Origin of the sequence: Streptomyces sp. NPDC101118, from assembly GCF_044759445.1 — a bacterium.
In the GTDB taxonomy this organism is placed as follows: Bacteria; Actinomycetota; Actinomycetes; order Streptomycetales; family Streptomycetaceae; genus Streptomyces.
In genome coordinates, this window is the sequence record NZ_JBIVZG010000018.1 from 110,499 (window position 1) to 166,338 (window position 55,840).

Annotated in this window: 53 protein-coding genes, 1 tRNA gene and 2 pseudogenes (1 of these 56 running past the window's edge); 21 read left to right on the forward strand and 35 right to left on the reverse strand. The window is 72.6% G+C overall.

Going from position 1 to position 55,840, the window contains the following annotated elements; translation table 11 throughout:
* The 8 genes and pseudogenes from ACIQUQ_RS26230 to fahA all read right to left on the reverse strand — a co-directional run.
* Positions 1-188, reverse strand: the start of a protein-coding gene (locus ACIQUQ_RS26230; protein ID WP_403980333.1) for a Uma2 family endonuclease. It extends 400 nt beyond the left edge of the window; only the first 188 of its 588 coding nucleotides appear in the window; its start codon is at positions 186-188; its stop codon lies beyond the left edge, outside the window.
* A gap of 106 nt (positions 189-294) precedes the next feature.
* Complete coding sequence (locus ACIQUQ_RS26235) at positions 295-3,021, reverse strand: fumarate reductase/succinate dehydrogenase flavoprotein subunit (protein ID WP_403980497.1); 2,727 nt, start codon at positions 3,019-3,021, stop codon at positions 295-297.
* A gap of 43 nt (positions 3,022-3,064) precedes the next feature.
* Positions 3,065-3,838 carry an ABC transporter ATP-binding protein gene (locus ACIQUQ_RS26240; RefSeq protein ID WP_403980335.1) on the reverse strand — a complete coding sequence of 258 codons (774 nt, stop codon included), beginning with the start codon at positions 3,836-3,838 and terminating at the stop codon, positions 3,065-3,067.
* Between the two features lie 332 nt (positions 3,839-4,170).
* Positions 4,171-4,968 (reverse strand): annotated as a pseudogene (locus ACIQUQ_RS26245) (ABC transporter permease); the annotation flags it as partial.
* Positions 4,968-6,317 carry an ABC transporter substrate-binding protein gene (locus ACIQUQ_RS26250; RefSeq protein WP_403980337.1) on the reverse strand — a complete coding sequence of 450 codons (1,350 nt, stop codon included), beginning with the start codon at positions 6,315-6,317 and terminating at the stop codon, positions 4,968-4,970. The pseudogene ACIQUQ_RS26245 and the gene ACIQUQ_RS26250, both read right to left, overlap by 1 nt.
* 15 nt (positions 6,318-6,332) lie before the next feature.
* The gene (locus ACIQUQ_RS26255) at positions 6,333-6,560 is read right to left on the reverse strand and encodes a ferredoxin family protein (RefSeq protein ID WP_403980339.1); all 228 of its coding nucleotides are present in this window, start codon (positions 6,558-6,560) and stop codon (positions 6,333-6,335) included.
* Positions 6,561-6,598: 38 nt separating this feature from the next.
* Complete coding sequence (locus ACIQUQ_RS26260) at positions 6,599-7,369, reverse strand: GntR family transcriptional regulator (RefSeq protein WP_403980341.1); 771 nt, start codon at positions 7,367-7,369, stop codon at positions 6,599-6,601.
* 164 nt (positions 7,370-7,533) lie between these two features.
* A complete protein-coding gene (gene fahA, locus ACIQUQ_RS26265) occupies positions 7,534-8,760 on the reverse strand; it encodes a fumarylacetoacetase (protein ID WP_403980343.1) in 1,227 nt (408 codons plus the stop codon).
* Between the two features lie 159 nt (positions 8,761-8,919).
* Between fahA and ACIQUQ_RS26270 the strand changes: the two genes are divergently transcribed.
* A complete protein-coding gene (locus tag ACIQUQ_RS26270; RefSeq protein ID WP_403980345.1) occupies positions 8,920-9,729 on the forward strand; it encodes an HAD-IIB family hydrolase in 810 nt (269 codons plus the stop codon).
* A 451-nt stretch (positions 9,730-10,180) separates the two neighbouring features.
* Here ACIQUQ_RS26270 and ACIQUQ_RS26275 read toward each other — a convergent pair whose 3' ends face one another.
* Together ACIQUQ_RS26275 and ACIQUQ_RS26280 are read right to left on the reverse strand one after the other, a co-directional pair.
* Positions 10,181-12,178: a CocE/NonD family hydrolase gene (locus ACIQUQ_RS26275; protein ID WP_403980348.1), complete on the reverse strand. Its 1,998-nt coding sequence runs from the start codon at positions 12,176-12,178 to the stop codon at positions 10,181-10,183.
* A 15-nt stretch (positions 12,179-12,193) separates the two neighbouring features.
* Positions 12,194-13,723 (reverse strand): peptide MFS transporter, encoded by a 1,530-nt coding sequence (locus ACIQUQ_RS26280; protein ID WP_403980350.1) that lies wholly within the window; start codon positions 13,721-13,723, stop codon positions 12,194-12,196.
* 176 nt (positions 13,724-13,899) lie between these two features.
* Here ACIQUQ_RS26280 and ACIQUQ_RS26285 point away from each other — a divergent pair, with 176 nt between their 5' ends.
* The 4 genes from ACIQUQ_RS26285 (at position 13,900) to ACIQUQ_RS26300 (ending at position 17,132) form a co-directional block, all read left to right on the forward strand.
* On the forward strand, positions 13,900-14,910 hold the full coding sequence (locus ACIQUQ_RS26285; protein WP_403980354.1) for a polyprenyl synthetase family protein: 1,011 nt from the start codon (positions 13,900-13,902) through the stop codon (positions 14,908-14,910).
* A gap of 180 nt (positions 14,911-15,090) precedes the next feature.
* Positions 15,091-16,380 (forward strand): outer membrane lipoprotein carrier protein LolA, encoded by a 1,290-nt coding sequence (locus tag ACIQUQ_RS26290; protein WP_403980356.1) that lies wholly within the window; start codon positions 15,091-15,093, stop codon positions 16,378-16,380.
* A 159-nt stretch (positions 16,381-16,539) separates the two neighbouring features.
* The gene (locus tag ACIQUQ_RS26295; protein ID WP_399945891.1) at positions 16,540-16,743 is read left to right on the forward strand and encodes a hypothetical protein; all 204 of its coding nucleotides are present in this window, start codon (positions 16,540-16,542) and stop codon (positions 16,741-16,743) included.
* Entirely contained in the window at positions 16,740-17,132 is a 393-nt protein-coding gene (locus ACIQUQ_RS26300; RefSeq protein ID WP_399945893.1) for a hypothetical protein, read from the forward strand. The genes ACIQUQ_RS26295 and ACIQUQ_RS26300 overlap by 4 nt, the downstream gene beginning before the upstream one ends.
* A gap of 54 nt (positions 17,133-17,186) precedes the next feature.
* On the opposite strand, the gene ACIQUQ_RS26305 is transcribed toward ACIQUQ_RS26300, so the two are convergent.
* From ACIQUQ_RS26305 to ACIQUQ_RS26340, 8 genes are all read right to left on the reverse strand, one after another.
* Positions 17,187-18,503, reverse strand: a complete 1,317-nt coding sequence (locus ACIQUQ_RS26305; RefSeq protein WP_403980358.1) for a M28 family metallopeptidase — start codon at positions 18,501-18,503, stop codon at positions 17,187-17,189.
* A gap of 257 nt (positions 18,504-18,760) precedes the next feature.
* Complete coding sequence (rarD, locus tag ACIQUQ_RS26310; protein WP_403980360.1) at positions 18,761-19,720, reverse strand: EamA family transporter RarD; 960 nt, start codon at positions 19,718-19,720, stop codon at positions 18,761-18,763.
* Positions 19,721-19,875: 155 nt separating this feature from the next.
* Positions 19,876-20,730 carry an SDR family oxidoreductase gene (locus ACIQUQ_RS26315; protein WP_403980362.1) on the reverse strand — a complete coding sequence of 285 codons (855 nt, stop codon included), beginning with the start codon at positions 20,728-20,730 and terminating at the stop codon, positions 19,876-19,878.
* 159 nt (positions 20,731-20,889) lie between these two features.
* Positions 20,890-21,954 (reverse strand): 2-oxoacid:ferredoxin oxidoreductase subunit beta, encoded by a 1,065-nt coding sequence (locus ACIQUQ_RS26320; RefSeq protein WP_403980365.1) that lies wholly within the window; start codon positions 21,952-21,954, stop codon positions 20,890-20,892.
* Complete coding sequence (locus tag ACIQUQ_RS26325; protein ID WP_403980367.1) at positions 21,947-23,908, reverse strand: 2-oxoacid:acceptor oxidoreductase subunit alpha; 1,962 nt, start codon at positions 23,906-23,908, stop codon at positions 21,947-21,949. Before ACIQUQ_RS26325 ends, ACIQUQ_RS26320 begins: the two co-directional genes overlap by 8 nt.
* 173 nt (positions 23,909-24,081) lie before the next feature.
* Positions 24,082-24,741 (reverse strand): LuxR C-terminal-related transcriptional regulator, encoded by a 660-nt coding sequence (locus ACIQUQ_RS26330; RefSeq protein WP_403663942.1) that lies wholly within the window; start codon positions 24,739-24,741, stop codon positions 24,082-24,084.
* A gap of 216 nt (positions 24,742-24,957) precedes the next feature.
* Positions 24,958-26,259, reverse strand: coding sequence for a sensor histidine kinase (locus tag ACIQUQ_RS26335; protein WP_403980369.1), 1,302 nt, complete (start codon positions 26,257-26,259; stop codon positions 24,958-24,960).
* A 250-nt stretch (positions 26,260-26,509) separates the two neighbouring features.
* Complete coding sequence (locus ACIQUQ_RS26340) at positions 26,510-27,676, reverse strand: sensor histidine kinase (protein WP_403980371.1); 1,167 nt, start codon at positions 27,674-27,676, stop codon at positions 26,510-26,512.
* Positions 27,677-27,823: 147 nt separating this feature from the next.
* On the opposite strand from ACIQUQ_RS26340, the gene ACIQUQ_RS26345 reads away from it, so the two are divergent.
* The 13 genes from ACIQUQ_RS26345 (at position 27,824) to ACIQUQ_RS26405 (ending at position 40,018) form a co-directional block, all read left to right on the forward strand.
* Complete coding sequence (locus ACIQUQ_RS26345) at positions 27,824-28,231, forward strand: NADH-quinone oxidoreductase subunit A (RefSeq protein ID WP_399945914.1); 408 nt, start codon at positions 27,824-27,826, stop codon at positions 28,229-28,231.
* Positions 28,222-28,917, forward strand: a complete 696-nt coding sequence (locus ACIQUQ_RS26350; RefSeq protein WP_403980373.1) for an NADH-quinone oxidoreductase subunit B — start codon at positions 28,222-28,224, stop codon at positions 28,915-28,917. Before ACIQUQ_RS26345 ends, ACIQUQ_RS26350 begins: the two co-directional genes overlap by 10 nt.
* Positions 28,914-30,239, forward strand: coding sequence for an NADH-quinone oxidoreductase subunit C (locus ACIQUQ_RS26355; RefSeq protein WP_403980376.1), 1,326 nt, complete (start codon positions 28,914-28,916; stop codon positions 30,237-30,239). The genes ACIQUQ_RS26350 and ACIQUQ_RS26355 overlap by 4 nt, the downstream gene beginning before the upstream one ends.
* Positions 30,236-31,204, forward strand: a complete 969-nt coding sequence (locus ACIQUQ_RS26360; protein WP_399945922.1) for an NADH-quinone oxidoreductase subunit H — start codon at positions 30,236-30,238, stop codon at positions 31,202-31,204. Before ACIQUQ_RS26355 ends, ACIQUQ_RS26360 begins: the two co-directional genes overlap by 4 nt.
* Positions 31,204-31,821 (forward strand): NuoI/complex I 23 kDa subunit family protein, encoded by a 618-nt coding sequence (locus ACIQUQ_RS26365; RefSeq protein WP_403980378.1) that lies wholly within the window; start codon positions 31,204-31,206, stop codon positions 31,819-31,821. Before ACIQUQ_RS26360 ends, ACIQUQ_RS26365 begins: the two co-directional genes overlap by 1 nt.
* Complete coding sequence (locus ACIQUQ_RS26370; RefSeq protein ID WP_403980381.1) at positions 31,818-32,408, forward strand: NADH-quinone oxidoreductase subunit J; 591 nt, start codon at positions 31,818-31,820, stop codon at positions 32,406-32,408. Before ACIQUQ_RS26365 ends, ACIQUQ_RS26370 begins: the two co-directional genes overlap by 4 nt.
* Positions 32,408-32,782 (forward strand): NADH-quinone oxidoreductase subunit NuoK, encoded by a 375-nt coding sequence (gene nuoK, locus ACIQUQ_RS26375; RefSeq protein WP_403980383.1) that lies wholly within the window; start codon positions 32,408-32,410, stop codon positions 32,780-32,782. Before ACIQUQ_RS26370 ends, nuoK begins: the two co-directional genes overlap by 1 nt.
* A complete protein-coding gene (locus ACIQUQ_RS26380) occupies positions 32,779-34,803 on the forward strand; it encodes an NADH-quinone oxidoreductase subunit L (RefSeq protein WP_403980386.1) in 2,025 nt (674 codons plus the stop codon). The genes nuoK and ACIQUQ_RS26380 overlap by 4 nt, the downstream gene beginning before the upstream one ends.
* 14 nt (positions 34,804-34,817) lie before the next feature.
* Positions 34,818-36,398, forward strand: a complete 1,581-nt coding sequence (locus ACIQUQ_RS26385) for a NuoM family protein (protein WP_403980389.1) — start codon at positions 34,818-34,820, stop codon at positions 36,396-36,398.
* Positions 36,398-37,948, forward strand: coding sequence for an NADH-quinone oxidoreductase subunit N (locus ACIQUQ_RS26390; protein ID WP_403980392.1), 1,551 nt, complete (start codon positions 36,398-36,400; stop codon positions 37,946-37,948). Before ACIQUQ_RS26385 ends, ACIQUQ_RS26390 begins: the two co-directional genes overlap by 1 nt.
* 191 nt (positions 37,949-38,139) lie before the next feature.
* Positions 38,140-39,003 carry a zinc metalloprotease HtpX gene (gene htpX / locus ACIQUQ_RS26395; protein ID WP_403980395.1) on the forward strand — a complete coding sequence of 288 codons (864 nt, stop codon included), beginning with the start codon at positions 38,140-38,142 and terminating at the stop codon, positions 39,001-39,003.
* Positions 39,000-39,392, forward strand: a complete 393-nt coding sequence (locus ACIQUQ_RS26400) for a YccF domain-containing protein (protein ID WP_403980398.1) — start codon at positions 39,000-39,002, stop codon at positions 39,390-39,392. Before htpX ends, ACIQUQ_RS26400 begins: the two co-directional genes overlap by 4 nt.
* 89 nt (positions 39,393-39,481) lie before the next feature.
* Complete coding sequence (locus tag ACIQUQ_RS26405) at positions 39,482-40,018, forward strand: SMI1/KNR4 family protein (RefSeq protein ID WP_403980401.1); 537 nt, start codon at positions 39,482-39,484, stop codon at positions 40,016-40,018.
* On the opposite strand, the gene ACIQUQ_RS26410 is transcribed toward ACIQUQ_RS26405, so the two are convergent.
* From ACIQUQ_RS26410 to ACIQUQ_RS26420, 3 genes are all read right to left on the reverse strand, one after another.
* Entirely contained in the window at positions 40,002-41,237 is a 1,236-nt protein-coding gene (locus ACIQUQ_RS26410) for an APC family permease (RefSeq protein WP_403980404.1), read from the reverse strand. The genes ACIQUQ_RS26405 and ACIQUQ_RS26410 overlap by 17 nt on opposite strands.
* A gap of 11 nt (positions 41,238-41,248) precedes the next feature.
* Entirely contained in the window at positions 41,249-42,796 is a 1,548-nt protein-coding gene (locus ACIQUQ_RS26415; RefSeq protein ID WP_403980408.1) for a SulP family inorganic anion transporter, read from the reverse strand.
* 169 nt (positions 42,797-42,965) lie between these two features.
* Positions 42,966-43,454, reverse strand: a complete 489-nt coding sequence (locus ACIQUQ_RS26420; RefSeq protein WP_399945955.1) for a YajQ family cyclic di-GMP-binding protein — start codon at positions 43,452-43,454, stop codon at positions 42,966-42,968.
* A 202-nt stretch (positions 43,455-43,656) separates the two neighbouring features.
* Between ACIQUQ_RS26420 and ACIQUQ_RS26425 the strand changes: the two genes are divergently transcribed.
* A tRNA-Tyr gene (locus ACIQUQ_RS26425) sits at positions 43,657-43,738 on the forward strand.
* 157 nt (positions 43,739-43,895) lie between these two features.
* Here ACIQUQ_RS26425 and ACIQUQ_RS26430 read toward each other — a convergent pair.
* The 14 genes from ACIQUQ_RS26430 to ACIQUQ_RS26495 form a co-directional block, all read right to left on the reverse strand.
* On the reverse strand, positions 43,896-45,299 hold the full coding sequence (locus ACIQUQ_RS26430; protein WP_403980411.1) for a tyrosine-type recombinase/integrase: 1,404 nt from the start codon (positions 45,297-45,299) through the stop codon (positions 43,896-43,898).
* Positions 45,296-45,505 (reverse strand): helix-turn-helix transcriptional regulator, encoded by a 210-nt coding sequence (locus ACIQUQ_RS26435; protein ID WP_403980414.1) that lies wholly within the window; start codon positions 45,503-45,505, stop codon positions 45,296-45,298. The genes ACIQUQ_RS26430 and ACIQUQ_RS26435 overlap by 4 nt, the downstream gene beginning before the upstream one ends.
* Positions 45,502-46,668: an AAA family ATPase gene (locus ACIQUQ_RS26440; RefSeq protein ID WP_403980417.1), complete on the reverse strand. Its 1,167-nt coding sequence runs from the start codon at positions 46,666-46,668 to the stop codon at positions 45,502-45,504. Before ACIQUQ_RS26440 ends, ACIQUQ_RS26435 begins: the two co-directional genes overlap by 4 nt.
* A 118-nt stretch (positions 46,669-46,786) precedes the next feature.
* A complete protein-coding gene (locus tag ACIQUQ_RS26445) occupies positions 46,787-47,662 on the reverse strand; it encodes a bifunctional DNA primase/polymerase (RefSeq protein WP_403980420.1) in 876 nt (291 codons plus the stop codon).
* 168 nt (positions 47,663-47,830) lie between these two features.
* Complete coding sequence (locus ACIQUQ_RS26450) at positions 47,831-48,145, reverse strand: hypothetical protein (protein ID WP_403980423.1); 315 nt, start codon at positions 48,143-48,145, stop codon at positions 47,831-47,833.
* Entirely contained in the window at positions 48,142-48,747 is a 606-nt protein-coding gene (locus ACIQUQ_RS26455) for a hypothetical protein (protein WP_403980426.1), read from the reverse strand. The genes ACIQUQ_RS26450 and ACIQUQ_RS26455 overlap by 4 nt, the downstream gene beginning before the upstream one ends.
* Positions 48,748-48,761: 14 nt before the next feature.
* Positions 48,762-48,956: a hypothetical protein gene (locus tag ACIQUQ_RS26460; protein ID WP_403980429.1), complete on the reverse strand. Its 195-nt coding sequence runs from the start codon at positions 48,954-48,956 to the stop codon at positions 48,762-48,764.
* 18 nt (positions 48,957-48,974) lie between these two features.
* Entirely contained in the window at positions 48,975-49,226 is a 252-nt protein-coding gene (locus ACIQUQ_RS26465; protein WP_403980432.1) for a hypothetical protein, read from the reverse strand.
* A 140-nt stretch (positions 49,227-49,366) separates the two neighbouring features.
* Positions 49,367-51,580: a cell division protein FtsK gene (locus tag ACIQUQ_RS26470; RefSeq protein ID WP_403980435.1), complete on the reverse strand. Its 2,214-nt coding sequence runs from the start codon at positions 51,578-51,580 to the stop codon at positions 49,367-49,369.
* A 160-nt stretch (positions 51,581-51,740) separates the two neighbouring features.
* Positions 51,741-52,013, reverse strand: a complete 273-nt coding sequence (locus tag ACIQUQ_RS26475; RefSeq protein ID WP_403980438.1) for a hypothetical protein — start codon at positions 52,011-52,013, stop codon at positions 51,741-51,743.
* A 24-nt stretch (positions 52,014-52,037) separates the two neighbouring features.
* Positions 52,038-52,421: an RRQRL motif-containing zinc-binding protein gene (locus tag ACIQUQ_RS26480; RefSeq protein WP_403980441.1), complete on the reverse strand. Its 384-nt coding sequence runs from the start codon at positions 52,419-52,421 to the stop codon at positions 52,038-52,040.
* Positions 52,421-53,065: a GGDEF domain-containing protein gene (locus ACIQUQ_RS26485; RefSeq protein ID WP_403980444.1), complete on the reverse strand. Its 645-nt coding sequence runs from the start codon at positions 53,063-53,065 to the stop codon at positions 52,421-52,423. Before ACIQUQ_RS26485 ends, ACIQUQ_RS26480 begins: the two co-directional genes overlap by 1 nt.
* Positions 53,062-54,069 (reverse strand): DUF2637 domain-containing protein, encoded by a 1,008-nt coding sequence (locus tag ACIQUQ_RS26490; RefSeq protein WP_403980446.1) that lies wholly within the window; start codon positions 54,067-54,069, stop codon positions 53,062-53,064. The genes ACIQUQ_RS26485 and ACIQUQ_RS26490 overlap by 4 nt, the downstream gene beginning before the upstream one ends.
* Entirely contained in the window at positions 54,066-54,362 is a 297-nt protein-coding gene (locus ACIQUQ_RS26495; protein WP_403980449.1) for a hypothetical protein, read from the reverse strand. The genes ACIQUQ_RS26490 and ACIQUQ_RS26495 overlap by 4 nt, the downstream gene beginning before the upstream one ends.
* A 512-nt stretch (positions 54,363-54,874) precedes the next feature.
* Between ACIQUQ_RS26495 and ACIQUQ_RS26500 the strand changes: the two genes are divergently transcribed.
* Together ACIQUQ_RS26500 and ACIQUQ_RS26505 are read left to right on the forward strand one after the other, a co-directional pair.
* Positions 54,875-55,225 carry a winged helix-turn-helix domain-containing protein gene (locus ACIQUQ_RS26500; protein ID WP_403980451.1) on the forward strand — a complete coding sequence of 117 codons (351 nt, stop codon included), beginning with the start codon at positions 54,875-54,877 and terminating at the stop codon, positions 55,223-55,225.
* 341 nt (positions 55,226-55,566) lie between these two features.
* A pseudogene (locus ACIQUQ_RS26505) lies at positions 55,567-55,722 on the forward strand (helix-turn-helix domain-containing protein); the annotation flags it as partial.
* Between the last annotated feature and the right edge of the window lie 118 nt (positions 55,723-55,840).

The following is a 55,840-nucleotide window of genomic DNA, read 5'->3' on the forward strand; positions in this document are numbered from 1 at the left end:
AGCGAGAGGAGCTGGTACTCGAAGAAGCGCACCGCGCGCAGGTGGAACCGGGTTTGCGGACTCACGAAGACGAGACTCCCGTCGATCAGCTCCGTGTGCGGAGGCAGGTTCGGAAGCCGGTCCAGGTCGTCGGCGGTCCAGCCACCCTTCGGCGGGATCGGCCAGTGGATCTCGGGATCGACGCTCATCGGTGGTGCTCCCATGCGACGCAGTCTCGCGAGTCCGACCAGCGTATCGCCGGGGTTCCGCGACGAGCCGCCCGCATGTGTGAATGGCATATGCGTGTTGACCGGGTCAGGCGGCTCGGGCGGCGTAGGCGCGGACGTCGGCGTCCGGGTCCTTCGTGGCCGTGGCGAGGGCCGCGCGGGCGGCTTCGTGCGTGCCGTGGGCCAGGAGGGCGAGGACGGCGGCCTTGCGGACGTCCGCGTTGGCGTCCTCCAGGGCCGCGGTGAGCGGCGGGACGGCCGCGTCCGGGGCGGCCGCGCCCAGCGCCGTCGCCGCGCCCGCGCGGACCTGCCAGGCCGGGTCGGCGAGGGCGGCGGTCGCGGTGACCGAGTACGGGTCCGGGCAGCCGGTACGGGCCAGCGCGGCCAGCGCCGCGCCCCGGACCAGGGGGTCGGCGTCGGCCAGCAGAGGTGCCAGCGGGGCGGGTTCCGGCGAGCGGACCGCCGCCAGGCCCCTCGCCACCGCCACCCGGACCTCCCGGGCCCGGTCGCCGGCGGCCGCGGCGAGCTCCGCCACCGCGTCGGCCGAGACCAGGGCCCGTACCGCCTCGATGCGCACCCCGATGTCGGGGTCGTCCAGGCCCCCCGCGTACAGCGCCACCGGGCCCAGCCGCAGCACCCGCAGGGCCTCCATGGCCAGCGCCCGCACGGCCGGGTCGGACACGGTCAGCGCGGCCCGCAGCGGCACGGCCACCAGCAGGTCGGAGGGGAGCACGTCCAGCAGCTCGCGCAACGAGGCCGCCGCCGCGGCCGCCACCGCCGGGTCGGGGTCGGTGAGCCGCTGGGCGAGCGCCAGGCCGGCGCCGGGCGGGACCACCTCGGTCACCGCGGCCACGGCGGCCGTCCGCACCGCCGGGTCGGGGTCCTTCAGGTACGGGGTGAGGGCGTCGATGTCCGGCTGCTCGTCGCCCCCGGTGAGCGCGAGCAGGGCCAGGATCCTCGGCGACCGGCCGTCGGCCACGTGCTGCTCCTCCCGCGGGTCCGCGGCCCGGGCGGCCGGCGTGCCGTCCCCCGACCCCACGGGCGCCGCGGTGCGCGGACCGGCGGTGGCCACCTGCTCCGGGACGACCTCGCCCAGGTGCCGGGACGGCCCGCCGACGGGCCGGAACTCCGCCACCGGGACCAGATACGGCGCCACCGGCCGGGCCGTGAACTCCATCGTGCCGGAAGGGGACTTCCGCAGGTCCAGGTGGTGCAGCCAGCCCTCGTCGTCCCGCTCCGGGTGGTCGGTCCGCTCGTGGTAGAGCCCCCAGCGGGACTCGGTGCGGGCCAGGGAGGAGCGGGCCGCCATCTCGGCGCAGTCGCGGATGAACGACACCTCGGCGCAGCGCATCAGCTCGTGCGCGGTGCGCGCGCCCATGGCCTCGATCTCCCGGCCCATGCGCTCGAAGGCCTCGACCGCGAGCGAGAGCTTCGCGCCGGTCTTGGGCGGGGCCACGTAGTCGTTGACGAAGCGGCGGAGCTTGTACTCCACCTGCGGCTGAGGCGGTCCGTCCGGGTTCCGCAGCGGCCGGTAGACCAGCTCGTGGGCGGCGGCGAGCTGGTCCTGGGGGAGCGGGCCCTCGTACGCCGTGTACTGCGCCGCGTCCGCGCCGGCGAGGTCGCCGAAGACGAAGGCGCCGATCATGTAGTTGTGCGGTACGCAGGCCAGGTCGCCGGCCGCGTACAGGCGGGGCACGGTGGTCCGGGCGTGGTCGTCGACCCGTACCCCGGAGGCGGAGTGGCCGCCGCACAGGCCGATCTCCGAGATGTGCATCTCGATGTCGTGCGTGCGGTAGTCGTGGCCGCGCCCGGCGTGGAAGGTGCCGCGGGTGGGCCGCTCGGTGGTGTGCAGGATGCCTTCGAGGGCGCTGACCGACTCCTCGGGGAGGTGGCTCAGCTTGAGGTACACCGGCCCCCGGTCGGAGGCGAGTTCGGCGGCGAACTCGGACATCATCTGCCCCGACCAGTAGTCGGAGTCGACGAAGCGCTGCCCGTGCCGGTTGACCTGGTAGCCGCCGAAGGGGTTGGCGACGTAGGCGCAGGCGGGCCCGTTGTAGTCCTTGATCAGCGGGTTGATCTGGAAGCACTCGATGCCGGTCAGCTCGGCGCCCGCGTGGTACGCCATCGCGTAGCCGTCCCCGGCGTTCGTGGGGTTCTCGTACGTGCCGTAGAGGTAGCCGGAGGCGGGCAGGCCGAGGCGGCCGCAGGGGCCGGTGGCGAGGACCACCGCGCCGGCGCGGACGACGACGAACTCGCCGGTGCGGGTGTTGAAGGCGGCGGCGCCCACGGCCCGGCCCTCGTGGGTGAGGACCCGCACGGGCATCACGCGGTTCTCGATGCGGATCCGCTCGCGCATCTCGCGGCGGCGCAGCTGCCGGTAGAGGACCTTCTTGACGTCCTTGCCCTCCGGCATGGGCAGGACGTACGAGCCGGAGCGGTGGACCTGGCGGACGGCGTACTCGCCGTGCTCGTCCTTCTCGAACTTCACCCCGTACGACTCCAGCCGCCGGACCATGTCGAAGCCGCGGGTGGCGGTCTGGCGGACGGTGGACTGGTCGACGATCCCGTCGTTGGCCCGGGTGATCTCGGCGACGTAGTCGTCGGGCTCGGCGCGGCCGGGGATCACGGCGTTGTTGACGCCGTCCATGCCCATGGCGAGGGCGCCGGAGTGCCGCACGTGCGCCTTCTCCAGGAGCAGGACGTCCGCACCGCGCTCGGCGGCGGTCAGGGCCGCCATGGTGCCGGCCGTGCCGCCGCCGACGACGAGGACGTCGCAGCGGAGTTCGGTGGCGGAGGAGAGGGCGGGGATGGCCAGGGTCTCCACGGGAGGGACCTTTCGGGGGTTCGGGCCGGGTTCTTCAGAGCCGGGCGAGGGAATCGAGGACCTGCTGCCGCAGGGCGGCGTGCGCCGGGTCGTCCCTGAGGCGGGGGCCGGATGCGCCGCGGCGTGCGCCGGGTACGTCGAGCACGCGGCCGGTGCCGAGGAGCGCGACGCGGTCGCCCAGGTGGAGGGCCTCGTCCACGTCGTGGGTGACGAAGACGACGGTGGCCCCGGTGCCGTCCAGCACCTCGGCCAGCAGGTCCTGCATCCCGGCGCGGGTCTGGGCGTCCAGGGCGCCGAAGGGTTCGTCCATCAGCACCGCGCGGGGGCCGGCGGCGAGGGCGCGGGCGAGCTGGACGCGCTGGCGCTGGCCGCCGGAGAGCTGGTGGGGGAGCTTGTGCGCGTGGCCGGCGAGGCCGACGCGGTCCAGCCAGTGTTCGGCGTGGGCGCGGCGCTCGGGGCGGGCCACCTTCCTGATGGCGAGGGGGAGTTCGACGTTGGCCCGCACGGTCCGCCAGGGCAGCAGGGCGTCGTCCTGGAAGACCAGGGCGCGGTCGGCGTGCGGGGCGGTGACGGGGACGCCGTCCTGGGTGACCTGGCCGGCGACCGGGGGGATGAGGCCGGCGAGGGTGCGCAGGAGGGTGGACTTGCCGCAGCCGGACGGGCCGACGACGGTCAGGAGTTCGCCGGGGGCGACGTCGAGGTCGAGGCCGTCGAGCACCGTCTCGCCGTGGTGGCCGAGGTGGACGTTCCGCAGCGCGAGGCGGGCCCCTCCGGGGGTGGTGGTGCGGGTGAGGGTGGTGGTCGTCATCGTGCGGCGTCCTTCCGGCTTTCCGTTCCCTGCGGGGCCACTCCCCGCCCCGCCCTGCCTCCGTTCCCCGGACTCCGCCCGGCCCCTCCCGGGGGCTCCGCCCCCGCACCCGCGGTCCTCAAACGCCGGAGGCGCTGGATCTGCCGCCCCTGGACGCGCACGGCGAACCACAGCGCACCCAGCCCGGCCGGCCTCCGAGACGAACGAGGGCCCGGACCGGAGCGGTTCTTCGGCCCGGCCGGTGTGTGCAGCGCGGGGTCCGGGGCGGAGCTCTCGGGGCTGCTCAGCCCCGCCGGCGTTCCCTTGGCCACACCGGCACCGGCACCGGCACCCGCCCCCGCGACCGGGAAGCGCGCCCGGGCCCGGGGGCCGGCGGGGCCGGAGGGGGCGCGCGGGAGCCACGCAGTGAGCCGGCGGCCCAGCACCTCCACCCCCGTCGACGTCAGCCACCCCAGCAGCCCGATGGTGGCCATCCCGACGAACACCCCCGGGTAGTCGACCACCGTGTAGTCCTGCCAGGTCCGGTACCCCACCCCGTACTCACCGGAGATCATCTCGGCCGAGATCACGCAGATCCACGAGACCCCGATGCCCACCGACAGCCCCCCGAAGATGCCGGGCAGGGCCCCCGGGAGCACCACGGAGAACAGCACCCGCGCCCGGCCCCCGCCCAGCGTGAGCACGGCCTCCTCCCACACCGGGCTCAGCGCCCGCACCGCGTGCCGGGTCGAGACCAGCACGGGGAAGAACGCCGCGGTGAAGGTGATGAAGACGATGCCCTGCTCGTTGGAGGGGAACAGCAGGATCGCCACCGGGACCAGGGCGATCGCGGGGATCGGCCGCAGCACCTCCAGGACCGGCCCGAGCAGGTCCGCGGCCCACCGCGAGCGGGCGACGGCCGTGCCGACCGCCACCCCCGCGACTCCTGCCAGCAGGAAGCCGGAGACGATGCGGGTGAGGCTGTCGGTCAGGTCCTGCCAGTACGTGTCCTCGCCGAGCCGGGCGGCGAACCGCACCGCCACCTCCCCGACCGTGGGGAACTGCTCGAAGCGCAGCCAGAGGTTGACGTCCCAGGCGGTCAGGGCCTGCCACAGCCCCAGCGCGGCGACCAGGGAGAGCGCGCGCCGGATCACCGCACCAGCCCCCGCGCCCCCGCGTAGTCGACGGTCCGGGCGCCGGGGTGCGCCGCGACGTACGCGGCCGCGCCCGCGGCGGTGACGAACGCGACCGGCGTCTTCCCGTCGGCCACCCACACCGCCCGGTCCGCGAACCAGCGGGTGCCGGTGGTGGCGTCGGGCACGTACGCCGCCCGGACCTTGTCCTCGCCGGTCTTCTCCAGGTCGGCGAGGAGCGCGGCCGTGGTGTCGTACGTACGGGTGGCGGACTCGCCCTTCACCCACAGCTCGGCCTTGGCGGCGGGCGGCGCGAGTGCGGGCCGCCCGGCGGAGGCGCGGGCCAGCGGCGCCGGGTCGACGAAGGCGTCCACGTCCACCCCGGTCACCAGCTTCGCGGACTTCAGCACCGGGACGTCCTCCTTGAGCGCGGCCAGGAGCTCGGGCCGCAGCGCGGGGTCGAAGGTCGCGATGCCGGCGGCGCCGTTGTAGAGGTAGACCACCTCTGCCGGCAGGCCGGTTGCCTCCGCGACGGTCTCCGCGGCCCGGACCGGGTGGGCGCGCAGGTGGTCGGTGGCCTTCAGCTGGGCCTTCAGGAAGGCGTCCAGCAGCGCGGGCCGCTTCTTCGCGAAGTCCTCGCGGACCGTGACGCCGTGGAAGGTGGCCAGGTTCAGTTCGGCGCCGTCGTACAGCGGCCGGACCTTGTTCTGGAAGGCGAGCAGTCCCGGCCAGGCCACGAACTGCGAGAGCGCGTCGGCGCTGCCGGCCTGGAGGGCCGAAGCGCCCACCGCGGGCTGCTGGTTGAGCTTCCTGATGTCCTTCGCGGGGTCGAGTCCGGCGCGCTGGAGTGCCCGTACGAGCGTCCCGTCGGCGGCCGAGCCGACCGAGGTGGAGACCCGCTTGCCCTTGAGGTCGGCGAGGGTCTTCGCGGTGGAGGAGGGCGGCACCACCACGGTGTTGAGGCCGCCGCGCAGGTTGTAGCCGGTGACGGAGACCAGGTGGGTGGGCCGGTTCAGCTGCTTGCCGCGGGCCGCGTTGATCAGCAGCGGGAAGTCGCCCATCGAGCCGATGTCGATCTTCCCGGCGGTCATCTGCGCGGTGATGGGCGCGCCGGTGGCGTAGTCCTGCCAGGCGACCTCGTACCTGACCCCGTCCTTCTTCCCGAGCGCGGCCAGCTCCTGCTCGAAGTAGCCGAGGGAGCGCAGCAGGGTGCCGGCGGTGACCGTGTTGATCGTCTTGGACTGGTAGCCGACCGTCACGGTGACGGTGCCGCCGGAGCCCTTCGCGTCGCCCTCACCGCCGCACGCGGTGGCGGTCAGGAGGGTCAGCGAGGTGGCCAGGAGCGGGGTGATGAGCTTGTGCCGCATGGGAGTTCGTACCTTTCACCGGAGCAGGTAGGGCATGTTGACGGTCACCGCGCCGGTGGGACACCGGGCCGCGCAGGGGCCGCAGTACCAGCACTCGTCGACGTGCATGTACGCCTTGCCGGTGTCCTCGTGGATGGCCAGCGAGTCGAGCGGACACATGTCGACGCAGAGCGTGCAGCCGTCGATGCACTTGGACTCGTCGACGGTCACGGGCACGTCGGCCCGCTGGGGCGCCAGGGGCATGGCTGTCTCCAGGGAGGGGGGAAGGTGGGGTGGGGCGGTCAGCGGCTGCGGTGCAGCAGGCCGCTCATGGTGATCCGGTCCCCGCGGAAGCGGATGAACTCCAGGTCGACGGGGCGCCCGTCGTCCAGGTGGGTGAGGCGCTCCAGCATCAGGACGGCCGCTCCGCGCGGCGCTTCGAGCACGGCGGCGGAGTGCGCGTCGGCGTTGACGGCCTCCAGGGTGATCTCGGCGGTGCCGAGGGGCCGCCCGGTCAGGGTCTCCAGCAGCCGGAAGACGTCGGTGTTCTCCAGGTCGCAGTCGAGCAGCCCGACGCCGATGTCCATCGGGACGTACGTGAGGTCGAGGGAGAGGGGGAGTCCGCCGAGCCGCCGCAGCCGCTCGATGTAGAGCACGTCGGCGTGCTCGGGCAGGCGCAGCCGCCGTGCCACCGGGCCGGGGGCGGGTACGGGGCCCATGCCGCGGACCTCGTTGCTGACCCTGCCGTGTTCGTGGAGGGTCTCGGCCAGGCCCTGCAGCCGGTCCAGCGCGTGCGGGTACTTCTCGCAGACCACGACGGTGCCCACGCCGGGCTGGCGGGCCACCAGCCCTTCGCCGCGCAGCAGGTCCAGGGCCTGGCGGACGGTGTTGCGGCTGGCGCGGTAGTCGGCGGCGAGCACGTCCTCCAGGGGGAGGGCGCCGCCGGGGAAGGCGCCGGCCAGGATCTGGTGGCGCAGGAGGTCGGCGAGCTGTCGCGCCTGGTCCGCGCGCAGCCGGCGGCGGCGCGCTGCGGCGACCGGGACGGTGTGCTCACGGAGGCGTTCGGCTGGCATGGCAGGGAACGTACCGCCGGGGCCGCGGCAGTGGTGTTGCGGCGGCATTGCGCCACCTGACGGACCATACGTACGGTCCTGACCTGGGGTTTTCCCGGGGTGGCGGAAAGATCCGCCACCCCGGTCACCCCGGAATGCCCACGATGTGGACGGGCCGGGTCCGGCTAGCGGACCACGGCCGGGGTGATGGTGCCGGTGACCTCGCCGAGGCCGATGCGGGTGCCGTCGGCGCCCGGGGCCCAGGCGGTGAGGGTGACGGTGTCGCCGTCCTCCAGGAAGGTGCGCTTGCCCTCGGCCAGTTCGATCGCGTCCCGGCCGTTCCAGGTCAGCTCCAGCAGCGAGCCGCGCTGGTTCACCTCGGGGCCGCTGACGGTGCCGGAGCCGTACACGTCGCCGGTGCGCAGGGAGGCGCCGTTGACCGTCATGTGGGCCAGCTGCTGGGCGGCGGTCCAGTACATGGTGGCGAACGGCGGGTGGGCCACCTCCTGGCCGTTGACCGACACCGTGATGTGCAGGTCGTAGCCGCCCGGCTCGACGGCCGCGTCGTCCACGTACGGCAGGAGCGGGAAGTCGCGCGCCGGGGGCGTCACACGGGCGGCGTCGAGGGCGTCCAGCGGGGTCACCCAGGCCGAGACGGAGGTGGCGAAGGACTTGCCGAGGAACGGGCCGAGCGGCACGTACTCCCAGGCCTGGATGTCGCGCGCGGACCAGTCGTTGAGCAGGAAGAGGCCGAAGACGTGCTCGCGGAAGTCCGCCAGCGCGACCGGCTCGCCCATCGTGGAGGGGGTGCCGACGACGAAGCCGACCTCGGCCTCGATGTCGAGCTTGATGCTCGGGCCGAAGACGGGCGCCGGGTCGGCGGGGGCCTTGCGCTGGCCGGAGGGGCGCACGACGTCGGTGCCGGAGACCACGATGGTGCCCGAACGGCCGTGGTACCCGATGGGCAGATGCTTCCAGTTGGGCGTCAGCGCGTCGCCGTCGGGGCGGAACATCCGGCCGACGTTGGTGGCGTGGTGCTCGCTCGCGTAGAAGTCGACGTAGTCGGCGACCTCGTACGGCAGGTGCAGCGTGACGGCGTCCAGCGGGAACAGCAGGGGCTCGACGGCGGCGCGGTGCGCCGGGTCGGTGACCCACTCGGTGAGCGCGGCGCGCACGGCGGTCCAGGTGGCGCGGCCGGCCGCGAGGAGCGGGTTCAGCGTCGGAGCGCCGAGCAGGGCGGCGTGCGGGGAGCCGAGCGCGGCGGCGACGGCGCCCGCGTCGAGGACGTGCGCGCCGATGCGCACTCCAATGCGCCGGGTGGATTCGTCACCGGTCGAGAACACGCCGTACGGCAGATTGTGCGGACCGAAAGGGTCACCCTCGGGGAGGTCCAGGGGGCTCTGCTCGGGCATGGGGTGCTGCCTCGCTTTCACGCGGTCCGGGGGTGTCCCGGCGTACACAGTGCGGAGCACACGTTACGTGGGGGGCGGACGGTTCGGGAGGCCGGATTCGGGGCCTATTTATATGACTTGTCCATAAGGATCCCGGTGTTGATCCGTATCCTTGACGCCGTGACTTCGGCTCTTCCCTACGCCCTGATCGCCACCGACCTCGACGGCACGCTGCTGCGCGCCGGGGACACCATCTCACCCCGCTCGTACGCGGCGCTCGCGCGGGCGCGCGCCGCCGGCGCCCAGCACATCGTGGTCACCGGGCGCCCCGTCCCTCAGGTGCGGCACGTCCTGGACGGACTGGGGTACGGGGGGCTCGCGGTGTGCGGGCAGGGGGCACAGCTGTACGACGCCGGGGCGGGCCGGATGCTCAGCTCCGTGGCGCTGGACCGGGAGCTGGCGGAGGTGGCCCTCGGCAAGATCGAGGCGGAGATCGGCGAGGTGTACGCGGCCGTCGACCGGGACGGCGTGGACGCGGAGATGGTGATGGCCCCGGGCTACCGGATGGGGCACCGCCCGCACCTCCCGGTGGTCCGGGTCCCGCAGCGGGCGGCGCTGTGGGCCTCGCCGATCACGAAGGTGCTCCTCCAGCACCCCCGGCTGGACGACGACGAACTGACGCGGGTGGCGCGGGGCGTGGTCGGACACATGGTGAACGTGACGATGGCCGGGGAGCACACGGTGGAGCTCCAGCCGCCGGGGGTGACGAAGGCGAGCGGGCTGGCGCTGGCGGCCGGGGCGCTGGGGCTGCCGGCGTCGTCGACGATCGCCTTCGGCGACATGCCGAACGACATCCCGATGTTCGCCTGGGCCGGGCACGGCGTGGCGATGTCCAACGCGCACCCCGAGCTCCGCGCGGTGGCCGACGAAATCACCCTCTCGAACGAGGAGGACGGCATCGCGGTCGTCCTGGAGCGCCTCTTCGCGTAGCGCTCGGCGGGTGCCGGGCCCGTGCCGTTGCTTGCCGGGGGCGCGGTGTGTGTGCCGGGCGCCGTGCCCGTGCCGGGTGCGGGCCGTTGCCGCTGCGCGGAGCCGTTTCCCCACCCCGCCCCTTCCCGAAACCGGGGCTCCGCCCCCGGACCCCGCGCCTCAAACGCCGGCGAGGCTGAATACAGCCGTATTCAGCCCCTCCGGCGTTTGAGGAGCGGGGGTCCGGGGGCGGAGCCCCCGAAAGGGTCCGGGCGAAGCCCGGGGAACGGAGGAAGGGCGGGTAGGGGACTCGCCCCGCAGGGCAACGGCCCGCACCCGGCACGGGACCGGCGCCCGGCACGGGCACGGCGCCCGGCACGGGACCGGCGCCCGGCACGGGCACGGCGCCCGGCACGGGCACGGCGCCCGGCACGGGCACGGCGCGGGACCGAGCGGCCCGGCGGGGGCGGGGTCAGCCGGCGGTGCGCGGGATACGGCGTTCCCACGTGCGGTGGAAGGCGACCTCCTCGCCCTCCCGGCAGACGACCTCGTTCCGCACGACGAACGACTCCGCGTCGCACTCCGTCGACGACACGGTCGACACCCGCGCGTCCCACCCCGCATCCGCCCGGTGCAGCCGGATCCGCCACTCGGAGCGCGCCCGGGCGGACAGAGGGTCCGCGTCCTGGATCTCGTACACCTCCAGCGCGTCCTCCTCGAACTCCAGGCCGTCCGGGTACACCCGCTTCCCCCCGTACCGCGGGTCCACCTCCAGGCGCCACGCGCCCGCGGCCACGTCCCGCACCACCACCCGCTCCGGCCGCGGCTCGTCCAGCGTCTCCGGGAAGGTCACACCGAGCGGCGGCGCCTGCTCCGGCTCCTCGAAGGCCACGCCCTCCGACGGCGTCCGCGCCCGCACCGGCAGTTCGAGCGAGCTGCCCGCCGGGTCCAGCGTCCACCCGGCCTCCGAACCGGCCCGCGGCCAGATCCACGGCCAGTACGCCGACGACAGCGCGAGCCGGATCCGGTGGCCGGGCGGGAAGCTGTGGCCGATGCCGTTCAGCTCGAAGGCCACCGACTGCACCGAGCCCTTGGGCCAGTCCACGGACCGGTCGCGGCCCTCCCGCGCGCCCAGGTTCAGCGCGCCCCGCGTCACCAGCGTGGAGGACCCGTCCGGGGCCACGTCGCAGACCCGGGCGACGACCTGCCCGTGCGGTACGTCCATCCGCAGCCGGAGCCGGACCACCGGCCGCCCCAGCACGTCCACCGGCCCCTCGTCCACCGCGAACTCGAAGCAGGCCGACTTCGCGTCCTCCTCCCGCTGGTCTGGCGGCAGGTCGGAGGCGTTGCCGAAGGGGAAGAAGCGCCCCGCGTCCAGCCCCGTGTGCTGCGGCGAGGCCACCTGCACCGGCTCGCCCTGCAGCCCGTACCGCACGGGCGCGACGTTCGGGGAGGGCCAGGCCGGGTCGCCCACCCAGCGGCCGTCGAGCCGTTCGTACGTGGTCGCGGGCGGGTGCGAGTCGCTGATCCAGGAGCGCAGCAGCGGCTCGGCGAGCACGCCGGTGTCCTCGCCCTTGAGCCAGTGGTCCCACCACCGCAGGGTCTCCTGGAGGAAGCCGATCGCGGGGCCGGGCGGCAGCCCCCGGTCCGGGTACTGGTGCGACCAGGGGCCGATGATCCCGCGCACCCGGTCGGCCGGCAGGGCCGAGACGAGCCGCAGCACCGTGTCGCGGTAGGGGTCGTGCCAGCCGCCCACCGCCAGCACCGCGGCGCGTACCGCCCCGTAGTCCTCGCAGACGCTGCCGTGCCGCCAGTACGCGTCCCGCGTCTGGTGGGCCAGCCAGGTGTGGACCAGGGGCTCCAGGGACTCCAGCCGGTCCAGCCACCGCTCCCGCCAGCCCTCGCCCGCGTACAGCGGGTCCGGCGGCCGGGCGGCGAAGGCCAGCATGGTCGCCGCCCAGGCGTGCATGTCCACGCCCAGCACCGAGCCGCCCATGTAGTGGACGTCGTTGTCGTAGCGGTCGTCGGTGGAGCAGACCGTCACCACGGCCTTCAGCGCCTCGGGCGCCAGCGCCGCGACCTGCAGGCTGTTGAAGCCGCCCCACGAGATGCCGAACATGCCGACGGCCCCCGTGCACCAGGGCTGGGCCGCCAGCCACTCCACCACCGCGACCCCGTCGGCCAGCTCCCGGGCGTCGTACTCGTCGCCCGGCAGGCCGTCGCTGTTGCCGTGCCCGCGCAGGTCCACCCGGACGGAGGCGTAGCCGTGGCCGGCGTACCAGGGGTGGCGCTGCCAGTCGCGGGGCGCGGTCCAGTCGGTGAGCCGGTACGGCAGGTACTCCAGCAGCACCGGCACGGCCTCGTCCGTCACGGGGCGCCAGATCCGCGCGTACAGCCGGACACCCTCCGGCAGCGGGATCCAGACGTCCTCGCGGGTGGTCTCGTAGGGGAACTCCGTACGGATGGCCACAGGGTCCCTCCGGCGTCAGTGGACGGGGTGCATCGTGCGCCGCAGCCACGGCGCGAGGGCGAGGACGGCCAGGCCGGCGACGATCGCGACGGCGCCGTTGAGGCCGAAGTACACGGGGTGCGAGACGGTGCCGTAGAGCTTGACCACCTGGGCCTGGATGCCGTTGGCGAGGGCCAGCGACAGGAACCACAGGGCCATGGTCTGGTTGGCGAAGGCCTTGGGCGCCAGCTTGGTGGTGGCGGACATGCCCGAGGTCTCCAGCAGTACGTCGCCCAGGCCGAGCAGCAGGTACGAGCCGACGATCCACCACGCGGCCATCCGGTACGCGTCGTCCCCGTGCCCGGAGGTCGGCACGACCATCAGCAGGAAGGACAGGCCGCCCAGCAGCACCCCGATGGCGATCTTGTTGGAGGCGTGCGGCTGGCGGTGGCCCATCCGGGCCCACACGGCGGCCACGACCGGGGCCAGCGCCACCTCGAACGCGCCGAGCGCGGAGGCGTACCAGCTCGCGGGGAAGTCGAAGCCGAGGATGGTGGTCCTGGCGTTCGTCGAGGCCAGCAGCATCATCGTCGAGTACGCCTGGAAGAGGATGAAGTTGAAGGCCACGGAGGCGAGGAAGAGCACCACGTACGGGCGGAGCCGGCCGCGCTCCGCGGCGGTCACCCGCGGGCTGCGGAACATCACCGCGAAGTAGACGGCCGGGGCGATCACCGAGACCAGGGTGAGCAGGTCCACGAACCGGTCCATGGTGAGCCAACCGGCGGCCGCCAGCATCCCGCAGAGCACCGCGGCCGCGACCGGCCCGCCGACGATCAGACGCACCGTGCGCCGCATGGCGTCGGGGGCCGGCGGGAACTCGGCGGCGTGCGTGCGCCCGGCGAGGTGGCGGCGGCCCGCGACGTACTGGATCAGGCCGGCCGTCATGCCGATGGCGGCGGCCGAGAAGCCCCAGTGCCAGCCCTGGTGCTCGCCCAGCCAGCCGGTGATCAGCGGGCCGGCGAAGGCGCCGATGTTGATGCCCGTGTAGTAGAGGGCGAAGCCGGCGTCGCGCCGGTCGTCGTCCGTCCGGTAGAGCTTGCCCACCATGCCGGCGACGTTCGGCTTGAGCAGGCCGGTGCCGGCGCTGATCAGGCCCAGGCCGGCCCAGGTCATCGCGGTGGTGGGGACGGCCATGGCGTAGTGGCCGCAGGCGATCAGGATGCCGCCCCACAGCACGGCCCGGTACGAGCCGAGGATCCGGTCGGCGAGCCAGCCGCCGGCCACCGACACGAGGTACACCATGGTCCCGTAGGCCGCCGAGACGGAGGCGGCCGTGCCCGGGTCCATGCCGAGGCCGCCGTTCGCCACGGTGTCGGCGAAGTACAGGACGAGGATCGCCTGCATGCCCAGGAACGAGAAGCGCTCCCAGACCTCCAGTCCGGACAGCGTGGCGAGCCCCCGCGGGTGGCCCAGGAAGGCGTGGTCGTCGCCCGGCGGGGGCTGGTCGGCGGCGGGGTTCCGGCCGCCGGGTTCGTTGGGCTCGGTATCGGTGACAGTGTTAGACAAAACGGATTCTCCGGGTCGTATCAGCTGCTCTAGAACATACCGGCGCTGATCGGGCGCTGCGCGGGGGCTGGAGCACGGCCGCTCTCCGAGATCGAAAACGGACCGGATACGCTGACTTGAGTGATGGCAGCGACACATCGACAAACCGTGTGAGTCAGCAGACAGGAGTACCCCTCGTGACCGTCGTCGGGCCGTTCGGACTGAGCGTGCGGGACCAGGCTCTTGAGACCGATGTCCAGGCCGGACTGGCGGCCGTCGAGGAGGGTCTGCTCGAAGCCACCAAGAGTGACGTCCCCTTCATCACCGAGGCCGCGCAGCACCTGGTGCGCGCCGGTGGCAAGCGTTTCCGCCCGCTGCTCGTGATGCTCGCCGCGCAGTTCGGGGACCCGCACACGCCGCGGATCGTGCCGTCCGCCGTGGTGGTGGAGCTCACGCACCTGGCCACGCTGTACCACGACGACGTCATGGACGAGGCGGACGTGCGCCGTGGCGTGCCCAGCGCGAACGCCCGCTGGGGCAACTCGGTGGCCGTCCTGACGGGTGACTTCCTCTTCGCCCGCGCCTCGCACATCCTGGCCGACCTCGGCCCCGAGGCCGTCCGCATCCAGGCCGAGGCCTTCGAGCGGCTGGTGACCGGCCAGATCCTGGAGACCGCGGGCCCGCGCGACGGCCGGGACCCGGTCGAGCACTACCTGGAGGTCATGGCCGGCAAGACGGGTTCGCTCGTCGCGGTGTCCTGCCGCTTCGGCGCGATGATGTCCGGCGCCGAAGAGAGCGTCGTCGACATCCTCACCCAGTACGGCGAGCGCCTCGGCCTCGCCTTCCAGCTGGCCGACGACGTGCTGGACGTGGCCTCCGACTCCCACGAGTCCGGCAAGACCCCGGGTACGGACCTGCGCGAGGGCATCCCGACGCTGCCCGTGCTCCGGCTGCGCGAGCTGGCGGCCCGCGACGGCCGGCCGGAGGACCTGGACCTCGTGGCGCTGCTGGACAGCGACCTCACCGACGACGCCCGGCACGCCGAGGCGCTGGCCCGGCTGCGGGTGCACCCGGCGCTGGAGCAGGCCCGCCGCGACACCATCCGGTACGCGGAGGAGGCGCGGTCCACGCTGGCGCCGCTGCCCGAGTGCTTCGCCAAGGCCGCGCTCCAGGAGCTGTGCGACGCGGTCGTCCACCGCGCGGGCTGAGTCCGGCGGGTGCGACCTCCGGCCCCCCGTCCCCTACGGGATGGGGGAGGCGGCGCCCTTTTGTGTCATCCCTGCGTAGTACGCGGAGTTGAATCCGTGGTCTGACGCTCCGGCGGCTCCCGTTTGGTCAGATGGATGCACCATCCCCACCACATCGGGTGACACGGAGGCAGGACGAAGATGGCACCGAACGTAAGCGGAAACCCCGAGGGCGCTCAGGCCGAAGAGGCCGCGGACCTCCGGGCGGGCCGCCGCAAGGCCGCCCGGTACGTCGTACCGGTAGCGGTGGCGGGCGTGGCCGCCGCGACGATCGGGCTGGTCCCGGCGCTCGCGGCCAACGGCAGCCCCGATCTGCCGAAGATCTCGGCACAGGAGCTCATCGAGAAGATCGCCGCGTCGGACACGCAGCAGCTGTCCGGCACGGCCAAGGTCAGCACCGACCTCGGACTGCCGTCCTTCGCGGACGGCCTGCTCGGCGGCGCGCTGGGCGGCGGGGGCGGCGCCGGCGGCTCGGCGAACCCGGAGGACCGGCTCGCCGAGCTGGTCACCGGCACCCACACCTTCAAGGTCGCGGCCGACGGCCCGGACCGCCAGAAGCTCACCTTCGTGGACGGCCCGGACGAGTACAGCCTCATCCACAACGGCAAGGACGTGTGGGGCTACGACAGCAAGTCCAACCAGGTCTTCCACGACACCGAGGAGGCGCACGAGGGCGGCCCGCGCCACAAGACGGCCGACCGCGTGCCCGCCACCCCGAAGGAGATCGCCCAGGAGGCGCTGAAGGCGGCCGGTCCGACGACCGACGTCAGCGTGGGCGACACCGCGCAGGTCGCCGGCCGGGACGCGTACCAGCTGGTCCTCACGCCCAAGCAGAGCGGCTCCACGATCGGCTCGGTCAAGATCGCGGTGGACGGGAAGAACGGCACCCCGCTGCGCGTCCAGGTGATCTCCAGCGAGGGCGGCAAGCCGATCCTCGACGCGGGCTTCACCAAGGTCGACTTCTCGAAGCCGGCCGCGGACACCTTCTCCTTCGCCCCGCCCAAGGGCGCCAAGGTGACCGAGGGCAAGGACGCCGAGAAGGACTTCGGCAAGGGCGGCAGGAACGGCCACGAAGAGGCGCTCAAGCAGCTGGAGTCGCTGCCGGGCCTCGGCGGCCTGACGGAGGGTCTGGCCGGCGGCGCCGGTGCCGGGGGCGGCGAGACGAAGGTCATCGGCGAGGGCTGGGCCACGATCGCGGAGATCAGCGTCCCGGGCGGCAAGGGCCTGAACGCGGTCAAGGGCGAGAAGGACGTCCCGAAGCAGGCCCAGACCTTCCTCGACTCCATCGGCGACAAGGTCTCCGGGAAGTTCGGCGAGGGCCGGATCCTGTCGACCCGCGTGGTCAACGCGCTCGTGACCGACAACGGCAAGGTGTACGTCGGCGCGGTCACCAAGGACGCGCTGCTGAAGGCGGCCAACGCCGCCAAGTAGCCGGGCGCCGCGCGGAGTCCGGCGCCGGCGAGCGGTGCGGCGCCGGCCCGTGGCGGGGCCGTCACGGAGACGGTGCGGGGTGGCCCGGGACGTGTGTCCCGGGCCACCCCTCGCCCGTTCCGGTGTCCCGTACAGCGCCGTCGCTGTACGGTTGACGGCATGTCGAGACACGTCACCATCCGCCTGGACGAGGAGTTCCACGACCGCCTCAAGGCGCGGGCGGCGGCCCTGGGGACGACCGTCACCGCGCTGATCACCGAGGTCACCGAGCGCGAACTGGACCAGGACCGGCGCGATTTCCTGGCCGGGATCGAGGAGTTCGCCGACCACTGGGGCTACTTCCAGAAGCGGTTCGGCACTTGAAGATCACCGAGGAGTGGGCCTGGACGGCACTGGCCCACCACCTGCCCTCCGACCCGGCGGTCTGGGACCCCTCGGGCGTGGTGGCCGCGGTGGCCCGCCACCAGAGCGACCTGGTGCTGCTGCCGGACGCGCCGCCCCCCGACATCGCCTGGCGGGCCGCCGCGTTCCTGCACACGCTGGCCGTGTGCCCGGCCCTGGAATCGCCGATGAACGAGTTCTACGCCGCCGCCGCGACCCGCTCGTACCTGCGGGTGGCCGGGGCGGACCGGCTCCCCTCGCCCGAACTCCTCGGCGACCTGGTCGAGGCGGCCAAGCTGGGGAAGGCCGACATCGCGGCCGTCGCGGACGAACTCCGCTCACGCATCGAACCCGCTCCCGTGGAACTCTGACCACGGGAGCGGGTTCGTTTCCTCAGCCTCGGTGGGCGGTCATCGGCGGCCGGCTCAGAAGGTGATCTTCCAGCTGTTGATGTAGCCGATGTCCTGGGCGGCGGCGTCACGCACCCGCAGGTTCCAGACACCGTTCGCGACCTCGCTGGAGGCGTTGACGGTGTAGCTCTGGACGAGGTTGTCGGCGCTGCCGCCGCTGCGGTTGTGCAGGTTGTAGACCGAGCCGTCCGGGGCCACCAGGTCCACGATCAGGTCACCGCGGTAGGTGTGGACGATGTTCACGTCCACCTTGGTGGTGGCCGGCGCGTTGCCCGTGACGCCGGAGACCGTGATCGGCGAGTTCACCGCGGCCGCGGGGTAGTCCGGGATGTTGACGTCCGTGGTGCTCTCGAAGGACGGGCCGGGCGGGACCGGGGTCGAGGCGCCCAGGTTCCAGATCGCGTAGGCGACGGCGTCGCTGTTCCGGTCGAGCGCGGTGTCGTTGATGTTCGACGTCGTGTCGCAGGAGGAGTGGTAGCAGCGGTCGAACGCCTGCCCGGCCGTGCCGCCCCACTTCTGCGCCTGGGCGCTGGTCTTGGTGTTGCTGGCGCCCGTGAAGAGGCCGCCCACGGCTATGCCCACGTTCTTGAACGACGCGTGGTCGGACCGGCCGTCGCCCTCGGTCTCTATCTCCGTCGGCACGCCGATGCCCGCGAAGTAGGTCTTGAAGGTCTGCTCGATCGTGGGGTCGTCGTCGTAGACGAAGTAGCCCGGGTTCGGCGAGCCGATCATGTCGAAGTTCAGGTAGCCCGAGATCTTCGCGCGCTCGGTGCCGGGCAGCTGGTTCACGTAGTACTTCGACCCGACCAGGCCCAGCTCCTCCGCGCCCCACCAGCCGAAGCGGAGGTGCTTGGTGGGCTGGAGCCCGGCCCGGGAGACGGCCAGCGCGGTCTCCAGGACGGCCGCGGAGCCCGAGCCGTTGTCGTTGATGCCGGGACCCGAGCTGACCGAGTCGAGGTGCGAGCCGGCCATCAGGACCGAGTTCGGGTCGCCGCCGGGCCAGTCGGCGATCAGGTTGTAGCCCGTGGCGCCGCTGGAGGTGAAGGTCTGCAGCGTGGTGGTGTAGCCGGCGGCGTCGAGCTTGGCCTTCACGTAGTCGATCGAGGCCTTGTAGCCGGTGCGCCCGTGCGCGCGGTTGCCGCCGTTGTTCGTCGCGATCGTCTGGAGCTGGGACAGGTGCGCCTTGACGTTCGCGAGGGGGATGTCCGGCGGGGTCGGCGCTTCGGCCACGGCCGCGGGGGCGGCGAGCGCGGCGGGGGCGGTGGAGGCGAACAGGCCCGCGACCGCGAGTGCGGTCACGGCGGCCAGCCGCCGGGGGACGGAGAGGCTCATGTGGGGGCTCCGGTATTCCGAACGGGGACAGAACGGAACGTGCGAGGTCAGTGCAGTGGAGCGGCTCGAGCGGCAAGAGCTGTCCTGGCGGCAGCAGCTGTTCGAGCTGGTGGAGCGACCGTGCGTGCCTGATGTTCAGCGAGAGCCTGACTCTCCGTCAAGAGCATTATTCGGTCAGGTGTGTTCGTCATACGGACAAGCGCCCGTACGGAAGTCCGTACGGGCGCCTGCGCGTGTGAGTCTGGTGGGTTCGGCGGTTACGAAGGGGACGCGGCCTCCCGCACCGGCGCGGCCGGCGCCGGCTCCGCCGTACGCCGCGCCGGCTCGGCCCTCGTGCGGCGCGCGGTGCGCAGCGCGTCCCAGGTCAGCAGCACCAGCGCGGCCCACACCAGCGCGAAGCCGGCCCACCGCTCGGGCGGCATGGCCTCGTGGAAGTACAGGACGCCGAGTGCGAACTGGAAGACGGGCGCGAGGTACTGCAGCATCCCCAGCGTGGAGAGCGGCACCCGGATCGCGGCGGCGCCGAAGCAGACCAGCGGTACGGCGGTCACGACACCGGTCGCGGCGAGCAGGGCCGCGTGGCCCGCGCCCTCGGTGCCGAAGGTGGACTGCCCCGCGGAGCCGAGCCAGAGCAGGTAGCCGAGGGCGGGCAGGAACTGGATGGCGGTCTCCGCCGCGAGGGACTCCAGTCCGCCGAGGTTGACCTTCTTCTTGATCAGGCCGTACGTGCCGAAGGAGAAGGCCAGCGTCAGCGCGATCCAGGGCGGCCGCCCGTACCCGATGGCGAGCACCAGCACCGCGGCGAAGCCGATGCCGACCGCCACCCACTGCAGCGGCCGCAGCCGCTCGCCCAGCAGCAGCACGCCCATGGCGATCACGACGAGGGGGTTGGCGAAGTAGCCGAGCGAGGCCTCGACGACGTGGTCGTTGTTGACCGCCCAGATGTAGACGCCCCAGTTCACCGTGATCACGGTGGCCGCGACTGCGGTCAGCGCCAGCCGGCGAGGCCGACGCACCAGCTCGCGTATCCAGCCCCAGCGGCGCAGGGCCAGCAGGGCCACGCCCACCACGGCCAGGGACCACACCATCCGGTGCGCGAGGATCTCGACCGCGCCGGACGGCTTCAGCAGCGGCCAGAAGAGGGGGACCAGGCCCCACATGCCGTAGGCGCCGAACCCGTACAGCAGCCCCGTCCGCTGCTCACTGCGTACCTTCACGGACCCTCCAGAGCTGCTGTACGCCAACCTCTCGACGGTAGCTTTCGGACACCCCTCGTGTCATGCCCGTAAATACGTGACGCTCGTGACCGTATTCCGGACGCAGCCCGGCCCGGACGGCTCCGGACCGGGCTGATCAGGGATGGAAGGCCAGGTCAGGCCAGGGCCCGGGAGATGGCCTCGGCCACCGGTGTCGTCGGACGCCCGATCAGCCGGCGCAGGTCCCCGCCGGTTCCGGCCAGGGCGCCGCGCGAGATCGCGGCGTCGACGTCGACCAGGACCGCGGCGAAGCCCTCCGGCAGCCCGGCGCCCTTGAGGACCTCCAGGTGTGCGGCGGCCGGCACGTCGGAGTGGACGACCGCCCGGCCCGACTGGGCCGCGACCTCGGCGGCGTACTCGGCCAGGCTCCAGGCGTGGTCGCCGCTCAGCTCGTACACGGCGTTCAGGTGCCCCTCGCCGGTCAGGACGGCGGCGGCCGCGGCGGCGTAGTCGGCCCGGGCGGCGGAGGCGATCCGGCCGTCCCCGGCGCTGCCCACGACCGCGCCGTGCTCCAGGACCGCGCCCAGGTTGGCGGTGTAGTTCTCGTGGTACCAGCCGTTGCGCAGGAAGGTGTAGGGCAGGCCCGAGGCGAGGATCGCCGTCTCGGTCTCCTTGTGCTCGGCGGCCAGCTCGAAGTCCGCCTCGGGCCCGCCGAGGATCCCGGTGTACGCGAGCTGCGCGACGCCCGCGGCCCGGGCGGCCTCGATCACCGCGGTGTGCTGAGCGACGCGGCGGCCGATCTCGTTGCCGGAGATCAGCAGGACGCGGTCGCCGGCGCGGAAGGCGCCGGCCAGGCTCTCGGGCCGGTCGTAGTCGGCCACCCGCAGCTCCACGCCGCGGGCGGCCAGGCCGGCGGCCTTGGCCTCGTCGCGGACGACGGCGGCGATCTCGCCGGCCGGCACCCGGTCCAGCAGCTCGTCGATGACGAGGCGGCCAAGTGCTCCGGTGGCTCCGGTGACGACGATGCTCATGGGGGCGCTCCTTCGGTGCGGCGGGGACGTGCCGGTTGCGATGAGCACTACCTTACAGAAAGCGCTAACTTTTCGAAAGTGCATCCCGGGATCGGACATGCGGAAGCCCGGGCCTCCCGAAGGGGGCCCGGGCTTCCGCCGGTACGGTGCGCCGCTGGGCTAGCCCACGACCGTCCAGGTGTCGTTGCCGGTCAGGAGCGCACCCAGGTCGCCCTTGCCGCGCTGCTCGATGGCGTCGTCGAGCTGGTCCGCCATCTGGGTGTCGTACACCGGCCGCGCCACGCTGCGGAACACGCCGATCGGCGTCTGGTGCAGGGTGTCGGGGTCGGCCAGCCGGGAGAGCGCGAAGGCCGTGGTCGGCGACGCGGAGTGAGCGTCGTGGACCAGGACCGAGCCCTCGTTCTCCGGGGTCACCTCGACCACCTTCAGGTCACCGGTCGCAGGGTCGCGGACGACGCCCTTGTGGTTGTCGGCCCCGAAGCGGATCGGCTGCCCGTGCTCCAGCCGGATCACGGCCTCCTGTGCCTGGTCCTTGTCCTTCAGGACCTCGAAGGCGCCGTCGTTGAAGATGTTGCAGTTCTGGTAGATCTCCACCAGCGCCGTGCCGTTGTGCTCGGCCGCCGCGCGCAGCACCTCGGTGAGGTGCTTGCGGTCGGAGTCGACGGTCCGGGCCACGAAGGAGGCCTCGGCGCCGATCGCCAGCGACACCGGGTTGAACGGCGCGTCCAGCGATCCCATCGGCGTGGACTTGGTGATCTTGCCGATCTCGGAGGTGGGGCTGTACTGGCCCTTGGTCAGACCGTAGATCCGGTTGTTGAACAGCAGGATCTTGAGGTTGACGTTCCGCCGCAGGGCGTGGATCAGGTGGTTGCCGCCGATCGACAGCGCGTCGCCGTCACCCGTGACCACCCACACGCTCAGGTCCCGGCGCGAGGACGCCAGGCCCGTCGCGATGGCCGGGGCGCGGCCGTGGATGGAGTGCATCCCGTACGTGTTCATGTAGTACGGGAAGCGCGAGGAGCAGCCGATGCCGGAGACGAAGACGATGTTCTCCTTCGCCAGGCCGAGCTCGGGCATGAAGCCCTGTACGGCGGCGAGCACCGCGTAGTCACCGCAGCCGGGGCACCAGCGGACCTCCTGGTCCGACTTGAAGTCCTTCATGGACTGCTTGGCCTCGGCCTTGGGGACCAGGGAGAGCAGGGAGTGGGCCGTCGTCTCAGTCATTGATGGCCTCCTTGAGGACCTTCGCGAGCTGCTCCGCCTTGAAGGGCATGCCGTTGACCTGGTTGTACGACTGGGCGTCGACCAGGTACTTCGCCCTCAGCAGCATCGCGAGCTGTCCGAGGTTCATCTCGGGCACCACTACCTTGTCGTAACGCTTCAGGACCTCGCCCAGATTCCTGGGGAAGGGGTTCAGGTGGCGCAGGTGGGCCTGGGCGATCGGGACGCCGGCGATCCGCAGCCGCCGTACCGCTGCCGTGATCGGGCCGTACGTGGAGCCCCAGCCGATGACCAGGGTCCCCGCGCCGTCCGGGTCGTCCACCTCCAGGTCGGGCACCTCGATGCCGTCGATCTTGGCCTGGCGGGTGCGGACCATGAAGTCGTGGTTGGCCGGGTCGTACGAGATGTTGCCCGTGCCGTCCTGCTTCTCGATGCCGCCGATCCGGTGCTCCAGCCCGGGGGTGCCGGGGACCGCCCACGGGCGGGCCAGCGTCTCGGGGTCGCGCTTGTACGGCCAGAAGACCTCGGTGCCGTCGGCCAGCGTGTGGTTCGGGCCGGTGGCGAACCGCGTCCGCAGGTCGGGCAGCTCCTCCACGTCCGGGACCCGCCAGGGCTCGGAGCCGTTGGCCAGGTAGCCGTCGGACAGGAGGAAGACCGGCGTGCGGTACGTGAGCGCGATCCGCGCCGCGTCGAGGGCGGCGTCGAAGCAGTCCGCGGGGGTCCGGGGGGCCACGATCGGGACCGGGGCCTCGCCGTTGCGGCCGTACATCGCCTGGAGCAGGTCGGCCTGCTCGGTCTTGGTGGGCAGGCCGGTGGACGGGCCGCCGCGCTGGATGTCGACGATCAGCAGCGGCAGCTCCAGGGAGACCGCCAGGCCGATCGTCTCCGACTTCAGCGCGACACCCGGCCCGGAGGTGGTGGTCACGGCCAGCGCGCCGCCGAAGGCCGCGCCCAGGGCCGCGCCGATGCCCGCGATCTCGTCCTCGGCCTGGAAGGTCCGCACGCCGAAGTTCTTGTGCTTGCTCAGCTCGTGCAGGATGTCCGAGGCCGGCGTGATCGGGTACGAGCCCAGGTAGAGCGGCAGGTCGGCCTGCTGGGAGGCGGCGACCAGGCCGTACGAGAGGGCCAGGTTCCCGGAGATGTTCCGGTAGGTGCCGGGCGGGAAGGCCCGGGTGGCCGGCGCCACCTCGTAGGAGACGGCGAAGTCCTCCGTGGTCTCGCCGAAGTTCCAGCCGGCCCGGAAGGCGGCCACGTTCGCCTCGGCGATGTCGGGCTTCTTGGCGAACTTCTGCCGCAGGAAGTTCTCCGTGCCCTCGGTGGGCCGGTGGTACATCCAGCTCAGCAGGCCCAGCGCGAACATGTTCTTGCTGCGCTCGGCCTCCTTGCGGGAGAGCCCGAAGTCCTTCAGGGCCTCGACCGTCAGGGTGGTCAGCGGTACCGGGTGGACGCTGTACGCGTCGAGCGAGCCGTCTTCCAGCGGCGAGGTCTCGTAGCCGACCTTGGCCATCGGGCGCTTGGTGAACTCATCGGTGTTGATGATGATCTCCGCGCCGCGCGGCACGTCGCCGATGTTCGCCTTGAGCGCCGCCGGGTTCATCGCCACCAGGACGTTCGGGGCGTCGCCCGGCGTCAGGATGTCGTGGTCGGCGAAATGCAGCTGGAAAGAGGAAACGCCCGGCAGGGTGCCTGCGGGCGCGCGGATTTCTGCGGGGAAGTTCGGAAGCGTCGAAAGATCGTTGCCGAAGGACGCCGTCTCGGAGGTGAAACGGTCACCCGTCAGCTGCATGCCGTCACCCGAGTCACCCGCGAAACGGATGATCACGCGGTCGAGCTTGCGGACTTCCTTTTCGCCCTGCGCCGCCGTGCCGCCGGCGTCCGCGGGCGTGCGCTGCTCCCCGACGACGGCCTCATCGGCCCCGTCGGCCTGCTCGGCTGGGCTACTGACCTGGCTGGTCACTGAACTGGACCTCCTTCGAGGCGTGAGCGTCCCAAGGCCAACCCTACGTCGGTAAGGGTGCCCTTCCTGGGGCCTCTCATATGCTGGACGCAGAAATGAGACGCCATCCGTGTGAGACGGCTTGCCATGGGCGGATATTCCGGCTTCCGGCTAGCTGACAGAGTGTCAGGTAGTCAGGAATTCAGGTAGGTGAGAACGGCGAGGACCCGCCGGTGATCCCCGTCACTCGGCGACAGGCCGAGCTTCATGAAGATGTTGCTGACGTGCTTCTCCACCGCGCCGTCGCTGACGACCAGCTGCCTGGCGATCGCGGAGTTCGTCCGGCCCTCGGCCATCAGGCCCAGCACCTCGCGCTCCCGCGGGGTCAGCCCCGCCAGTACGTCCTGCTTGCGGCTGCGGCCCAGCAGCTGGGCGACGACCTCGGGGTCGAGGGCGGTACCGCCCCGCGCCACGCGGACCACGGCGTCCACGAACTCTCGTACCTCGGCTACCCGGTCCTTGAGCAGGTAGCCGACCCCGGTGCTGGACCCGGCCAGCAGTTCCGTGGCGTACTGCTCCTCCACGTACTGCGACAGGACCAGCACGCCTATGCCGGGGTGGTCGCGGCGCAGCCGTACGGCGGCCCGCACGCCCTCGTCGGTGTGCGTGGGCGGCATCCGCACGTCGGCGACCACCACGTCCGGCAGGCCGTCCTCGGCCGCGAGGTCCGCGACCGTCTTGAGCAGGGCCTCCGCGTCCCCGACGCCCGCCACGACGTCGTGCCCCCGATCGGTCAGCAGCCGGGTCAGGCCCTCACGCAGCAGCACTGAATCCTCGGCGATGACCACCCGCACCCTGTCCTGCTCCACGTCTCAACCGCTCCCGCGTTCGCTCGTGCCGTATCCGGCGTGCCGTGTCCGGCGGTACGAGCCAAGCATCGCAGTCTCGTGGGTGGGTTGAGGCCAGCCGGGGCACCCGGCGGGGTGCGGGTTTTCGCTTTTCATGGATCTGCAACGGTGCCGCTGCGCGGCGGCCGGGGGCGGAGGCCGACCCTCCGCCCCTGCGGCGGGTCAGCCCCGCCAGGGGAGCTCGGCCGTGACCGTCGTACCGCCGCCCTCCGGCGAATCGACGACCAGCACGCCGTCCACCGCGTCCAGCCGCTCCGCCAGCCCCGCGAGCCCGCCGCCCGCGCCGGCCCGGGCCCCGCCCGTACCGTCGTCGGCCACCTGGAGCAGCAGCCGGTCGCCCGAGCGCCACACGTCCACGCTCGCCGTGTGGGCCCGGGCGTGCTTGCTGACGTTCTGCAGCAGCTCGGAGACCGTGAAGTACGCGATGCCCTCGATCGCCGGAGCCGGCCGGCCGGGCAGGTCCACCCGCACCCGGACCGGCACGGTGCAGCGGGCGGCCACCGACGAGAGCGCGGCGTCCAGGCCCCGGTCGGTGAGGACCGCCGGGTGGATCCCGCGGGCCAGGTCCCGCAGCTCCTGGAGGGCGATCTTCACCTCGCCGTGCGCCTCGTCGACCATCCGCGCCGCGGCATCCGGGTCCTCGGCCAGCTTCTCCCTGGCCAGGCCCAGGTCCATGGCCAGCGCGACGAGCCGGGCCTGGGCGCCGTCGTGCAGGTCCCGCTCGATGCGCCGCAGGTCGGCGGCGGCGGTGTCGACCACCACGCCCCGGTCCGACTCCAGCTCGGTCACCCGCGTGGCCAGCCGGGACGGGCCGAGCAGTCCGGCCACCAGCACCCGGTCGACGGTGGTCAGACCGCGCACCACCCAGGGCGTGACCAGCACGAGCACGACGCCGATCACGGACGCGCCGGCGATCCGGAGGGGGCTGTCCAGGTAGACGCCGTCGCCGTGGCCGTCGCCGTAGAGCTGGAGGCCGGGCTGGTCGGTGAAGGCGGGGAAGACCCAGTACCAGGCGGGGTACAGCGCCATCGACCAGCCGTAGGCCATCAGCGTCAGGGCCACGCAGAAGGAGAAGACCGCCCAGGGGAAGTGGATCACCATGTAGAGGGCGTGGCGCCAGTTCGCACCGCTCTTGAGCATCGCGCCCATCCAGGAGAGCGCCCCCGCCTTGCGCCGCGGCTCCGGCTCCGGGTCGGCGACTTCCCGGCCCAGCATGGTCCGCGCCCGGGCCCGCTCGACGGCCCCGAAGCCCCGGAAGACCCCGAGGGAGGCGGCGAGCAGCGGGACGCCGAGGAAGGTCACCAGCAGGCCGGCGCCCGCGGAGAGCAACGTGACGGCCACGCAGAAGTACAGGGTGGCGAACGGGAAGCCGATCATGATGTACCCGAACTCGCGCCAGGTGCGCCCCTCGAAGGGGGCGGTCAGCAGGGCGGGCCGCCGGGGCCGCCGCTGGTCGATGTCCATGGGAACCATCCGTCCTGTCGTGTCCGGCCCGTCCCGGCCCGCCGGGCCGCCGCTGCCGCCGCTTCCGTTCGTACCCCCAGCCTCGTCGGCGGGGCCCCGCCGGGACCATGCGGCGGGTCGGTCTCCTCGACGGGGGGTTAACCCCACCCCCGTGTGGCGCGCGCCGGGCGCCGCGGGGGCGCCGGGGCGTACGGGGACGGGCGCGCCCGGTCCGTACCGGCCGCGCCCGTCCGTCCCCGTACCGACCCGGTCAGTGCACCCGGTCCCGCCACGGCAGCTCCGCCGTGACCGTCGTACCGGCGCCCTCGGGGGAGTCCACGACGAAGACGCCGTCCACTGCGCCCAGCCGCTCCGCCAGCCCGGCGAGCCCGCTGCCCCGGTCCTGCCGCGCCCCGCCCGCGCCGTCGTCGGTGACCCGCAGCAGCAGCCGGTTCCCCGAGCGCCACACCTCGACGCCCGCCGTGCGGGCCCGGGCGTGCTTGCTGACGTTCTGCAGCAGCTCGGAGACCGTGAAGTACGCGATGCCCTCGATCGCCTCCGCGGGACGGGCCGGCAGGTCCACCGACACCTTCACCGGCACGGTGCAGCGGGCGGCCACGGAGGAGAGCGCGGCGTCGAGACCCCGGTCGGTGAGGACCGCCGGGTGGATCCCGCGGGCCAGGTCCCGCAGCTCCTGCAGGGCCAGCTTCACCTCGCCGTGCGCCTCGTCCACCATCACCGCGGCCGCGTCCGGGTCCTCCAGCAGCTTCTCCTTGGCCAGGCCCAGCCCCATCGCCAGCGCGACGAGCCGGGCCTGGGCGCCGTCGTGCAGGTCCCGCTCGATGCGCCGCAGGTCGGCGGCGGCCGTGTCGACCACCACGCCCCGGTCCGACTCCAGCTCGGCGATGCGCCGCTCCAGCTCGTCGGAGGGCGAGAGCAGCCCCCGCACCATCGCGCGGTCCGCGTTCGTCAGCGCCCGGGCGACGTACGGCAGCACCGGCCACAGCACGAACAGCCCGATCAGCGTGACGGAGAAGGTCAGCACGCCCCACGGCAGCCGGATGGCGCCGTACAGCACGCTCCGCCAGCCGACCGGGTCCTTCAGGCTCGTCCACAGCCAGGGGAAGAAGCCGGGGCGGGTGGGGATGGGGGTCGGCTCGTCCACGTGCGTGCCCAGCAGCAGCCGGGCGCGTATCCGCTCCGCCTTGCCGAGCTGGCGGGATCCGAGCAGACCGGCAGCCATCAGGGGGAGCCCGATGGCGGTGACGGCCAGGCCGCCCGATACGCCAATCATGAAAACCACGTAAACAAATCCGATGAGCGCCATCGGGAGGTTCCAGAGCAGGTATCCGATCTCCCGCCAGGTCACCGCGTCGAAGGCGGGGCGTACGGGCGGGGGCCGGTCGTCGCCGGCGGGGGTGAAGGCGCTCGTGGTCATGGAGCACAGCCTGCCGTGTGCCCGGCAGCCGCTGCCATGGGGTGGCCGGGCCTCGTGAACGGGGGATAACCCCACCCCGCATTTGGCAGGCCCTAGACTCCCGTGCGTAACAGAACGTCGACAGTGGTCACAGAACGAGGAGCGGACGTGCCCGAACGGACGGTAACGACCGTGACCGTGCTCGCGGCCGATTATTTCGAGAGCTATTCGGTCGTCGGCCTGCTCGCCGTGATCGGCGTGCTCTTCGTCGCCGTGGCCTTCGGGGCGGGGCGGCTGCTGCGCCCGGTGGTCCCGACCCCCGAGAAGCTCCTGACGTACGAATGCGGCGTCGACCCGGTCGGTGAGGGCTGGGCCCACACCCAGGTCCGGTACTACGTCTACGCGTTCCTCTACGTCATCTTCGCCGTCGACTCGATCTTCCTCTTCCCGTGGGCGACGGTGTTCGCCGCGCCCGGCTACGGGGCCACGACCCTGGTCGAGATGTTCATCTTCCTGGGCTTCCTGGCCGTCGGTCTGCTCTACGCATACAAGAAGGGCGTCCTCGAATGGACGTGACGAGCCCCGCCCCCGACGCCGGGGGCGCCCGCACCCCTGAGCTGCTCCCAGAGCCCAAGAGGCTGGGAGCACTCGCCCGTCTGGCCCCCGAGCCGATGAAGGTGGTCCTCAACTGGGGACGCCGCTACAGCCTCTGGGTCTTCAACTTCGGGCTCGCCTGCTGCGCGATCGAGTTCATCGCCGCGTCCATGGCGCGGCACGACTTCATCCGGCTCGGCGTGATCCCGTTCGCGCCCGGGCCCCGCCAGGCCGACCTGATGATCGTCTCGGGCACGGTGACCGACAAGATGGCCCCGGCCGTCAAGCGGCTGTACGAGCAGATGCCGGAGCCGAAGTACGTCATCTCCTTCGGGGCGTGCTCCAACTGCGGCGGCCCGTACTGGGACTCGTACTCCGTCACCAAGGGCGTGGACCAGATCATCCCCGTCGACGTCTACGTGCCGGGCTGCCCGCCGCGGCCCGAGGCGCTGCTCCAGGGCATCCTCAAGCTCCAGGAGAAGATCGCCCGCGAGTCGCTCGACGAGCGGTACGGCGCCGGGTCCGCGCGGCCTTCGGTCGGCGCGCTGACCAGCGGGCTGGTCACGCCGCCGCCGGCACCGGGTGCCGACGCGCCGGCCGGGCCGCCGGCCACGTCGCCCGCGGATGCGCCGGCCGACGGCGAGCGGAACTCCGGAGGTGCCGCATGACGCACCCCTACGACCAGCTGCCGGACGGCGCCGCCGAGATCTTCGGCGCCGAGGCCACCGCGGAGGCGGCGTACGACCTGCTCACGGTCGACGTGCCCGTGGGGTCCTGGATCGCCTCCCTGGAGATCGCCCGCGACAAGCTGGGCTGCACCTACTTCGACTGGCTGAGCGCGGTCGACGAGCCGGGCACCGGCTTCCGCGTGTGCGCGCACGTCGTCGCCCTGGAGGGCGGCCGGGTGCGCCGCCTGCTGCTGCGCACCACCGTCCCGCACGCGGCCGCCACGCTGCCGACGGCGGTCGACGTCTACGCGGGCGCGGCCTGGCACGAACGCGAGACGTACGAGATGTTCGGCGTCACCTTCACCGACCACCCGAACCTCGTGCCGCTGCTGCTCCCGGAGAACTTCGAGGGCCACCCGCTGCGCAAGGACTTCGTCCTGGCCGCCCGGGTCGCCAAGGCCTGGCCCGGCGCCAAGGAGCCCGGCGAGGGCGCCGACCACGGCGGCCCGAAGCGGCGCACCATGCTGCCGCCGGGCGTGCCCGACCCGAACGACTGGGGCCCGCTCAAGGGCCAGCTGCCCCCGGCTCCGGCCCGGCCCGCCCGTACCCCGCGTGCGGCGGGCGACGCCCCGGCCCGCCGGGCGCGTACCGCCGGGGCCGGTTCCGCGAGCCAGGCCGGCGAGGCGGCGGAGGCCCCGGCGCGTCCGGTACGCCGTGCCCGCTCGGTGGCGGAGGGTTCGGCGAGCCAGGCCGCCGCCGGCCCGGAGGCCACCGCGGCCCCCGGCACCGAGGGCGCGCCCGCGGCTCCGGCCGAGCGCCCGGCCCGTCCGCCGCGCCGCACCCGCAGCGCGTCCGACGGTTCCGCGAGCCAGGCGGCCGCCCCGGCCCCGGCCGGCACGGAGGGTCCCCCGGCGCCGGCGGAGCCCCCGGCTGCCCGCAGTTCGGACGCCCCCTGGCACAACCCCCGCCCGGCGTTCGACGATGCACCCGCGGACCGCCCGGCCGAGCCCACCCTGGCAGCCGAACCCGCGGCGGCCCCGACCCCGGCCCCCGAGGCGACGCCCGCGCCGGCCCCTGCGGCGGAAGAACCCGCCCCGGACCAGGCCGCCGAGCCGACGCCCGCGGCGGAACCCGCCCCCGAGCAGGCCGCCGCCCCGGCGCCCGCGCCGGAACCCGGCCCGGAAGCCGGACCCGAGGCCGCCCCCGAGGCGACCCCCGCCCCGGAGCAGGACCCCGAGGCCGGGCCCGGGGCACGGCAGAAGCCCGCCGCCGGGCCGGCCACCACCGAAACCGACCCCGACACCACCGGAGGCGACGCGTGAACGACGTCCTCGACGTCGCGCTGCGACTGATCGTCGTCTTCGCGGTCTTCCTCGTGCTGCCCCTCGTCATCGGGCAGACCGAGCACAAGGTGATGGCCCACATGCAGGGCCGCCTCGGCCCCATGTACGCCGGCGGCTTCCACGGCTGGGCCCAGCTCGTCGCCGACGGCGTGAAGTTCGCGCAGAAGGAGGACGTGGTCCCGGCCAACGCCGACCGCCGCATCTTCCAGCTCGCCCCCGCCGTCGCGCTGCTGCCCTACCTGCTCGTCCTGGTCGCCATCCCGATCGGCCCCGGCGAGGGCGCGGTCGGCCAGCTCATCGACGCCGGCCTGTTCTTCGTGCTGGCCGTCATGGGCGTCGGAGTCCTCGGCAGCCTGATGGCCGGCTGGGCCTCCGCCAACAAGTTCTCCCTCCTCGGCGGCCTCCGCACCGCCGCCCAGCTCCTCGCCTACGAGCTGCCGATGCTGCTGGCCGCCGCCTCCGTGGCGATGGCCGCAGGCACCGTCTCGCTGCCCGGCATCGTGAGCGCCTTCGAGTGGTGGTGGCTGCCCTGGCAGATCGTCGGCGGCCTGGTGTTCTTCACCGCCGGCCTCGCCGAGCTCCAGCGCCCCCCGTTCGACATGCCCGTCGCCGACTCCGAGATCATCTTCGGCGCGTACACCGAGTACACCGGCCTGCGCTTCGCGCTGTTCCTGCTCGCCGAGTACGCCGGCATCGTCGTCCTGTGCGCCCTGACCACCGTCCTCTTCCTCGGCGGCTGGCACGGCCCGTTCGGCGGCGACGGCCTCGGCTGGTTCTGGACGCTGCTCAAGACCGCGGTCCTCGCCTTCGGCGTGATCTGGCTCCGGGTGACCTACCCCCGGCTGCGCGAGGACCAGCTCCAGAAGCTCGCCTGGACCACACTCATCCCGCTCGCGCTCGCCCAGATCGCGCTCACCGGCATCGTGAAGGTGGCGATCCAGTAATGCCCCCCATCCCCGGCTCCGGCCTCGCCAAGGGCCTCGCGGTCACGCTGAAGACCATGACCAGGCGCGCCCACACCGCGCAGTACCCCGACGTGCAGCCCGCCCTGCCCCCGCGCACCCGCGGGGTCATCGGCCTGTTCGAGGAGAACTGCACCGTGTGCATGCTCTGCGCGCGCGAGTGCCCCGACTGGTGCATCTACATCGACTCCCACAAGGAGACGGTCCCCGCCGCGACCCCCGGCGGCCGCGAGCGCAGCCGCAACGTGCTGGACCGCTTCGCCATCGACTTCTCGCTCTGCATGTACTGCGGCATCTGCATCGAGGTGTGCCCCTTCGACGCCCTCTTCTGGTCGCCGGAGTTCGAGTACGCGGAGACGGACATCCACGAGCTGACCCACGAGCGCGACAAGCTGCGCGAGTGGATGTGGACGGTCCCGGCCCCGCCGGCCCTCGACCCCCGGGCCGAGGAGCCCAAGGAGGTCGCGGCCGCCCGCAAGGCCGTCGAGAAGGCCGAGGCCCAGGCCGCCGCAGAGGCCGCCGCCGCGGCCGCCCCCGAGGCCGGCACCCCGGCCGAGGACAGCCCCCGGCCCCCGGCCGCCCCGGAGGGAGACGCGTGAGCACCGCAGCCGCCGCCCTGGCCGCCAGCGGCCACCCCGGCTTCCTCTCGCCCACCGGCGTGGAGATCGCCTTCCTGCTCGTCGGCATCGCCACCCTCGGCGCCGCCGTCGTCACCGTCACCACCAAGCAGCTCGTGCACGCCGCCCTCTGGCTGGTCGTCGCGCTCGGCGGCATCGCCGTCGAGTACCTGCTGCTGACGGCCGAGTTCATCGCCTGGGTCCAGGTGCTGATCTACGTCGGCTCCGTGGTCGTCCTCCTGCTCTTCGGGCTGATGCTCACCAAGGCCCCCATCGGCCGCTCCCCGGACGCCGACTCCGGCAACCGGTGGGCCGCGCTCGCCGTGGCCGCGGCCGCCGCGGCGGCCCTGGTCTGGGTGGTCGTCGACGCCTTCCGCACCACCTGGATCGACCTCGACGGGCCCGTCCAGGGCTCGACGAAGGTCTCCGGCGAGATCCTCTTCCAGCACTGGGTGCTGCCCTTCGAGGCGCTGTCGGTGCTGCTGCTCGCGGCCCTCGTCGGCGCCATCGTGCTGTCCCGCAAGAACGGCCCGGACAACGGCCCGAACGACGGTAAGGAGCAGCGCTGATGCACCTGGCCTATCCCGCCGTCCTCGCGGCACTCCTGTTCTGCACGGGCGTGTACGGCGTGCTCGCCCGCCGCAACGCGATCCTGGTGCTGATGTCCGTCGAGCTGATGCTCAACGCCGTCAACCTGAACCTCGTCGCCTTCGACGTCTGGCTGCGCGACCGGCTCCACGCCGGGCAGGCGCTGACCCTCTTCACCATCGCCATCGCCGCCGCCGAGATCGGCATCGGCCTGGCCATCGTGCTGATGGTCTACCGCAACCGAGGCACGGCCGACGTCGACCGGCTGCGCGACACCGCCGAGGCCACCGGGCCCGCCGGGACCGACCAGACCACCGCCCAGCCCGCGGACAGCGTGACCGGAGCCGCCGCGTGACCACCACGACCCTCGCCGTCCTCGTCCCCGTACTGCCCTTCCTGGGCGCGGTGGCCGGACTGCTCCTCGGCCGCAAGGCTCCCGGATTCGTCCGGCCGCTGGCCGTCCTGCCCACCCTGGCCGCCGCGGCGCTGGCCGTCCTCGTCGCCGTCCGGCAGGGCGGCGGCAAGCCGATCGTCGCCTCGACGGAGCTGACGCCCACCGGCTCGGTCCCGATCGACCTGGCCCTGTACCTGGACGGCTTCGCCGTACTGGCCGCGGTGCTGGTCGGACTGGTCGCCACCTGCGTGCAGCTCTACTCGACGGCGTACCTGCGCGAGGATCCGCGCTACCCGTCGTACGCGGCCCTGGTGTCCCTGTTCACCTCCGCCATGCTCCTCGTCGTCTACTCCGGCGACCTGATGGTGCTGCTGGTCGGCTGGGAGGTCATGGGCATCTGCTCGTACTTCCTGGTCGGCCACTACTGGGAGACCGAAGCGGCCCGCTCCGCCTCCCTCAAGGCCTTCCTCGTCACCAAGCTCGGCGACGTGCCCTTCCTCTTCGGCCTCTTCGCGCTCGCCGTCGACGCCGGCTCCTTCCAGATCACCAGGATCCTGGGTGCCGTCGTGTCCGGCGGGCTCGACCACCCGACGCTGATCGCCCTGCTGCTCCTCGCGGGCGTCGCCGGCAAGTCGGCGCAGTTCCCGCTGCACACCTGGCTCCCGGACGCCATGGCGGGCCCGACCCCGGTCTCCGCCCTCATCCACGCCGCGACGATGGTCGCGGCCGGCGTCTACTTCATCGCCCGGCTCCTCCCGGTCTTCACGGCCTCCCAGGCCGCGCTGGTCGTGATGGCCGTCATGGCCGCGGTGACGATGATCGGGTCCGCCCTCGCCGCCCTGGCCCAGGACGACATCAAGCGCGTCCTCGCCTACTCGACGATCGGTCAGCTCGGCTACATGGTCGGCGCCCTCGCCGTCGCCGACCGCGGTGCCGCCGTCTTCCACCTCCTGTCCCACGGCGCCTTCAAGGCGCTCCTCTTCCTCGGCGCCGGCGTGATCATCCACGCCGCGGGGACCAACTCGCTGTCCGCCATGGCCCGCATGGACGGCCTGGCCAAGCGCATCCCCGACGCCTACTGGACGATGACCGTCGCGCTCCTCGCGCTCGCGGCCCTCCCGCCCTTCGCCGGCTTCTTCTCCAAGGAGGCCGTGCTGGTCGCCGCCGAGCACGCGGCCGTCGGCGACACCGAGCTCGCGCCCACCGCGGCCGGCTGGACGGTCCTGGTCGCCGGACTGGTCACCGCCCTCATCACCGCCGCGTACGCCACCCGCCTCTGGCTGATGGCCTTCCGCGGCCGGGGCGCCGCCGCCCCGGACCACGGCAGGGAGCCGCTCGCCATGACCGGCGTGCTGTGGCTGCTGGCCGTCCCGTCGATCACCTTCGGCCTCGCCGGATACGTCCTCGACGACTGGTTCGACGGCCACCCGCTCACCCCCACCGTGGCCACCTCCGTGCTGGGCATCGGTGCCGCGCTCATCGGCGCCCTCGTCACGTACGGCCTCTGGCAGCGCGCCTCCGCCGCACTGGCCCGCCGGGCCGCCGGGGCACGCCCCGCCCCCGGCACCGAACCGGCCTCCGTCGCCGCCGCCGAGGAGGTCGCCTCCGCCGCCCAGGCCCCCGAGGTCGCCGAGGTCACCCACGAGCACCCCGGCGTGCCGACGGCCCCCGCCGCCGACCCCGGCCGCGCCCTGCTGGGTCCGCTGCACCGCCACGCCGAGGCGGGCTTCCACCTCGACGCGGTCTACGCCGCCCTGTTCGTACGGCCCGTGCTGGCCGCCGCCGGACTGGTCCGCTTCCTCGACCGCGAGGTCGTGGACACGTACGTACGCGGCGCGGGCGCCGCACCCCGGCTGCTCGGCACCCTGGTCCGCCGCGCCCAGACCGGCAACGTGCAGACCTACCTCAGCGCGCTGCTGGGCGGGTCCGTGGTCCTGGCGGTCGCCGTCGCAGTCCTTGCCAACGTCAACGCCGGATCGTGAGCCGTGAGTCAGCCGTGATTGATATCAGCGCATCCGTGATGCAGTTCCTCCTGGCGTTCATCGTGGCCGTCCCCCTCATCGGCGCGGCCGCCGCCCTGCTCCCGGCCCCGCCCGGGCTCAAGGGCAAGAGCCCCGAACAGGCGGTCCTGCGCCACGGCGTGACCGTCACCGGCGCCGTCCTGGCCGCCGCCGTGGTCCTCGCCCTCGGCTTCGACCACGACGCCCCCTCGACCATGCAGGCCACCACCGACATCAGCTGGATCCAGGCGCTGAACGTCCGGATCCACCTCGGCGTCGACGGCATCTCGCTCCCCCTCCTGCTGATGACCGCGCTGCTGTTCTTCCTCTGCGCGCTCTACTCGTACTTCAAGCTCCCCGCGGGCCCCTCCCCGAAGGCCTTCACCGCGCTCCTGCTCGTGCTCGAGTGCGGCACCCTCGCGACCTTCGCCGTACTCGACCTGCTGCTGTTCTTCCTGGCGTTCGAGATGGTGCTCATCCCGATGTACTTCCTCATCGCCCGCTGGGGCGGTGACCAGCGGCAGCCCGCCGCCTGGAAGTTCATCCTCTACACGCTGCTCGGCTCCGTGGTCATGCTGCTGGGCCTGCTGCTCATCGGACTGGACAGCGGCACCTTCGACATGGTGGCACTCGCCGCCGACAACGGCCGCGGACTGACCCACACCACCCAGCTGCTGGCGGTCCTCGCCATCGGCACCGGCCTCGCCGTGAAGACCCCGATGTGGCCGCTGCACAGCTGGCTGCCGGCGGCCCACACCGCCGCCCCGACCGTGGGCTCGGTGCTCCTGGCCGGCGTCCTGCTCAAGATGGGCACCTACGGTTTCGTCCGCATCCTCCTCCCGGTCACGCCGAGCGGCATGCAGACCTTCGCCCCCTACCTGGCGGGCTTCGCGGTCGTCGGCATCATCTACGGGTCCCTCGCCTGCCTCGCGCTCGCGAAGAAGGGTGCCAAGGGCGACCTCAAGCGCCTGATCGCCTACTCCTCCGTGGGCCACATGGGCTTCGTCCTGCTGGGCATCGCGACCATGACCCCCACCGGCGTCAACGGCGCGCTCTTCGCCAACATCGGCCACGGACTCATCACCGGCCTCCTCTTCTTCCTGGTCGGCGCCCTCAAGGACCGCTACGGCAGCACCGACCTCGACACCCTCGCCGGGGCCACCGGCGCCGCCCTCTACGGCCGCGCCCCCCGCCTCGGCGCACTGCTCGCCTTCGCCGCCGTGGCCTCCCTCGGCCTGCCGGGCCTCGCCGGGTTCTGGGGCGAGATGCTCGCCCTCTTCGGCGCGTTCGACCCGGCCGAGGGCCTCAGCCGCCCCGCCTTCCTGACGTTCATGGTCATCGGCGGCGTGGGCACCCTGCTCACCGCCGCGTACCTGCTGCTCGTCGTGCGCCGCGTCTGCATGGGCGACCCGGCCGCCCAGCCGGCCCGCCCGGAGGCCCTCGCGGACGTCCAGACGTACGAGTTCGCCGCCTGGACCCCGCTCGTCGCCCTCACCGTCCTCGCCGGCCTCTGGCCCGCGGTCCTCCTCGGCCTCACCGACCCGGCCGTCCAGAAGCTCCTCGCAGGAGGCAATTGATGACGGCCACCCTCGCCGCCGACAGCGCCACCGTCATGACGGCCGCCCAGAACCTGGTGCAGGACGTCGACTGGCTCGCGATCGCGCCGCCCACCATCGCGGCCGTCGTCGGCCTCGCCGTGCTGGTCGCCGACCTCTTCGTGCCGGAGCGCAACAAGGCGCTCCTCGGCTGGGTCTCCGTCGCCGGCCTCGCCGCCGCGACCCTGGCCCTGCTGCCGCTGCGCGCGGGCGACCGCTCCACCTTCTGCGTGGTCGGCGACCCGGGCGCCTGCAGCTACACCGTGGACCGCTTCACCCTCGTGATCCAGTTCCTGGTCCTCGCGGGCGCCCTGCTCACCGCCCTGCTCTCGGTGACGGCCGTGAAGGAGACCAGGCTCCCCGCGGGCGAGTTCTGGTTCCTGCTGCTGTCCTCGGCCGCGGGCGCCGCCCTGCTGCCGGCCTCCCGGGACCTGGCCACCCTGATCGTCGCCCTGGAGGTCGCCTCGCTGCCGGCCTTCGCCCTGGTCGGCCTCCGCCGCGGCGACCGCCTCTCCTCCGAGGCGGCCCTGAAGTTCTTCCTCTCGTCGGTCGCCGCCACCGCCGTCTCCCTGATGGGCGTCAGCTTCGTCTACGCCGCCACGGGCACCGTCCACCTGACGCGGGTGGCCGAGGAGCTGGCGCACGTGCCGGGCCAGTTCGACGGCCTCGCCACGGCGGGCGTCGCGCTGACCCTGGTCGGCTTCGCCTTCAAGACGGCCGCGGTGCCCTTCCACTTCTGGGTGCCCGACACGTACATCGGCGCCCCGCTGCCCATCGCCGCCTACCTCTCGGTGATCGGCAAGGCCGTCGGCTTCACCGGCCTCGCCCTCGTCACGGTGATCGCCTTCCCGGCGTACTCCGACGTCTGGGGCCCCGCCCTGGCCGTGCTCGCCGCCCTCACGATGACCATCGGGAACGCCGCCGCGCTGCGCCAGTCCCCGGACCGCGACCACAGCGCCGTGCGCCTGCTGGCCTGGTCCTCCGTGGGCCAGGCCGGGTACCTGCTGGTGCCGATCGCCGCGGCCGCGTACTCCGACCGCGACCAGATCGGCGCCACCGTCGCGTACGCCCTGATGTATGCCGCGGTGAACCTGGGCGCCTTCGCGGTCGCCGCGCTGGTCGGCCGTACGACGCCCCGGCACCGCATCAGCGACTATCGCGGGCTGTACGCGCGCCGACCGCTCGCGGCGCTGTCGATGGCCTTCTTCCTGCTCTGCCTGGCCGGCCTGCCGCCGGGCGTCATCGGCCTCTTCGCGAAGGTCACCGTCTTCCAGTCCGCCGTCGACGCGGGCCTGGGCTGGCTCGCCGTGGTCATGGCCGTCAACGTGGTCATCGCCCTCTACTACTACCTCCAGTGGACGGCGCTGCTGTTCCGCGCCCCGGAGGGAGAGGAAGCAGGCGAGGCCGTTGCCCGCGGCCGCGTCCCGGCCCCCGTCACCGTCGCGATCGCCCTCACCGGCCTGGTCGCCGTGGTCACCTCGGGAGCCCCGCAGATCGTGCTGCGGTTCGCGTCCACCGGCCTGTTCCAGTAGGCCCGGCCGCCCGTACGGAGTAACGGCCCCGCCCGGCGCACCGGGCAGGGCCGCTGCGTTCCCGCGGGGACCCGGCGGCCGGCGGCCCGGGAACCCGGCGCCCCCGCGTGGCGTTGACCAGGAAGGGAGGGTCCACTGGACCGTAGACCCCCTCGCCGGGTCCCCCTGCCGCACCACTTGGAGGGCGTACCGTGCACCGCCGGCACAACGGGCTGAAGACCGCCGTACTTCTCGGCGGACTGTCCGCCCTGATCATCCTCATCGGCAGCTTCTTCGGACGCACCGGCCTGATCGTGGCCCTGTTCGTGGCCCTGGCCACCAACGCGTACGCGTACTGGAACAGCGACAAGCTGGCTCTACGCGCGATGCGCGCGCGGCCGGTCAGCGAGTTCGAGGCGCCCGAGCTCTACCGCATGGTGCGCGAGCTCTCCACGTCCGCGCGCCAGCCGATGCCGCGGCTCTACATCTCGCCCACCGAGGCCCCCAACGCCTTCGCGACCGGCCGCAACCCGCGCAACGCCGCGGTCTGCTGCACCGAGGGCATCCTGCGGATCCTGGACGAGCGCGAGCTGCGCGGGGTCATCGGCCACGAGCTGAGCCACGTCTACAACCGCGACATCCTCATCTCGTCGGTCGCCGGCGCCCTCGCCTCCGTGATCATGTTCCTGGTCAACTTCGCCTGGCTGATCCCCATCGGCCGCTCCAACGACGACGAGGGCCCGGGCCTGTTCGGCATGCTGCTGATCATGATCCTCGGCCCGTTGGCCGCCTCCGTGATCCAGCTGGCCATCAGCCGCTCGCGCGAGTACGAGGCCGACGCCTCCGGCGCCCAGCTGACCGGCGACCCGCTCGCCCTGGCCAGCGCCCTGCGCAAGCTCGACGCGGGCACCAAGCAGCTGCCGCTGCCGCCCGAGCCCCGGCTGGAGACCGCCAGCCACATGATGATCGCGAACCCGTTCCGGCCCGGCGAGGGTCTGTCGAAGATGTTCTCCACCCACCCGCCCATGGCCGAGCGCATCGCCCGGCTCGAACAGATGGCAGGACGCCACCAGTGAAGACCATCCTGAACGTCATATGGCTCGTCCTCAGCGGCTTCTGGCTGTTCCTCGGCTACTGCCTCGCGGGCCTGATCCTCTGCATCACGATCATCGGCATCCCCTTCGGGATCGCGGCCTTCCGCATCGCGCTCTACGCCCTCTGGCCCTTCGGCCAGACCACGGTCGAGCGCCATGACGCCGGCGCCGGCTCGTGCGTGGGCAACGTCCTGTGGCTGGTCCTCGCCGGCTGGTGGCTGGCCCTCGGCCACATCGCCACCGGCATCGCCCTCTGCATCACGATCATCGGGATCCCGTTCGGCATCGCCAACTTCAAGATGATCCCCATCTCGCTCTTCCCGCTGGGCCGCGAAATCGTCCCCACGGACGCCCCCTTCGCCTCCCGCTGAAGGACCGCCGCGGCGACGCGCACGGAGCGGCCGCGCCGCTCCGTGCGCAGGTCAGGTGGATTGTCAGTGGGGTGGTCCACCATGAACGCATGAACGAGACCGAGCAGTTGCTGGAGCAAGTCGCCACCCACGCGCGCGCCTCCCGCGCGGCGCACGACGGGCCGCTCCCGGGGGTTCTGAACCCCGGGGACCTGGACCGCGCGGAGGCCATACTCGGCTTCCCGCTGCCGCCCCTGCTCGCCGGTCTCCACACCCGTGTCGCGGACGGCGGCTTCGGCCCCGGGTACGGCCTGCTGCCGCTGCTCGACGGACCGTCCGCCGCCGTGACGGCATACCGCGACATGCGGCGCTCCGGCTGGCGCTGGCCCGAGGGCGTGCTGCCGGTGCTCGACTGGGGCTGCGGCATGTACGTCTGCGTGGACTGCCGCAGCCCGGACGCCCAAGTCCTGCTGTTCGAGCCGAACCTGGGGGATCCGGAGGTGGCCTGGTTCGTCGACGCGCCCAGCCTCGCGCAGTGGCTGCGCGGCTGGCTCGACGGCACCGCCTGGTACTGCGAGGACGGCGACGCGGGAGAGGCGGAGGACCTCGACCCGCTGCCGTGGGAGCGGATCAGGACGAGGGCGTGAACCGCCGCCGGGCGCCGTAGACGGCCGCGCCCAGAGCCAGCACCGCGGCCCCCGTCAGCACCGACGCCGTGGGCAGCGCGAAGGCCAGCAGGATGCACCCCGACAGGCCGGTGCCGGTCATGACCCGACCCTTGACACCTGAATCGAGAGTCCACGCCGACGCGTTCGCGATCGCGTAGTAGACCAGCACGCCGAAGGACGAGAAACCGATCGCGCCCCGCACGTCCACGGTCGCGGCCAGCACCGCCACCACCGCGCCGACCGCCAGTTCCGCGTGGTGCGGCACCCGGAAGCGCGGGTGTACGGCGGCCAGCTGCCGCGGCAGGTGGCCGTCGCGCGCCATCGCGAGCGTCGTCCGCGACACCCCCAGGATCAGGGCGAGCAGGGACCCCAGCGCGGCCAGCGCCGCCCCGGCCCGCACCACCGGCACCAGCCCCGGGTGCCCGGCCGCCCGCACCGCGTCGGCCAGCGGGGCCGTCGCGTCCGCCAGCCCTCCGGCCCCCAGCACCGACAGCACCGCCACCGCGACCGCCGCGTACACCACCAGCGCGATGCCCAGCGCCAGCGGCACGGCCCGCGGGACCGTCCGCTCCGGGTCCCGCACCTCCTCGCCCAGCGTGGCGATCCGCGCGTACCCCGCGAAGGCGAAGAACAGCAGGCCCGCAGCCTGGAGCAGCCCGCTGAGCCCGCCGGTGGCCCCGGCGCCCAGCCGCCCCCAGTCCGCCCCGCCGGAGCCCAGGCACACCGCCACGACCCCCGCCAGCACGGCCAGCACCGCCGCCACGATCACCCGGGTCACCCGGGCCGACTTCTGCATGCCGCCGTAGTTCACCGCGGTCAGGGCCACCACCGCGGCCACCGCCACCGCGTGCGCCTGCCCAGGCCACACGTACGCCCCGACCGTCAGCGCCATCGCCGCGCACGAGGCGGTCTTGCCGACCACGAACCCCCACCCGGCGAGGTATCCCCAGAAGGGCCCCAGCCGCTCCCGGCCGTAGACGTACGTGCCGCCGGAGGCGGGGTACACGACGGCCAGCCGCGCCGACGCCGTGGCATTGCAGTACGCCACGACCGCCGCCAGCCCGAGGGCCGGCAGCAGCCCCGCGCCCGCGGCCTGCGCCGCCGGGCCCAGCGCGGCGAAGATGCCCGCGCCGACCATCGCACCCAGCCCGATCACGACCGCGTCGAACACACCAAGGGACCGTCTCAGCTCCGTCACGAGGCGGGACCCTATCCGCCGCCGCCGGCACTTCTCCCGTCGGTCAGCAGGTCTTCATCCCCCGTTCGCGCAGGGCGTTCCCGCTGCCGTTCGCGCTGCCGCTCCCAGCCCTCCAGCGCGGTCAGGCACGCGTGGTCCAGGTGCCGCAGCCCCGTCAGGTCCAGCCGCACCTCCCGCCCGGCGGGCAGCCGCTCCAGGGCGTCCAGCAGCTTCGGCAGGCGCAGGAAGGTGGCGTTGCCCAGCACCCGTACCCGCAGCCCGGACCCCTCCGGCACCGTCTCGACGTGCACGTGCGAGGTCTCCCAGGCGGACTTGGCCACCGCGAGCCCCAGCCCGATCAGCACCCCCTCGAACAGGTTGGTCGCCACGATCGCGCCCGCCGTGACCACCAGCACCACCGCCTCGCCCCGGTGCCCCCGCCACAGCGCCAGCACCGCCCGGCCCGGCAACAGCTTCCAGCCCGCGTACAGCAGCACGCCGGCCAGCGAGGCGAGCGGCACCACCGAGAGCACCTGGGGCAGCAGCACGGCGAACAGCAGCAGCCAGCACCCGTGCAGCACCCGCGACGCCCGGGTCCTTGCCCCCGCCTCCACGTTCGCCGCGCTCCGCACGATCACGGCGGTCATCGGCAGCGCCCCGAGGAGCCCGCACACGGCGTTGCCCGCCCCCTGCGCCACCAGCTCCCGGTCGTACTCGGTCCGCGGCCCGTCGTGCAGCCGGTCCACCGCCGCCGCGCTGAACAGCGTCTCCGCCGAGGCGATCAGCGCCAGCGCCAGCACGGTCCCCAGCGCCCCCGGCGACCACAGCGCGGCCACCTCCCGGGCGCCCGGCGGCGACACCGCCGCCAGCACCCCCGTGACCTCCACCTTCGCCACCGGCAGCGCCAGCAGCCAGGCCGCACCGGTCGCCAGCGCCACGCCGGCCAGCGCCCCGGGAACGGCCCGCGCCGCCGCCGGCATCCGCCGCCACAGCACCATCACCGCGACCGTCCCCGCGCCCAGCGCCACGGCCGCCACCTCGGCCTCGCCGGACAGCAGCACCAGACCGGCGAGCTTCTCCCCGGTCCCCCCGGGCGCCCGCACGTCACCCACCGCGTACAGCTGCCCGGTGATCAGCACCAGGCCGATGCCGGCCAGCATCCCCTGCACCACGGCCACCGAGATGGCCCGGAACCAGCGCCCGAGCCCCAGCACCCCCATGGCCACCTGGACCACCCCCGCGGCGCACACCAGCACCCCGAGCACCCCGGTGCCGAAGCGCTCCACCGCCTCGTACACCAGCACCGTCAGCCCCGCCGCGGGCCCGCTGACCTGCAGCGCGCTGCTCCGGAACCAGCCGGTGACGAGTCCGCCGACCACCCCGGTGATCAGCCCCAGCTCGGCCGGCACCCCGGAGGCCACGGCCACGCCCACACACAGCGGAAGCGCCACCAGCGCCACCACCACCGAGGCGGCGACATCGGCGCGCAGGGCGTCACGCCGGCCGGAGCGGCGGGGCGGTGCGCCCCCTGACGTGCCCGAAGGGCCGGAAGAGCCCCACGAAGAGCCGGGCCAAGGCATGCGAAAGCCCCCTGTCCACGAAGTGACGTACGTCACCCAGCGTGGTGGGCGCACGGGCCGGGGCCCAAGTCGCCACAGGGGGCCGTCGTGGAGCGCACGCCGCACGCGCGCGGCGCACGGCCGCCCCGCGCCGAGGGCGTACCCGGGGGGCGCGGGGCGGCCTGAAGAACTACCGGTAGTTCACGAACTGGATCGCGAAGTCCAGGTCCTTGCCCTTGAGGAGCTGCTGTACGGCCTGGAGGTCGTCACGGCTCTTGGAGCTGACGCGCAGCTCGTCGCCCTGCACCTGGGCCTTCACGCCCTTGGGGCCCTCGTCGCGGATCATCTTGGCGACCTTCTTGGCGTTCTCCTGGGAGATGCCCTCCTCGATGGTCGCGAAGATCTTGTACTCCTTGCCGGAGAGCTGCGGCTCACCGGCGTCGAGCGCCTTGAGCGAGATGCCCCGCTTGACCAGCTTGGTCTCGAAGACGTCGAGGACGGCCTTCACGCGGTCCTCGGAGTTCGCCTCCATCAGGATCTTCTCGCCCGACCAGGCGATGGAGGCGCCGGTGCCCTTGAAGTCGTAGCGCTGCGAGAGCTCCTTGGCGGCCTGGTTGAGGGCGTTGTCGACCTCCTGCCGCTCGACCTTCGAGACGATGTCGAAACTGGAGTCGGCCATGTCCTGTGGCTCCTTGAAGTCGCTGGGATTGCTCAAACGGTCGCGGAACCGGACACCTCCGGACCGCTCCGCAAAGCCTAGCCACCGCACCCGGCCGAGGTGCTGATCAATCCGGTGGCGAAGCACCCCCGAGCATCGGGTATCGTTTACGTCGTTGCCAGGGAGCACCGCAGAAAAGCGGGAATCCGAGGCGACATCCCATGGCGGTGTGCCCGAGTGGCCAATGGGAGCGGACTGTAAATCCGTCGGCTTAGCCTACCCAGGTTCGAATCCTGGCGCCGCCACGCGCAAGAAGGGCCCCTGATCAGCGGAAACGCCGATCAGGGGCCCTTTTGCGTTGCCCGATCCGAGGGTGACTGTCTCGCGGTGTCTCGCTCTGCCCCGCTCTCTACCAGCGTGTGTGGACGGGGCGTGGACGGGATTTCCCGCTTCGACCTGCGGCTACGGTCGAGTGGGGGTGTGAGCCATGGCTGTGGTGCCAGCGCGGTGTGCGTTGAGCCGGGCGGAGATCTTGGCGTTGGCCGCGTCGTCGCCGCCCTTGAGGAACTTGGCGTACACCCGGAAGAGGACGGCCGTGGAGTGACCGGCCCGCTGGGCGACGAGCTGAGGCTCCACCCCGGAGCTCAGCCAGGTCGAGACCGCCGCGTGACGAAGATCATAAGGGCGCTTCGCCAGCTTGGATTCCTGCTCCGCAGGGGAGAGGACCTCCTCGCGGGCCCGTGCCCAGACCTCCCCGTACCCGCTCTCCTGCACCACGCCGCCGCGGGCGGTCCGGAAGAGCCGTCCGTCGTCCGCGGTGCCGTACAGGGTCACGTGCCACCGCAGCATGGCCACGAGCTCCGGCGGGATCGGCACGTACCGGACCGTTTTCCTGGGTCGGTGCTTGAGTCCTCGCCGGTCGTGAGCCTCGCCCGTGTCCGTCCACGAGCTACCGGATCGCGCCCGGCTCTCTCGGAGCCGAATGAGCCCCCACCCCCGGCGGGGTAGGTCGCAGTTCGGGAGCCGGAGACCCACCAGCTCCCCCGGCCGGGCGGCCGCGTAGTAGATGCACCCGAAGAACGCCTCCAGGTGCCGCCCGCGATCGCCCTGCTTCCGTACGGCCGCGAGCAGCGCAGCGGCCTGCTGAGGGTCCGGCACCGCCTCGGGGTCCACTTCCTCCTCCACCTTCTCCGGAGCCTTCCAGCGGACCGCAGGGAGCGGATTCTCGGGCAGTAACTCCGCGTCCACCGCGTAGCCGAGAGCCTGGTGAAAGATCGCCCGCTTCCGGGCGATGACCGCTCCGGACGACGTCTTGCCATCCAGTCGGCGCGAGCAGGCATCCAAGGCCTTCCGCACGAGCATCCGATCCGAAAGGGCCGAGGTCGGGACGGACTTCCGCTCCACCCACGCGAGCAGGGCGGCGACGTCGTCTGGAGCTTCCTCCCTCCAGCGGTTCACGTTGAAGCCCCACGTATAGAGGGCGCGGCGTACGGCTTTGTGATCGACCATTCCCTTGGTGTCCTTCACCAGCGCGAGGCTTACCGTTGCCATGGCCTCGGCGAGGTTCCGGCGGGTGGATGCGGGGGAGTGGTCCCACTTCATGGCCACGTAGTTCCTCGCGTGCTGGTACCAGGAGATGTCCTTCGCCTTCTGCACCATGGACTTCGGGAGGCCGCTCTCGACGTCCCACGGCTCGCCATCGCGGGCGGCGGTGATGAACTGGGCGCGTCGGCTCTCGGCGAGGCCGAGGGTCAGGAAGGACTCGGAGTGAGGCTTCGTGCCGACCTGCCAACGGAGCTGGTACGGCTTCCGGTACGGCCGCTTGCGGATACTCCAGATCCGCACGGTGTAGCTCCAGTCGGTCACGCGGCCTCCAGCTCGTCCATGAACGCATCCAGGACGCTCCGGCGGACGCGCAGATGGCCGTTCGGGAGGCGTTTCACTTGGGGCCCGTAGCCGCGGTTCCGCCAGCGGTACCAGGTCGCGCGGGTGATGCCGATCTCCTCCAGCACTTCGGTGAGCGGAATCCACTCGTCGGTGGGCGGGCGCCGTCGGCGGGCGGCCGTGGTCATCCTGCGACCTCCTTGTTCGGGTGAGCAGTGCGCGAGCCGGACAGCCCGGACAGGTCGAGCTCCGACTGTCCGGGTTCTTCGTGCCGGTCAGGTGGGGGAACCGGACAGTCGGACAGCTGGGACACCTCTCGGGCGGGGCGCGTCCGGGTCTCGGCGTCCGGGTAGTAGCGGCCCCCGGCGTCCTTGGTGAGCTGGCCGTCGCCAGCCATACGGGAGCAGGTCCGGCGGATGGTGTCCGCGTCGGTGCCGGGGAGAGCTTGGGCGATGTCCTTGGGTCGGGCGCCAGGGTGGGCGCGGACGTGCCGGAGGATGGCGGCGCGGGTGTCGCCGATGGTGTGGTCGGAGGCCGGTCCTTCGAGGAGCTTCCAGGACCCGGAGGCTTCCTGGAACTGGAGGGCGTACTCGGCTTCGTTCACGTCCCTGCCGGTGACGTGCAGGATGCCGTCCGCCTGTCCGCGGGCCCGCTTGAGCACGAGGGTTGCGTCGGCGGCGCCGGCGATGCCGTTGGTGCCGGAGACCTCGGTGAGGAAGTCCTCCGAGCTTGCCTTGCGCACGTGGTGGACCAGCACTACGGCGATGCCGTAGCGGTCGGCGAGGCGCTTGGCGTATCCGACTGCCACGTAGTCCGCGTCGTATGCGGACACGCCCTGGGGAGCCTGGCCACGCATCTTGGCGAAGACGTCGATGACGACCATGCGGGCGTCGGGGTTGCGCTCCAGCCATTGGGCGATGGCCTCGGTGCCGCCCTGGGGGAAGGGCGGGCACTCGGTCACCAGGGTGAGCCCTGCGGGCGCCGGGTGGCCGCTGAGGAGCTTGCCCATGCGGGTCTGGAGGCGGCGTGGGGTGTCTTCCAGGGCGAGGTAGAGCACTGGTCCGCCCTGGACGGGGACGGAGTCGAAGGCGTGCCCGCCGGCCGCGACCGAGAGGCCAAGGCCCAGGGACAGCCAGGACTTGCCGACCTTGGGCGGTCCGGCGAGCAGGCTGACGCCCTCGGCGAGGATCCCGGGCACGGCCCACTTCGGTTCGGGGAACTCGGCGGCCATGAGCTGGTCGGCCGTCCACGCGGTCCGCGGCCGCTCCCGTTTCGGCTGGCCCACGGCCTCGGAGGACGGTTCGCTAGGGACGGAGTAGAGGTGCATCGGTGGGATCGGGTTGGCGCTCACGTGCTGGCCCTCCTCTCCGGGACAAGAGCAGTTCGGACGCCCTGACGGGCGGCGCCTTTCAGCGCACCCTCGCCGTGGCCGGCGGAGGCCGGTTCGGCGAGGTGACGGCGGGTGGGGATCATGCGGCGGCCCCAGCGTCGGTGAAGCCGCGGACCACGGCGCGTTCCGCGTAGGCCTCGGGCACGCCCACGGCAACGGCGGCGGCCACGAGCTGTTCGCCTACCGGGCCGAGGCCGCAGGGCCCGGGGCAGGCGGTGTGCTGGGCGGCCAGGAAGCGGGCCACCCCGAACGTCTGCGCTCCGGCCCCGGACTCGTGCTTGGCAGCGATCAGGGCGAGCCCTCGCGCGAGTCCCTCGCGGATGTAGGTCTCGTTGTGGCGGCAGCCGGTGGCCACGTCCCGGTTCAAGATGGCGGGCCGGGGGACGGAAGATGCCACCCGCCCGCGGGCGGGGGTGGTCTCTTCCCTCACGAGCAGCGCGCGGACGGCATCGGGCAGGCGGACCATGGTTCCGGTGCCGGGCCCGAGCCAACGGGCGTAGGCCATGGAGGACTTCAGGTCCACCCCGGGCCGGACGGAGTTGGCGGAGGCCATGGCGCCGAGGTAGATCCAGTGCTCACCGCGGGTACTGGACACCGTCCGCGTCGCAGGGAGCGCTTGATGAGCCCAGACGACCGCTTCGGGACTGTCCAAGTCGACCACGGTGAGACCCACGGCACCCGGGTGGTAGCCCACCGCACCAGCCTGCCGCCACGCCACAGCCCACGTGCCCGATGTGAGTGCGTCGCGGTCGTTGGTGGCGGCGGCCCAGCCGTGGCAGGGCCGCGGGCACCGACAGGGGCCGGGGGTCTTCATGACGGGCCTGCCGCCGCACGCGTTGTCGCGGCAGAGCCGGCAGTTGGCCACGGGCCGCTTTTCGCGGCTGAGCGGCAGCACCGGCACACCGCGTGCTGCCAGGTCCAGAGCGATGCGCAGGCATCCGGAGCGGCCGGTCATACGACCACCTGCCGACGCCAGGGCCAGAGGCTCGGGGCACTGTCTCGGCCCTGGTGCGCAACGGGCTTGGGGTGGGTCATGCTTGGGGTCTCCTGTCTGTCTTCGGACGGGTAGGGAGGGCCGCGGCGGCGGGCGACCTTGGTGGGGAGTCCCGCCGCCGCGGCGTAGTCAGTGCTGGCTGGCCCAGCGGGCGTACTCGCTGCGGACGTAGCCGCGCGGGTCGCTTACGCCTTGGGCCCCGTCGAGATCCGTCAGCCGGTGGGCGGCCAGTTCGGCCGCTTCGATGGCGTCACCGACGATGTGAGCGCGTTCGTCGTTCCAGGCGATGCGGTCCAGCAGGGCGGCTTTGCGGAGCCAGTACTCCCGGTCGGCCGTGGCGCCTCGGAGGGCTTGTACGGCGCGCCGGGCGGTCCAGCCGATTTCGCTGATGATGCTCGGCGCCTTGGCGTATGCCTCGGCGGGCGCGAGCCGGGGGCCGATCACCGGGTCTTCCCTTCGAGACTGGGCAGGGCGGGCAGCCCAGCGGTACTCAGCGCTTCCGGGCTGAAGCCGGGCAGTGCCGCGCGGACGGCCATGGCCTCGGCGAGGGCGGTGGCGTACGTCGCGGCCTCGCGGGCCACCTCGATCTGCATGTGGGAGCGCAGGGATTCGATCCGCTCGGCATGGACGTGCTCTTCCCGCTTGGCAGCCATGTGCCGTTCGTGAGCAAGAGTTTCGCGGCGGTCAGTGCGCCAGTACCGGTTCGCGAGGCTGTAAGCGACGGTGGTGGCCAGGGCCCACAGCAGCAACGGCAGGGACAGGCCGTCCGCGTATCCGGCGACTCCGGCGAGGGCGAGCCCTCCAGAGACGGCGAACGCGGTCCCGGCGAGGGTGGCGTCCCCGGCGCGGCCCGCGGCGGCGAGGCCTCCGGCGGCGGCCGAGGCCAGGGCGAGCACGGTGATGAGGGCGGCGTTGCCGCTGCTGTGTTCGGCGCCGTTGGCGTTCCATATGCGGCCCAGGATCAGCACGGTGCTGGTGGCCAGGGCGGGGACGGTCTTGGGGGCGAGCTTGGTGGCCCAGTGCTGGTAGGTGATCGGCTTGTTCACCGCGGGTCTCCTTCCTAGTTGGCGAGGTCCGTCAGGGCCTGGGCGGTGGACTTCACGACGTTGGTGATGGGCTCGTACGCGCCGGTGCCGGCGGCGAAGAAGCCGAAGAGGAACAGCACGACCGCGGCGCCCGCGCCGGCGGCCTTAGTGCGGATGGCGACGTAGGATCCGGCGCCGAAGAGCAGGACGGCGGAGATGGTGAAGATCATCGGAAGTGCCTCCGTGGGTTATCGGGTGCCGGCGCGGTGGATGCGCGAGCCGCGGTTGTAAAGCCAGCGGCCGAGGCGGATGCGTTTGCCGTGGCCGTCGCAGCGGCGGCAGTGCTTGCCGCGCTTGGGGCGGCCCTTGCGGTCGGTGGTGAGGGCGAAGCCGAAGCCGCGGCACTTGCGGCAGGTCCCGAACGGCGAGACCGCACACAGACCGCTGTAGCAGAGAGTGACGGCGAGCAGGCATGCGATAGCGAGCAGGGCAGGGGTCATGAAGGGCCTTCCCAGGCTGGTTTCAGGGTTTTCGCAGGTGGGCTGCTATGCGCTAGCGACCTGATCAGGTGCGGTTTGGGGTGCTAGCGGGGGTGCTACCGGTAGCAGGCCTACGTGCTACCGGTAGCACCGGTTCGGGCCTATGCGGCGCCGGGGTTCTCGCTACGCTCCGTAACCACCTTGGTGAGGTCGGCGCGGGTGATGCCGCGGCGGGTGGTGCGCTGTCCTTCGTCGGTGGTGCCTGCGACGTCGACGGTCCTTATGCCGTGGGGCTTGAGGGCGCTGGTGACGTTCTCGCCCTTCCAGCCGTCGTAGACCTCGGGCCGCAGTTCGGCGAGGCGGGCGGCGATCCGCTCGTTCCACACCCGCTTCTCGGCGGCGGGGACGACGGCGAGGATGTCGGCGAGCAGGTCGTACGACGGCCCGGTCACGGTCTCGGGGGCCTCGCCGAGGGCGTGGCCGGTCAGGAGTCCGGCCTTCTGGCGGACGGTGCGGGCGCGGGCGGCGATGGCCTCGGCGCCGGGGGCGTCGATGTAGGTGGAGGCGACGATCCGGGCGTCCGCGCCTTCACCCATGAAGTAGTGAATGCCCTTGTCACCCCACGCGAACATCGTGGCCCGGATGCCGCGCTTGTAGGAGGAGGTGCCCAGGACCATGTCGTTCTCGGTCTGGCCCATGACCTTCAGGCACCAGCGGGCCGAGGCGTTCGCCGAAATGCCCGTGGGCAGGGACTTCGCGTCCGGCCGCTGCGTGGCCAGGAGCAGCACGATCCCCGTGGCGGGGCCGCGCTTGACCAGGTCGGTCGCGATCTCCTCGAACTCCTTGCCGTGCTCGGGGTGCTCGAACAACACCTGGCACTCATCCACCCCGACCACGATCGGATGCAGCCCCAACGACCGCTTGTCCGCCAGCTGGCTGGTGACCTTGTTCTCGGGGCAAATGTCCCGCGGCAGGGAGCGGATCACCTTCACCCGCCGCCTCAGCTCCTCCCGCAGGCTGCGGAAGTCGGCGAGGGTATAGGCGATCGACTCGTCGTCGTCGCCGGCGGCGTGACGGTGGGAGACGGCGTTGCCGACCGGGTCCAGGTCGCCGGTGCCCTTCATGTCGTAGGTGTGCAGCTCCGCCCGCGGATCCAACGCCGCGATCAGCAGCAACAGGCGGAGCAGGAACGTCTTGCCCATGCGCGGGATCGCACCGATCACCCCCGCGATGAACATCAGCGTGACTTCCACCCAGCGTCCGCGCTGGTCGGTGCCGTACGCGACGGGCTTGAACAGGTCCACCGACCCGGCGGTGAGCAGGGGCCACTTGGGCTTCTTGGCCTTGGTCATGTCCTGATCGCCGACCCACAGGACGAGGTGGCCGGTGTGCTCGTCGGGGACAGCTTCGGGCCACACGCACCCCAGCGGGCGGCGCAGACCGGAGGCGAGCTTGTCGCGGCGCTCGATCACGTCCGTGACGGTCACGCCGTACGGGAGGTCGCCCTCGGCTCGCCAGCCGGGCCCGTCGCGGGTGATAGGGGCGGTGAAGGTGAACCCGTCCCGGCCCTTGGCCTGCGCCTGCGAGATCGGGGCGATCCCGAGGGCACCGAGGGCACGCAGGACGATGTCGGAGGTGAGCTTGGGGGCCCTGGTCATCTCCACAGCCCTGTGGACCACCGGCGCGTCCGCCTGCCCGCCGGCCGCCCCGAGGGCCAGCAGCAGCGCGCTGAGGGAGACAGCCTGGAGCCAGCCCGGGGCCAGCACGTAGAGGGCGAGCGCGGCACCCAACCCGATCAGGCTGGCGAGGGTGGCGACCAGGGTGCGCAGGCGGACGCGGCCGTCGCGCTGGCGGGAGAGCTTGAGGTACTCGCCGACGTCCTCGCGTCGGACGGCGGCCAGGCGGACCGGCTCGCCCTCGCGGTCGGCCACCCACCGAAGCGTCCCGCCCACGAATCGGGCGGCACCGCGCGGCGCCTGGAACACGAGCCGCCCGGCATAGACCGGGGTTCGGAGGGCGTGGTACCCGGCGAGGTGGGCGTAGTGCCCGGCCACCCACCCGGCCGCGGTCTTCAACTCGGCCGTCGACTTGAGCCACGCGGGAACGATCGCCCGCCGCTTGGCCCCGGCCAGTCGCCCGAGGTAGCCGGGCCCGGCCACGTCCGGGCCGTCGACCAACCGGCGGGCCGACGGGTCGCCCGACTCGTCGGCGGTGCCGATGCACGACGGGTCGGGTCCGGGGCGGGCGGCGGAGTCGGGCGACTCGGCGCGGGCCGTGCGGGCCTTGTCGAGGTCGACCACGTCGGCGCCGAAGTCGGCGGCCATGTCGGCTTCGAGTCGGGAGAAGAGTTCGTTCTCGTCGTCGGGGTGCTTCACTGAAGGGTCCTTCCGAAGTGAAGGGAAAGGCGGGCCCGGCCGGCGCTGTGAGAGGTGAGCGGCCGGGCCCGTGACGTCGATGGTCAGGCAGCCAAGGGGCCGTAACTATCACCAAGTGGTGATAGCTCTGGCCATGGCGTGACGATGTGCCGAGCGGCCCCTACAGGTCGGTGAGGGCCGTCGTGGGGATCTCGTAGATGTCAGTGACGAAGTCGACCCCCTCGTAGAGGTCGGACCCGTGGTGGACGTAGGCGACGTGCAGGGCGATGCCCTGGCGGTCGGTGGTCTCGTAGACGTTCACGGTCGCGGCGTTGCGGCGGCCGCGCCGGATGCACGAGCGGGCGGTGTCGGTCGATAGACGCTCCGGCCGCCACTGGGCGGTGCGGGTCTCTCCGGTCCGGTGCATCAGGCTGTAGAGGGTGACGGGACGCATGCTCAGGCTCCTTGAGTCGGGCTTTCAGGCGGCGTGCTGGTCGTCGGGGTAGGCGCAGGACACGCACATGCCGAGCGAGGCGGGGATGACGTATCCGGCGTCGGTCCGGCACTGCGGGCAGGTGCGGCGGGCGAGCATCGCCAGGGCGAGTGCGCCCCACTTGCGGGAGGTCATCGGGCGGACGGGCTTGGCCCGGTCGATGCGGTAGAGGTAGGCCACCAGCGGCTCGCGCCGGAAGCGGGGCCGCAGCAGCTGCGCGGCAACGGGTTGGCCGCCTGGCCGCAACCCCTGCGCGCGGAGCTGACGGCGCGTCGCCAGGCCCTCGGGGGCGTAGCGCCACGGGTAGGTCGGCATCCCGTACGTCGCCCCGTTCGGGTCGAAGCACTTGGCGAAGGTAAGGGAGGCCATCAGGCGGCCGCCTCGCTCGTGTCGGTGCGGGCGCCTCGGCGGCCGGCGCGGCGGCCAGTCACCGTGGCGAAAAGGCGGCCGAGGCCTGCGCGCTTGATGCCGGCGCGGGCCTGCTTGGCCGCGTACATAGCTTCGTCCGCACGCCCGAGGAGCTGAGACAGGTCCTCGCCCGGGAAATCGGCCGCCCGTACCCACCCGAGCGAGACCGTCGTACGCACCGCCGGGTGAGCGGGGTCGGCGGGGCGGGCGAGTACGGCGTGGAGGGCGGCGAGGAGGTCCTCGGCGGTGCCGTGCGGGTCGAGGACGACGGCGGCGAACTCATCCCCGCCGAGGCGTCCGGCGACCCCGTCGGGGCCGACGTAGTGGGCGAGGCGGTCCGCGGTCGCCTTCAGTAGGGCATCGCCAGCGGCGTGGCCGTGGCGGTCGTTGATCTGCTTGAAGTCGTCCACGTCCGCCAGGAGGACGACCGCCCGCTCGTCGCACAGCAGGGCAGCGGCACGGTGGGTGAATGCGTCGCGGGCCCGCAGGCCTGTGAGCGGGTCGCGGCGGGCGGTGTGCAGGCGGCGCCGGAGCCAGAGCACGTGGCCGGACCAGCCAGCCGCGAGAGGTAAGGCCACGCCGAGCGTGGTGAACAGGGTGTTCATGCTGCGACCTCCTCAGCCGCCTCGGCGGCGGTCTCGGCGGGCTGAAGGGCGGCCCGGGCCTCGGCCCGGTCGGCGAGGAGCTGATCCCGCAGGCTGCGGGAGCTGGCAGCCGAGCAGTGCAGGTGCGTACGGATGGCCTCGGCGTTGATCGCACTGTCGGGCCACGCCACCGTGACCTCCCGGGCCTCGGCCAACAGCTCCTCAGCAGTCCGCGACGCCTTCTTGGCCTTGGCGCGGACGTGCCGCTTCCGCGGAGCCTTCGGTTCCTTCGGCGGCTCCTCCGGCCGGAGTGGTTCCTCCGCCGACTCGGGTGTGGGGTCGGGGGCCTCCTCGGGGGCCAGTTCGCCGAGCCGAAGAAGAACACGCTCGCGGCGCGGGGTCTTCGACCGCCACCGCCACCCATACGCCTCGCGCAGCTCTGCGCGGGCGAGCTGGCGCTCCTTCTCGCGTGCCAGGGCATCGGCGTAAGAGGTGATCTCCCACAGAGTCATGCGGCGCCACAGGGAGAAGGTGGAGGGGAAGGCGAGCAGCCAGCGGGAGGCGCGGATCTTGTCCATCCGGCGTCCGGTCACGGCGCCGATGCGGACGGCGTAGATGTGGGCCCCGATCTCGGAGAACACGACCCACAGCAGGGGCATGGTGCCGTGCGCGACCTTCGCCCACAGCCCGTGCCCGGCGGCGATGTTCAGCCCACACGTGATCAGGGTGAGCACCCAGGGCACGAAGCGGACCCACACCAACGCCATGTCCATCCGAATCAACAGCAGGTTGGCCACGGTGAACACCGGAATCGCAGTGTCGATGCCGACCGGCAGCATCCACGGCTCACCGAAGCCCCAGCGGCCGGCCGCTGCCGAGACCGCGTCGAACGACGAGATCAGCCCCAGGGCCCCGACGCCGGCGGCGGCCAGGGCGCCGGTACCGGCGAGGCCCATCTCCGGGCGGGTCAGCGGCGGCACCGACGGCCGCCTGAGGGCAACCGCCCCGTACGGCTCGGTGGTCATGCCGCCCCCTTGAACGTGCCGGACCGGCGGCGGGTAGCCGCGTGCCGGCCGATCGGGATGACGTTGAACAGCTCCGGCGCGTAGGCCTCGATCACCTCAGCGGCGACCCGGCTCACAGCGTCCGGCAGGTTCGGGTTCTCGGCGAGGATGTCGCGGGCCGCGTCCAGGCGGGCCGCGCGCTCCTCCTCGCTCTCGCCCTCCACCCCGAGCCACAGCTCAACCGGGGTCCCAAGGGCCAGTTCCACGAAATCGGTCGCGCTGACGGCCTCCTGGCCGCCGATGTACGTACGCATGGGTGCACTCCTGGATCGGAGGGGTCAGGGAGGGCCGCGGCGACGGGCGACCTTGGTGGGGAGTCCCGCCGCCGGGCAAAGGGACGTGCCGATGGAGCTCCAGCTCCCCACACCCCGCCCGTACGAGACGGGCGAGGGAGGCAACCGGCCGCGGCCGGCGAGGCCGCGGAAGGGTTGGGGTGGCGCTGTACCTCACGCGGAATCCGCGTGGCCGCCTACTTGGCCGAGGAGAGGCGGCATGATCCCCATTCAGTTGTCAAAGAACCGGCGCTTCCTTCGAGCCCTCGCAAGCCCTCCGGGCGACACAGGCAGTGCAGGTCTTCAGGCCTCGCCGGACAGCGAGAGGCCTTGTCGTGCGGCCGTGTTGGCGACCGCTCAACTCTGCCTCAGAGTGCACTGTGAGGCAGAGTCAGTCAACCCTCCCGCCGCAAATGCGGCGCCCGAAGGGTGGCCCCTGGCTATGCCGCTTGGGCACTATGAGGCAGAGGCCAAGTCAGAGACATGGGGTGCAGATGGTCGAGTGGACAGGGAAGCCGGCGTACCAGCAGGTGGCGGACGACCTCCGTCGGAGGATCGCCGCCGATGAGTTCACGCAGGACGGGAAGCTCCCGTCCCTCGCGGAGATCCGCGCTGAGTACGACGTCACCGTCACGGTTGCCCGGGATGCCATCCGCCAGCTGAAGACTGACGGACTCGCGGTGAGCCACCAGGGCAAGGGCGCCTTCCTGACGGCCAAGTCTCCGGACCTCGCCCGGGAGGCGGGGCCTGAGGCGGCGATCGCGGAGCTCCGCAATCAGGTGGCGAAACTCCGGGGCGAGGTCACCGAACTGCGGGAGCGGGTGGCGGGGCTGGAGCGAGGATGACCCTCGCCCGTACCGTCCCGAGGGGTGCTCCGCGTGACGGTACGGGCCCGGAGTCGCTTGCTACGTCGCGCCGGCCGATTCCTCTTTCGCGGCTTTCGTCATCGCGGTCGTGGTCACAGTCCTGTCCCTTCTCTCGCATCGGATAGAGGGCTCCGACCTGCGTCGCTAGGCTGTTGCCCGCCCTCTGCATCCTTTGTAGCCGGGGCTGTTGACTGTCCGACAGGTCTGCCATGTGGCCGCCGGGAGACGGCCACATAAGCCGCATCGAGGGGGACGGAGTGGGGCAGCGTCCGAACGAACTCACGCCGCACGCAAGCCCTCAGCACTATCTCGGTGCTGAGATGCGTGCATGGCGCACGAACAGGGGCTTATCGCTGGGCAAGCTCAGCAAGTCCATCCTGTTCAACACCAGCTACATGGCCCGCGTGGAGCGGGGCGGACAAGCCGCTTCTGCTGACCTCGTCCGCGCGTATGACGACACCCTCGGCGCGGGCGGATCCCTGGTCCGGCTCCATAACTCGATACTCCAGGGAGTCAGCCTTGAGGCCCTCCCCCGAGCGGATGTGGCTAATCCGGGGCCTCATGTGGCCAACAGCTCTGTGGCCCTGGCCGGAG

Excerpts from the sequence above, each read along its gene's own strand:
- ACIQUQ_RS26240 (WP_403980335.1), bottom strand. The coding sequence starts at position 3,838 with ATGACGACCACCACCCTCACCCGCACCACCACCCCCGGAGGGGCCCGC.
- ACIQUQ_RS26250 (WP_403980337.1), bottom strand. The coding sequence starts at position 6,317 with ATGCGGCACAAGCTCATCACCCCGCTCCTGGCCACCTCGCTGACCCTC.
- ACIQUQ_RS26255 (WP_403980339.1), bottom strand. The coding sequence starts at position 6,560 with ATGCCCCTGGCGCCCCAGCGGGCCGACGTGCCCGTGACCGTCGACGAG.
- ACIQUQ_RS26260 (WP_403980341.1), bottom strand. The coding sequence starts at position 7,369 with ATGCCAGCCGAACGCCTCCGTGAGCACACCGTCCCGGTCGCCGCAGCG.
- fahA (WP_403980343.1), bottom strand. The coding sequence starts at position 8,760 with ATGCCCGAGCAGAGCCCCCTGGACCTCCCCGAGGGTGACCCTTTCGGT.
- ACIQUQ_RS26290 (WP_403980356.1), top strand. The coding sequence starts at position 15,091 with ATGGCACCGAACGTAAGCGGAAACCCCGAGGGCGCTCAGGCCGAAGAG.
- ACIQUQ_RS26295 (WP_399945891.1), top strand. The coding sequence starts at position 16,540 with ATGTCGAGACACGTCACCATCCGCCTGGACGAGGAGTTCCACGACCGC.
- ACIQUQ_RS26305 (WP_403980358.1), bottom strand. The coding sequence starts at position 18,503 with ATGAGCCTCTCCGTCCCCCGGCGGCTGGCCGCCGTGACCGCACTCGCG.
- ACIQUQ_RS26315 (WP_403980362.1), bottom strand. The coding sequence starts at position 20,730 with ATGAGCATCGTCGTCACCGGAGCCACCGGAGCACTTGGCCGCCTCGTC.
- ACIQUQ_RS26320 (WP_403980365.1), bottom strand. The coding sequence starts at position 21,954 with ATGACTGAGACGACGGCCCACTCCCTGCTCTCCCTGGTCCCCAAGGCC.
- ACIQUQ_RS26335 (WP_403980369.1), bottom strand. The coding sequence starts at position 26,259 with ATGGACATCGACCAGCGGCGGCCCCGGCGGCCCGCCCTGCTGACCGCC.
- ACIQUQ_RS26340 (WP_403980371.1), bottom strand. The coding sequence starts at position 27,676 with ATGACCACGAGCGCCTTCACCCCCGCCGGCGACGACCGGCCCCCGCCC.
- ACIQUQ_RS26350 (WP_403980373.1), top strand. The coding sequence starts at position 28,222 with ATGGACGTGACGAGCCCCGCCCCCGACGCCGGGGGCGCCCGCACCCCT.
- ACIQUQ_RS26355 (WP_403980376.1), top strand. The coding sequence starts at position 28,914 with ATGACGCACCCCTACGACCAGCTGCCGGACGGCGCCGCCGAGATCTTC.
- ACIQUQ_RS26365 (WP_403980378.1), top strand. The coding sequence starts at position 31,204 with ATGCCCCCCATCCCCGGCTCCGGCCTCGCCAAGGGCCTCGCGGTCACG.
- nuoK (WP_403980383.1), top strand. The coding sequence starts at position 32,408 with ATGCACCTGGCCTATCCCGCCGTCCTCGCGGCACTCCTGTTCTGCACG.
- ACIQUQ_RS26390 (WP_403980392.1), top strand. The coding sequence starts at position 36,398 with ATGACGGCCACCCTCGCCGCCGACAGCGCCACCGTCATGACGGCCGCC.
- ACIQUQ_RS26405 (WP_403980401.1), top strand. The coding sequence starts at position 39,482 with ATGAACGAGACCGAGCAGTTGCTGGAGCAAGTCGCCACCCACGCGCGC.
- ACIQUQ_RS26415 (WP_403980408.1), bottom strand. The coding sequence starts at position 42,796 with ATGCCTTGGCCCGGCTCTTCGTGGGGCTCTTCCGGCCCTTCGGGCACG.
- ACIQUQ_RS26420 (WP_399945955.1), bottom strand. The coding sequence starts at position 43,454 with ATGGCCGACTCCAGTTTCGACATCGTCTCGAAGGTCGAGCGGCAGGAG.
- ACIQUQ_RS26435 (WP_403980414.1), bottom strand. The coding sequence starts at position 45,505 with ATGACCACGGCCGCCCGCCGACGGCGCCCGCCCACCGACGAGTGGATT.
- ACIQUQ_RS26445 (WP_403980420.1), bottom strand. The coding sequence starts at position 47,662 with ATGACCGGCCGCTCCGGATGCCTGCGCATCGCTCTGGACCTGGCAGCA.
- ACIQUQ_RS26460 (WP_403980429.1), bottom strand. The coding sequence starts at position 48,956 with ATGATCTTCACCATCTCCGCCGTCCTGCTCTTCGGCGCCGGATCCTAC.
- ACIQUQ_RS26465 (WP_403980432.1), bottom strand. The coding sequence starts at position 49,226 with ATGACCCCTGCCCTGCTCGCTATCGCATGCCTGCTCGCCGTCACTCTC.
- ACIQUQ_RS26475 (WP_403980438.1), bottom strand. The coding sequence starts at position 52,013 with ATGCGTCCCGTCACCCTCTACAGCCTGATGCACCGGACCGGAGAGACC.
- ACIQUQ_RS26480 (WP_403980441.1), bottom strand. The coding sequence starts at position 52,421 with ATGGCCTCCCTTACCTTCGCCAAGTGCTTCGACCCGAACGGGGCGACG.
- ACIQUQ_RS26485 (WP_403980444.1), bottom strand. The coding sequence starts at position 53,065 with ATGAACACCCTGTTCACCACGCTCGGCGTGGCCTTACCTCTCGCGGCT.
- ACIQUQ_RS26490 (WP_403980446.1), bottom strand. The coding sequence starts at position 54,069 with ATGACCACCGAGCCGTACGGGGCGGTTGCCCTCAGGCGGCCGTCGGTG.
- ACIQUQ_RS26495 (WP_403980449.1), bottom strand. The coding sequence starts at position 54,362 with ATGCGTACGTACATCGGCGGCCAGGAGGCCGTCAGCGCGACCGATTTC.
- ACIQUQ_RS26500 (WP_403980451.1), top strand. The coding sequence starts at position 54,875 with ATGGTCGAGTGGACAGGGAAGCCGGCGTACCAGCAGGTGGCGGACGAC.